Origin of the sequence: Cupriavidus taiwanensis, assembly GCF_900250075.1 — a bacterium.
GTDB lineage: Bacteria > Pseudomonadota > Gammaproteobacteria > Burkholderiales > Burkholderiaceae > Cupriavidus > Cupriavidus taiwanensis_C.
On the sequence record NZ_LT977070.1, the window covers coordinates 110,087 to 167,757 of the forward strand.

General features: G+C 67.3%; 48 protein-coding genes (1 of these 48 cut by a window edge). 8 read left to right on the forward strand and 40 right to left on the reverse strand.

Translation table 11 applies throughout. The features are described 5' to 3' along the window. The first annotated feature begins 127 nt into the window (after positions 1-127). The 5 genes from CBM2588_RS00560 (at position 128) to CBM2588_RS00580 (ending at position 4,312) form a co-directional block, all read left to right on the forward strand. Positions 128-1,504 carry an L-serine ammonia-lyase gene (locus tag CBM2588_RS00560; RefSeq protein WP_115678910.1) on the forward strand — a complete coding sequence of 459 codons (1,377 nt, stop codon included), beginning with the start codon at positions 128-130 and terminating at the stop codon, positions 1,502-1,504. Positions 1,505-1,559: 55 nt separating this feature from the next. Then, a complete protein-coding gene (locus tag CBM2588_RS00565; RefSeq protein ID WP_115678911.1) occupies positions 1,560-2,297 on the forward strand; it encodes an MBL fold metallo-hydrolase in 738 nt (245 codons plus the stop codon). Positions 2,298-2,326: 29 nt separating this feature from the next. Continuing rightward, positions 2,327-2,800 carry an OsmC family protein gene (locus tag CBM2588_RS00570; protein ID WP_115678912.1) on the forward strand — a complete coding sequence of 158 codons (474 nt, stop codon included), beginning with the start codon at positions 2,327-2,329 and terminating at the stop codon, positions 2,798-2,800. A 19-nt stretch (positions 2,801-2,819) separates the two neighbouring features. After that, positions 2,820-3,677 carry an alpha/beta hydrolase gene (locus CBM2588_RS00575; RefSeq protein ID WP_115678913.1) on the forward strand — a complete coding sequence of 286 codons (858 nt, stop codon included), beginning with the start codon at positions 2,820-2,822 and terminating at the stop codon, positions 3,675-3,677. 143 nt (positions 3,678-3,820) lie between these two features. After that, entirely contained in the window at positions 3,821-4,312 is a 492-nt protein-coding gene (locus CBM2588_RS00580) for a YMGG-like glycine zipper-containing protein (RefSeq protein WP_115678914.1), read from the forward strand. A gap of 37 nt (positions 4,313-4,349) precedes the next feature. On the opposite strand, the gene CBM2588_RS00585 is transcribed toward CBM2588_RS00580, so the two are convergent. From CBM2588_RS00585 to CBM2588_RS00700, 24 genes are all read right to left on the reverse strand, one after another. Continuing rightward, the gene (locus tag CBM2588_RS00585) at positions 4,350-5,465 is read right to left on the reverse strand and encodes a YbdK family carboxylate-amine ligase (RefSeq protein WP_115678915.1); all 1,116 of its coding nucleotides are present in this window, start codon (positions 5,463-5,465) and stop codon (positions 4,350-4,352) included. Further along, positions 5,465-6,691 carry a cation:proton antiporter gene (locus tag CBM2588_RS00590; protein ID WP_092316751.1) on the reverse strand — a complete coding sequence of 409 codons (1,227 nt, stop codon included), beginning with the start codon at positions 6,689-6,691 and terminating at the stop codon, positions 5,465-5,467. Before CBM2588_RS00590 ends, CBM2588_RS00585 begins: the two co-directional genes overlap by 1 nt. Positions 6,692-6,857: 166 nt before the next feature. Continuing rightward, positions 6,858-8,828: a tetratricopeptide repeat protein gene (locus CBM2588_RS00595; RefSeq protein WP_115678916.1), complete on the reverse strand. Its 1,971-nt coding sequence runs from the start codon at positions 8,826-8,828 to the stop codon at positions 6,858-6,860. 150 nt (positions 8,829-8,978) lie between these two features. After that, complete coding sequence (locus CBM2588_RS00600; RefSeq protein ID WP_115678917.1) at positions 8,979-10,130, reverse strand: branched-chain amino acid ABC transporter substrate-binding protein; 1,152 nt, start codon at positions 10,128-10,130, stop codon at positions 8,979-8,981. Positions 10,131-10,299: 169 nt separating this feature from the next. Beyond that, positions 10,300-14,283 carry a trifunctional transcriptional regulator/proline dehydrogenase/L-glutamate gamma-semialdehyde dehydrogenase gene (putA, locus tag CBM2588_RS00605; RefSeq protein WP_115678918.1) on the reverse strand — a complete coding sequence of 1,328 codons (3,984 nt, stop codon included), beginning with the start codon at positions 14,281-14,283 and terminating at the stop codon, positions 10,300-10,302. A 196-nt stretch (positions 14,284-14,479) separates the two neighbouring features. Then, on the reverse strand, positions 14,480-16,795 hold the full coding sequence (locus CBM2588_RS00610; RefSeq protein ID WP_115678919.1) for a primosomal protein N': 2,316 nt from the start codon (positions 16,793-16,795) through the stop codon (positions 14,480-14,482). A 523-nt stretch (positions 16,796-17,318) separates the two neighbouring features. Further along, positions 17,319-18,410, reverse strand: coding sequence for a uroporphyrinogen decarboxylase (gene hemE / locus CBM2588_RS00615; protein ID WP_115681344.1), 1,092 nt, complete (start codon positions 18,408-18,410; stop codon positions 17,319-17,321). 52 nt (positions 18,411-18,462) lie between these two features. Continuing rightward, positions 18,463-19,413: an alpha/beta hydrolase gene (locus CBM2588_RS00620; RefSeq protein WP_115678920.1), complete on the reverse strand. Its 951-nt coding sequence runs from the start codon at positions 19,411-19,413 to the stop codon at positions 18,463-18,465. A 48-nt stretch (positions 19,414-19,461) separates the two neighbouring features. Then, positions 19,462-19,902: a CoA-binding protein gene (locus tag CBM2588_RS00625; RefSeq protein ID WP_115678921.1), complete on the reverse strand. Its 441-nt coding sequence runs from the start codon at positions 19,900-19,902 to the stop codon at positions 19,462-19,464. Between the two features lie 715 nt (positions 19,903-20,617). Beyond that, the gene (locus CBM2588_RS00630) at positions 20,618-21,034 is read right to left on the reverse strand and encodes a F0F1 ATP synthase subunit epsilon (protein WP_010811262.1); all 417 of its coding nucleotides are present in this window, start codon (positions 21,032-21,034) and stop codon (positions 20,618-20,620) included. Positions 21,035-21,183: 149 nt separating this feature from the next. Further along, positions 21,184-22,587 (reverse strand): F0F1 ATP synthase subunit beta, encoded by a 1,404-nt coding sequence (gene atpD / locus CBM2588_RS00635; RefSeq protein ID WP_115678922.1) that lies wholly within the window; start codon positions 22,585-22,587, stop codon positions 21,184-21,186. Positions 22,588-22,620: 33 nt separating this feature from the next. Beyond that, positions 22,621-23,496, reverse strand: coding sequence for a F0F1 ATP synthase subunit gamma (gene atpG / locus CBM2588_RS00640; protein ID WP_092316767.1), 876 nt, complete (start codon positions 23,494-23,496; stop codon positions 22,621-22,623). A 74-nt stretch (positions 23,497-23,570) separates the two neighbouring features. After that, the gene (atpA, locus tag CBM2588_RS00645) at positions 23,571-25,112 is read right to left on the reverse strand and encodes a F0F1 ATP synthase subunit alpha (RefSeq protein WP_018006200.1); all 1,542 of its coding nucleotides are present in this window, start codon (positions 25,110-25,112) and stop codon (positions 23,571-23,573) included. Between the two features lie 38 nt (positions 25,113-25,150). Next, positions 25,151-25,696 (reverse strand): F0F1 ATP synthase subunit delta, encoded by a 546-nt coding sequence (locus CBM2588_RS00650; RefSeq protein WP_115678923.1) that lies wholly within the window; start codon positions 25,694-25,696, stop codon positions 25,151-25,153. Positions 25,697-25,698: 2 nt separating this feature from the next. Continuing rightward, positions 25,699-26,169: a F0F1 ATP synthase subunit B gene (locus CBM2588_RS00655; protein WP_062795846.1), complete on the reverse strand. Its 471-nt coding sequence runs from the start codon at positions 26,167-26,169 to the stop codon at positions 25,699-25,701. Between the two features lie 99 nt (positions 26,170-26,268). After that, positions 26,269-26,535 (reverse strand): F0F1 ATP synthase subunit C, encoded by a 267-nt coding sequence (atpE, locus tag CBM2588_RS00660; RefSeq protein WP_011299478.1) that lies wholly within the window; start codon positions 26,533-26,535, stop codon positions 26,269-26,271. Between the two features lie 88 nt (positions 26,536-26,623). Beyond that, positions 26,624-27,490 (reverse strand): F0F1 ATP synthase subunit A, encoded by an 867-nt coding sequence (gene atpB / locus CBM2588_RS00665; protein ID WP_035848827.1) that lies wholly within the window; start codon positions 27,488-27,490, stop codon positions 26,624-26,626. 242 nt (positions 27,491-27,732) lie between these two features. Continuing rightward, a complete protein-coding gene (locus tag CBM2588_RS00670; protein WP_115678924.1) occupies positions 27,733-28,239 on the reverse strand; it encodes an ATP synthase subunit I in 507 nt (168 codons plus the stop codon). 317 nt (positions 28,240-28,556) lie between these two features. Beyond that, the gene (locus CBM2588_RS00675) at positions 28,557-29,459 is read right to left on the reverse strand and encodes a ParB/RepB/Spo0J family partition protein (RefSeq protein WP_018006203.1); all 903 of its coding nucleotides are present in this window, start codon (positions 29,457-29,459) and stop codon (positions 28,557-28,559) included. 16 nt (positions 29,460-29,475) lie between these two features. Next, positions 29,476-30,249 (reverse strand): ParA family protein, encoded by a 774-nt coding sequence (locus CBM2588_RS00680; RefSeq protein WP_062795850.1) that lies wholly within the window; start codon positions 30,247-30,249, stop codon positions 29,476-29,478. 85 nt (positions 30,250-30,334) lie between these two features. Continuing rightward, the gene (rsmG, locus tag CBM2588_RS00685) at positions 30,335-31,036 is read right to left on the reverse strand and encodes a 16S rRNA (guanine(527)-N(7))-methyltransferase RsmG (protein ID WP_115678925.1); all 702 of its coding nucleotides are present in this window, start codon (positions 31,034-31,036) and stop codon (positions 30,335-30,337) included. Between the two features lie 23 nt (positions 31,037-31,059). Beyond that, on the reverse strand, positions 31,060-33,018 hold the full coding sequence (mnmG, locus tag CBM2588_RS00690; protein ID WP_115678926.1) for a tRNA uridine-5-carboxymethylaminomethyl(34) synthesis enzyme MnmG: 1,959 nt from the start codon (positions 33,016-33,018) through the stop codon (positions 31,060-31,062). Between the two features lie 210 nt (positions 33,019-33,228). Beyond that, positions 33,229-34,101, reverse strand: a complete 873-nt coding sequence (locus CBM2588_RS00695; protein WP_115678927.1) for an N-formylglutamate amidohydrolase — start codon at positions 34,099-34,101, stop codon at positions 33,229-33,231. Positions 34,102-34,104: 3 nt separating this feature from the next. Then, complete coding sequence (locus CBM2588_RS00700; protein WP_115678928.1) at positions 34,105-35,100, reverse strand: tripartite tricarboxylate transporter substrate binding protein BugE; 996 nt, start codon at positions 35,098-35,100, stop codon at positions 34,105-34,107. Positions 35,101-35,260: 160 nt separating this feature from the next. Here CBM2588_RS00700 and CBM2588_RS00705 point away from each other — a divergent pair, with 160 nt between their 5' ends. Further along, complete coding sequence (locus tag CBM2588_RS00705; protein WP_115678929.1) at positions 35,261-36,196, forward strand: LysR substrate-binding domain-containing protein; 936 nt, start codon at positions 35,261-35,263, stop codon at positions 36,194-36,196. A gap of 259 nt (positions 36,197-36,455) precedes the next feature. Here the strand turns inward: CBM2588_RS00705 and CBM2588_RS00710 are convergent, their stop codons facing one another. The 13 genes from CBM2588_RS00710 to CBM2588_RS00770 form a co-directional block, all read right to left on the reverse strand. Continuing rightward, positions 36,456-37,199, reverse strand: coding sequence for an ABC transporter ATP-binding protein (locus CBM2588_RS00710; RefSeq protein ID WP_115678930.1), 744 nt, complete (start codon positions 37,197-37,199; stop codon positions 36,456-36,458). Between the two features lie 21 nt (positions 37,200-37,220). Beyond that, positions 37,221-39,062, reverse strand: coding sequence for a branched-chain amino acid ABC transporter ATP-binding protein/permease (locus CBM2588_RS00715; protein ID WP_115678931.1), 1,842 nt, complete (start codon positions 39,060-39,062; stop codon positions 37,221-37,223). A gap of 3 nt (positions 39,063-39,065) precedes the next feature. Next, positions 39,066-40,118 carry a branched-chain amino acid ABC transporter permease gene (locus CBM2588_RS00720; protein ID WP_092316787.1) on the reverse strand — a complete coding sequence of 351 codons (1,053 nt, stop codon included), beginning with the start codon at positions 40,116-40,118 and terminating at the stop codon, positions 39,066-39,068. Between the two features lie 268 nt (positions 40,119-40,386). Then, the gene (locus CBM2588_RS00725) at positions 40,387-41,535 is read right to left on the reverse strand and encodes an ABC transporter substrate-binding protein (protein WP_115678932.1); all 1,149 of its coding nucleotides are present in this window, start codon (positions 41,533-41,535) and stop codon (positions 40,387-40,389) included. Positions 41,536-41,824: 289 nt separating this feature from the next. After that, positions 41,825-42,586, reverse strand: a complete 762-nt coding sequence (locus tag CBM2588_RS00730) for a sulfite exporter TauE/SafE family protein (RefSeq protein ID WP_115678933.1) — start codon at positions 42,584-42,586, stop codon at positions 41,825-41,827. Positions 42,587-42,671: 85 nt separating this feature from the next. Further along, a complete protein-coding gene (locus CBM2588_RS00735) occupies positions 42,672-43,208 on the reverse strand; it encodes a hypothetical protein (protein WP_115678934.1) in 537 nt (178 codons plus the stop codon). 317 nt (positions 43,209-43,525) lie between these two features. Next, positions 43,526-44,581 (reverse strand): branched-chain amino acid ABC transporter permease, encoded by a 1,056-nt coding sequence (locus CBM2588_RS00740; protein ID WP_231942081.1) that lies wholly within the window; start codon positions 44,579-44,581, stop codon positions 43,526-43,528. Next, entirely contained in the window at positions 44,581-45,465 is an 885-nt protein-coding gene (locus CBM2588_RS00745) for a branched-chain amino acid ABC transporter permease (protein WP_025586111.1), read from the reverse strand. The genes CBM2588_RS00740 and CBM2588_RS00745 overlap by 1 nt, the downstream gene beginning before the upstream one ends. 320 nt (positions 45,466-45,785) lie before the next feature. Next, on the reverse strand, positions 45,786-46,994 hold the full coding sequence (locus tag CBM2588_RS00750) for an ABC transporter substrate-binding protein (protein ID WP_115678456.1): 1,209 nt from the start codon (positions 46,992-46,994) through the stop codon (positions 45,786-45,788). A 79-nt stretch (positions 46,995-47,073) separates the two neighbouring features. Next, the gene (locus tag CBM2588_RS00755) at positions 47,074-47,793 is read right to left on the reverse strand and encodes an ABC transporter ATP-binding protein (protein ID WP_115678935.1); all 720 of its coding nucleotides are present in this window, start codon (positions 47,791-47,793) and stop codon (positions 47,074-47,076) included. A 16-nt stretch (positions 47,794-47,809) separates the two neighbouring features. Beyond that, positions 47,810-48,586 (reverse strand): ABC transporter ATP-binding protein, encoded by a 777-nt coding sequence (locus CBM2588_RS00760; protein ID WP_115678936.1) that lies wholly within the window; start codon positions 48,584-48,586, stop codon positions 47,810-47,812. A gap of 351 nt (positions 48,587-48,937) precedes the next feature. Then, the gene (locus tag CBM2588_RS00765; protein WP_115678937.1) at positions 48,938-50,629 is read right to left on the reverse strand and encodes a GMC family oxidoreductase; all 1,692 of its coding nucleotides are present in this window, start codon (positions 50,627-50,629) and stop codon (positions 48,938-48,940) included. Positions 50,630-50,655: 26 nt separating this feature from the next. Further along, positions 50,656-52,152 carry a CoA-acylating methylmalonate-semialdehyde dehydrogenase gene (locus CBM2588_RS00770; RefSeq protein WP_439897437.1) on the reverse strand — a complete coding sequence of 499 codons (1,497 nt, stop codon included), beginning with the start codon at positions 52,150-52,152 and terminating at the stop codon, positions 50,656-50,658. 283 nt (positions 52,153-52,435) lie between these two features. Between CBM2588_RS00770 and CBM2588_RS00775 the strand changes: the two genes are divergently transcribed. Then, the gene (locus CBM2588_RS00775) at positions 52,436-53,323 is read left to right on the forward strand and encodes a LysR family transcriptional regulator (protein WP_115678939.1); all 888 of its coding nucleotides are present in this window, start codon (positions 52,436-52,438) and stop codon (positions 53,321-53,323) included. Here CBM2588_RS00775 and CBM2588_RS00780 read toward each other — a convergent pair. From CBM2588_RS00780 to CBM2588_RS00790, 3 genes are all read right to left on the reverse strand, one after another. After that, entirely contained in the window at positions 53,320-54,252 is a 933-nt protein-coding gene (locus CBM2588_RS00780; protein WP_115678940.1) for an alpha/beta hydrolase, read from the reverse strand. The two genes, CBM2588_RS00775 and CBM2588_RS00780, sit on opposite strands and share 4 nt — an antisense overlap. A 136-nt stretch (positions 54,253-54,388) precedes the next feature. After that, positions 54,389-54,799, reverse strand: a complete 411-nt coding sequence (gene cueR / locus CBM2588_RS00785) for a Cu(I)-responsive transcriptional regulator (protein ID WP_115678941.1) — start codon at positions 54,797-54,799, stop codon at positions 54,389-54,391. Continuing rightward, complete coding sequence (locus tag CBM2588_RS00790; RefSeq protein ID WP_115678942.1) at positions 54,796-57,327, reverse strand: heavy metal translocating P-type ATPase; 2,532 nt, start codon at positions 57,325-57,327, stop codon at positions 54,796-54,798. The genes cueR and CBM2588_RS00790 overlap by 4 nt, the downstream gene beginning before the upstream one ends. 196 nt (positions 57,328-57,523) lie before the next feature. Between CBM2588_RS00790 and CBM2588_RS00795 the strand changes: the two genes are divergently transcribed. Further along, positions 57,524-57,671: the 5' portion of a heavy-metal-associated domain-containing protein gene (locus CBM2588_RS00795; protein ID WP_115678943.1), read on the forward strand. 53 nt of this gene lie beyond the right edge of the window; the window shows 148 of its 201 coding nt (coding positions 1-148); it begins with the start codon at positions 57,524-57,526; the stop codon falls past the right edge of the window.

A 57,671-nucleotide genomic window follows, 5' to 3' on the forward strand; every position in this document is an offset into this window, starting at 1 on the left:
CTCGGCGGTGGCACGGCCGTCGCACTATGCTCAAGATGAAGGGCCCGCCGGCGGCGGTGTCCGTTGCCGTACTTCGACCGCCTGAAAAAGAGCCTCTGCAAGACCATCCCGTTGCTGGAGACATTCCGTGGCAGTCAGCGTCTTCGATCTGTTCAAGGTGGGCATCGGCCCGTCGAGCTCGCATACCGTGGGCCCGATGCGCGCGGCCCTGATGTTCGCGCAGGGGCTGGAGCGCGACGGCTTGCTGCCGCAGGTGGCCAGCGTGCGGGTCGAGCTGTACGGCTCGCTTGGCGCCACCGGCAAGGGGCACGGCACCGACAAGGGCGTGATCCTCGGCCTGATGGGCGAGTCGCCCGACACCATCGATCCCGATTCCATCGACACCCGACTCGCCGCGTTGCGCAAGTCGCGCGAGCTGTCGCTGCTGGGCCGCCATATCGTGCCCTTCGTCGAGAAGGAGCACATCGCGTTCTACCGCCGCGAGGCCCTGGCCGAGCACCCCAACGGCATGAAGTTCCATGCCTTCAACAGCGGCGGCGCGAGCCTGCGTGAAGCGCGCTACCTGTCGGTGGGCGGCGGCTTCGTGGTCACCGCGGGTGCGCCCAACACCCAGGTGCTCAACGCCGCGCAGCAGCTGCCGCACCCGTTCCGCAGCGGCAAGGACATGCTGCAGATGGCGCAGGACAGCGGCAAGAGCATTGCGCGGCTGATGCTGGAAAACGAGCTGACGTGGCGCAGCGAGCAGGAAGTCGTCGACGGCCTGCTGCATATCTGGGACGTGATGCAGGCCTGCGTCGCGCGCGGCTGCCGCACCGATGGCGAACTGCCGGGGCCGTTCAAGGTCAAGCGGCGCGCGCCCGAGTTGTTCCGCAGCCTGACCGAGCGCGCCGAACGCACGCTGTCGGATCCGCTCTCGGTGATGGACTGGGTCAACCTGTACGCCATCGCCGTCAATGAAGAGAACGCAGCGGGCGGCCGCGTGGTGACCGCGCCGACCAACGGCGCAGCCGGCATCATCCCCGCCGTGCTGCACTACTACGACCGCTTCGTGCCGGGCGCCAACCAACAGGGCGTGGTCGACTTCCTGCTGACGGCGGGCGCGATCGGCCTGCTGTACAAGCTCAACGCGTCGATCTCGGGGGCCGAGGTCGGCTGCCAGGGCGAGGTCGGCGTGGCCTGCTCGATGGCGGCCGGCGCGCTCGCCGCGGTACTCGGCGGCAGCCCGGCGCAGGTGGAGAACGCGGCCGAGATCGGCATGGAGCACAACCTCGGCCTGACCTGCGACCCGGTCGGCGGGCTGGTGCAGATTCCGTGCATCGAGCGCAATGCGATGGCGTCGGTCAAGGCGGTCAACGCGGCGCGCATGGCGCTGCGCGGCGACGGCACGCACTATGTATCGCTCGATTCGGTGATCAAGACCATGCGCGAGACCGGCGCCGACATGAAGACGAAATACAAGGAGACGGCGCGCGGCGGGCTGGCGGTGAATATCGTGGAGTGCTAGCGCCGGTGCGGCGTATCATGGCGGCGTTCCCCGGCCAAACAACAAGAGGACGGCCATGCAGACCTTCCATCAGCTGTTCGACGAGACCTCGTCCACCTTCACCTACCTGCTGATCGACGCCGCTACCGGGGACGCGCTGCTGATCGATCCGGTCGACCACCAGCTCGAGCGCGACCTGAAGCTGCTGCAGGAAACCGGCGCGCGCCTGGCTTGGGTGATCGAGACCCACGCCCATGCCGACCACATCACCTCGGCCGGCCACCTGGCCCTGCAGACCGGCGCGCATACCGCGGCGCCGTCCGGCTGCGACATCAAGCCTGCGCACAAGCAGCTGATCGACGGCGACACCGTCGCCTTCGGCAAGCAGGTGCTGCGCGCCATCCATACGCCCGGGCACACCGCCGGCAGCATGAGCTACCTATGGGAAGAAGCCGACCCCGACGGCATCGTGCGCCGCATCTTCACCGGCGACGCGCTGCTGATCGACGGCTGCGGCCGCACCGATTTCCAGTCCGGCGATGCCGGCACGCTGTACGACAGCCTGACCCGCAAGCTGTTCGCGCTGCCCGACGACACGCTGGTCTATCCGGCCCACGACTACAAGGGCCGCACCGTGTCCACCATCGGCCATGAACGCGCGCACAACAGCCGCGTCGCCGGCCGCACGCGCGAGCAGTTCATCGAGATGATGCGCAACCTGAACCTGCCGCGCCCCAGGCTGATCGATGTCGCGGTGCCGGCCAACCAGCGCCTGGGCCTGCGCGACGGCGAAAGCGTGCCGCACGGCGCCTGAATTCCCTCCCCAACCTCAGGAGTCCCTGCATGTCCACCTATACCGCTGAAGTCCTGTGGCAACGCGACGGACAGGATTTCGCCGGCAACCGCTACAGCCGCCGGCACGTGCTGCGCTTCGACGGCGGCGCCGAAGTCCCGGGCTCGTCGTCGCCGCATGTGGTGCCGCTGCCGATGTCCGACGCCAGCGCGGTCGACCCGGAAGAGATGTTCATCGCCTCGCTGTCGAGCTGCCACATGCTGTGGTTCCTGTCGCTCGCAGCCAGGCAGGGCCTGGTGGTCGACCGCTACCTGGACGCGGCCACCGGTGTGATGGAAAAGAACGCCGACGGGCGCATGGCGATGACCGTGGTGACGCTGCGCCCGCAAGTCACGTTTGGCGGCGAGGCCGAGCCCACGCGCGACCAGCTCGACGCCCTGCACCACGCCGCGCACGAGGCCTGCTTTATCGCCAACTCGGTCAGGACCGAGGTGCGCTGCGAGCCGGTGTACGCCGGCGCCTGACCGCCCCAGGCACACGGCCATGCCTGCCAGCGTGCTGCCCGGCGCAACCGCACCGTCGGCGCTGCCACGGACGGCGCGGGCGCGCCTGTGGCGCTGGCTGGCCGCGGCGCTGGCGGGGCTGGCCGCGATCGCCATGCTGCAGGATCACTTCCTTTATTTCCCCGAACGCGCTTCGGTCGACGACATGGTTTCGCCCGGGCTGCGCGCGTGGCCGGGTCCGGACGACTTCCGCGGACTGGTGGCCGAGCCGCGCGGGCCGGTGCGCGCCACCGCGATGGTATTCCACGGCAACGCCGGACATGCCGGGCATCGCGACTACTACGCCAGCGCGCTGGCGCCGCTGGGCGTGCGCGTGATCCTGGCCGAGTACCCCGGGTACGGGCCGCGCCCGGGCACCCTGGGCGAACGCAGCTTCGTCGCCGACGCGGAGCAGTCGATTGCGCTGGCGCGGCGCCAGTTCGACGGCCCGCTGCTGCTGATCGGCGAATCGCTGGGAGCGGGCGTAGCGGCGGCGGCGGCCGCGCGCCAGCGCGACAGCGTTGCCGGCGTGCTGCTGATCACGCCGTGGGACAAGCTCGCGCACCTGGCCTCGCATCACTATCCCTGGCTACCGGCCGGCTGGGTGCTGCGCGACCGCTACGACAGCGTCGCCAGCCTGGCTGGCTTCGGCCGCCCGGTGATGGTGGCGGTGGCGCAGCGCGACACCATCGTGCCGGCGCGCTTCGGCGAGGCGCTCTATGCGTCGCTGGGCGAACCGCGACGGCTGGTGGTGATCGACGGCGCCGGCCACAACGACTGGACCGGGCATGTCGACCTGGCCTGGTGGCAGCAGGCCATCGCGTTCCTGCTGGCGCCGCCACCCACCACAAACAAATAACATCGCGCCGCCAAAACACTGATTTGACTTAGCCCTGCGGGCCGCAAATACTGGCCTTCAGAGAACACGGAACGGCTTGCCCGCGCGCGCACCGGGCGGCGCGTCCAGCATTGCGTGGCCGACAACTGCGGGGGAACACGATCATGAAGCAACGCCAGCATCGCAAGCCGTATCTCGCCCTCGGCGCGCTGGCCGCGGCCCTCGCGCTGGCGCCGTTCCAGGCCACGGCGCAGAGCAAGCCCGTCGCCTATCCGGCCAAGGGCCAGAGCCAGCAGCAGCAGGCCAGCGACGACGGCGCGTGCTACAGCTGGGCCAAGCAGCAGACCGGCGTTGATCCTGCCCAGGCCGCCAACGCGCCGCCGCCGGCCCAGGCGCAAAGCGGCCAGCGCGTGCGGGGTGCGGCAGGCGGCGCTGCTGCCGGGGCCGTGGCGGGCGCGATTGCGGGCGACGCCGGCAAGGGCGCGGCAATCGGCGCTGCAACGGGTACGGTCGCCGGCGGCATGGCGCACCGCCAGTCACGCCGCCAGGCGAATGCGGCCAACCAGCAGGCGGCGGCCAATACCAGCCAGGCGATGGGCTCGTACTACCAGGCCTGGGGCGCCTGCATGCAGGGACGAGGCTACAGCGTCCAGTAAGGCAACGGCGCGTTCAACGCGCGCTCAGGCAGCCCACTCAGGCAGCCCACTGGTCACACGCCTTGCGCACCGTCTCGCGCTGGCTGCGCGCCTCCGCGTCGACCTGGCGCAGCCACTCGGCATCACCGTCGCGGCGCGCGGCCAGGGCGCGGATATTGGCCAGCGCCTCGAGCGAGCCGAGCGCCTCGGCATGCGGCACCAGCGCGTCGCAGATCGACAGGATATGGTCCGCGATCGGCATGCGGGTCAGTTCGTTGGGGTGCACGTATTCGCCTTCCAGCCCGAAGCGGCAGGCCTGGAAGCGGTTGAAGGTGTACACCAGGTAGTCGTCTTCCTGCGGCATGAACGGGCGCGACAGCAACAGGTAGCGCGCCAGCATCTGGATATAGGCGGCGATATCGCAGGCGCGCTGCACCGTCAGCGGCGTGTCCATCACGCGGACCTCGATGGTGCCGAATTCCGGCTTGGGCCGGATATCCCAGTAGAAGTCCTTCATGCTCTCGATCACGCCGGTATTGCGCATCTTCTCGAAGTACGCGGTGAAGGCATCCCACGTCAGCAGGAACGGCGCGCGCCCGCTCATCGGAAAGGCCGCGACCGAATTCAGCCGCGCCGAGGCAAAGCCGGTATCGACACCCTGCACATACGGCGACGACGCCGCCAGCGCGACGAAGTGCGGCACATAGCGGCCGATGGCGTGCAGCAGGAACAGCGATTCGTCGGCGCTGGGGCAGCCGATATGCACGTGCTGGCCGAACACGGTGAACTGCTTGGCCAGATAGCCGTAGAGCTCGGAGATGTACTGGTAGCGCGGCGAATCGGAGATGGTGCGGTCGGACCATTGCTGGAACGGGTGCGTGCCGCCGCCGGCAATGCCCAGGTTCAGCGAGTGCGACGCCGCCACCATCAGGTCGCGCATCACGGTCAGTTCTTCCAGCGCCTGCTGGTAGCTGTGGCAGATGCCCGTGCTGATCTCGATCATCGACGGGCTGATCTCGGGCTTGATGTCGCCGGCATGCTGGGCGCCCTTGAGCGCGCGCAGCAGGTCGGGCGCGAATGGCGCCAGGTCATAGTCGTGCCGGTTGACCAGCTGCAGCTCCAGCTCGACGCCGAACGTCAGCGCCTCGGATTGCTTGAACGGCTCGAGCGACATCAGCGCCCTCCTCCATTGGCCCGGATATCGACGCGGACTTCGCCTGCGTAGCGCAGCGCCCACGCCGCGATCACCGGGCCGAAAAGTTGTTCGATGGCCAGCGCGCACAGGATGATCGCTGCCAGCGGCTGCCCGGTGCCCGGGTAGAGGCGCGCGACGTCATGCATCAGCAGGTAGGCCAGGCCCGACATCGGCGCCAACGCGAGCCCCAGCGCCATGCACTGGCGCAGGCTCAGTCCCGAGAACGACCCCAGCGACACCACGCCGGCGAGCTTGGCGACGTGGCGCAGCACCACCAGCGCGATGGCGTAGACGCCGCCCACGGCCCAGTCCTGCGCCGTCAGCGGCAGGCCCAGCGACACCACCATGACGATGATCAGCAGGCTGCCGGCGCTGCCGAAATGCGGCGGCCACACGTGCGGCTGGTTGTCCTGGTGCTTGAATACCACGCCGGCCAGCATCAGCGTCAGCGGCATCGACAATTTTAATACCCGGGTCAGCGCCAGCGTGAACAGCACCAGGCCCACCAGCACCAGGAAGCTGTAGTGATCGTCGGCCGACATGCGGTCGTAGATGGCATGGCCGAGCTTGCCCACCACCCAGGCCAGCAGGCACGAGCCCACCAGCAGGTACAGCGGATGCAGCAGCGCCGCGCCGAGGTTGCCGTATTCCGAATGCAGCCAGCCGGTGGCGACCTGCACGATGGCGGCGGCATAGATGCTGTTGAGCGCGGCCATGGCCAGCAGACGCTCGGTGACCTGCCCGTCGGCGCGCAGCTCGTTCTTGAGCTGCAGCACGATGGTGGGCGAGGTGCTGACCGCGATGCCCCCGGCCAGGATGGCCACGCCGGGCGAGGCGCCGATCCACTGCAGCACCGCCGCCACCAGGCCCCAGGTCAGCAGGCTTTCAAAGGCACTGGTCAGCAGCAGCCAGCGGTTGGCGCGCAGCCAGGTCAGCGAAAGCCGGTGGCCGAGTTCGAACAAGGCCAGTGCCAGCGCCATATCGATCAGGATACGGGTCTGGTTGATCATGTTCTCGTCGACGATGCCGCGGCCCAGCATGCCCGCGCACAGCCCCGCCGCGGCATAGCCGACGATGCGCGGGCAGCGCAGCCAGCGCCGGCTCAGCTCGCCCGCCAGGCCAGCGCCGACCAGGGCCAGTCCGACCCAGAAGAGGCCGCCGGGCGCGAGCGGGAGGCTAGGAAAAAGTTGGCTCAGTCCATTCATGGCGACATGGTAATGTAAGCACTTCACAATCCATGTCAGTGATTGTCCGACACCGCACCAAACGCGCGTCTTATTTCGGTCATCTTCACGTAAAAAACGCCATCTACGGATGGCGTTTTTTACATACCTTACATCTTCAGCCGATTCGCGGGCCGCGAGAGACGTTTCAGACGCCCCACATCTTCCACACCGGGCGGGTGGCCTTCAACGCCGCCTCGACCTGGCCGTACAGCGTGCGCGTTGTGCCCTGCGCCGCACCGCGGGCACGCGCCTGGTCGAAGTAGCCCAGCGCGGCTTCACGCTGGCCCTGTCCGAGTGCGGACTGCACCGCGCGCAGGTACACCTCGGCGTCCCAGTCGTCACGCGCGGCGAAGGCCGTGACGAAGTCCGCGAGCGCGGCGTCGTGGCGGCCCGCGGCGTTGTGCACCAGGCCGCGCTGCACGCGCGGGCCGGCCTGGTCCTGCGGATCGCCCTCGGTCAGCGCCACCGCCTGCTCGAACAGCGGCAGCGCGCGCTCGGGCTCGCCCAGGTCGCGCCAGACCTGGCCGAAACGGTTGTACAGCCAGGCGTCTTCCACCAGCAGCGCGCGGCGCTGCTGGGTCTCGATCTCGGCCAGCGCGTCGGTGCGGTCGTGCTCGTCCATGCCGGCCATGCGGGCCTGCAGCAGCGCGGCATAGTAGGCACGCGCATGCGCCATCGGGTGCGCGGCCTCGCTGCGGGCTTCCACCGGCAGCGCGTCCAGGCGCGCATCCATGTGCGCCATCGCGGCGCGCGCGGCCTCGGTCGGCTCGGCGCCGCCGAGCGCCTTCCAGGCGGCGATCATGCGGCTGAAGGCCCAGGTCACGTCGGCCGGGTTGCGCTCGAGCGGATAGCGGTTGAGCACCTCGCCCGCCAGTTCCGCCACCTTCTGGTGCTGGCGCGCGTCGGCGTGGCAATCGAGCAGGTCGATCCAGTGCTCGATGAACTCGCTCGCGGCCATGCCCTGGCGGTGCAGCGCGATGCGCTCGTCGGCATGCGCGGCGTCGGCCGGCAGGCTGCGTGCCAGCAGCCGGCACAGCAGCGAATAGAGATGGGGGTCGGCATTGCCGCCATGGCCGGCGGCGTCGCCCTGGCCCGTGGCAAAGTACTGGTCGAAGCGCGCCACGCCCGCGCGTCCGGCCTGCACCAGCAGCGGTCGCAGCGCGGCCTCGGCGGCGGGCACGTCGTCGATGAATTCGCCCAGCGCCATCGAGGCGCGGTAGTAGCCGGCGCCGTCGTCGGACTGGTCGGTTAGCGTGAAGCGCAGCCACGGCTCGGGTTCGGCGGAGGCCGCGGCAGTGCCGTCGCCGCGCTGCGCCAGCTGGTGGCGCCAGGCCAGCTCGCGTACCTGGCTCTGCGGGTCGGGCACCTGGCGCAGGTAGACGCCGAGGTCTTCGAGCGCGCCTTGCAGGTCACCGACGCCATGGCGCAGCGGCGCGCGCAGCCGGCGCGCCTCGGGGTGGTCGGGGTGCTCGGCCAGCACGCGCGCGGCCTGGTCGGCGGCGACGGCATCGCCGGCCGCGGCATCGAGCTCCAGCAGATGCGGGTTGTCCAGCGCGATCCGGCCCAGGCAGACGCGCATCAACGGCTCCGCCGGCACGCCGGCAGCCTCGGTGCGGGCGATGTAGTCCGTTACCAGCGGCGCGATATCGTCGGCACCCAGGTCGGGGTTGCGCACCATCAGGTCGTACCAGTAGCGCGCGGCGCCGGCCATGTCGCCGAGCCGCAGCGCCGCCAGGCCGGCGTGGAAATGCGCGGCCCATTCGCCGGTCAGCAGGCCGCTGCGCTGCGCGGCCTCGTGCAGCCAGGGGCGGGCCTCGGCATCGCGGCCCAGGCTCATCAGCATGGCGCCGTAGCGGTGCGCGATCACCCCGCGCGAGACCCAGCGGTGCGGCGGCTGCAGCGGCAGCGTGTCGAGCCGCGCCAGCGCCTCGTCCAGCACCGCCAGCGCGGCGCCGGCATCGCCGTTGTCAAAGTGCAGCCGCGCCCGCAGCGTGACGAAATCCACCACCTCGGGGCGCGCCAGCGACAGCTGGTCGGCAATCTGCAGCGCTTCGGCGAAGCGCCCCTGGTTGGCTAGCCCGATGGCGTGGTCGTAGCTGGCTTCCTGCTCGGACACGTACTGCTCCTATGGATGAAAAAAGTGCGAGTGCGGGATTATGCGCCAATGGCGGGATAGGGACCTTGTCTCGCCCGTCGCCGGCACCCGGGAAAAGAAAAACGCCGCCCGCAGGCAGCGTTCTTCCCATGCGCCAGATGTGGCGGCAGCTTACTTGCCGCCAACCGTCTCCAGCACAGTCCACTTGCCGCCCACGACCTTGTAGACCGTGATGCCGCCGTCCTTCAGGTCGCCGCGCGCGTCATACGCCAGCGTCTTGGTGGTCACGCCCTGCATATTGGTGGCGGCCAGCACCGGCAGGTAGCGCGCCGGGTCGGTCGAGCCTGCCTTGACCATGGCCGTCATCATCGCGGTGGCGCCGTCGTAGGCGTACGGCGAATAGGTCTGGACCTTGGAGCCGAAGCGCTTCTCGTACTTCTTCTCGTATGCGGCGCCGCCGGGCATCTGGTCCAGCGGCAGGCCGGCCAGCGACACCACGGTGCCTTCGGCGGCGGGGCCGGCCAGCTTCAGGAAGTTGTCGGTCTTGGACATTTCGCCCGACACCAGCGGGGCCTTCATGCCCAGTTCCTTGACCTGCTTGGCCATCGGCGCGGACTGGGTCTCGGCGCCGCCGTAGAAGATGATGTCCGGGTTGCTGCGCTTGATGTTGGTCAGCACGGCCTTGAAGTCCACCGCCTTGTCGTTGGTGAACTCGCGGCGCACGATCTTGCCGCCGGCGGCCTTGGCGGCCTTCTCGAACTCGTCGGCCAGACCCTGGCCGTAGGCGGTGCGGTCATCGACGATGGCGATGTTCTTCGCGCCCAGCTTCTTCACCACGAAGGCGCCGATCACCGAACCCTGCTGGGTGTCGGAGGTCATCATGCGGAAGGTGGTCTTGAAGCCCTGCTTGGTGTATTCCGGCGCGGTCGCCATGGCGATCTGCGGAATGCCGGCGCGGTTGTAGACCATCGACGCCGGGATCGTGGTGCCGGAGTTGAAGTGACCCAGCATGCCCTGGATGCCGTTATCCACCAGCTTCTGCGCGACCACCGAGCCGGTCTTGGGATCGGCCTGGTCGTCTTCGGAAACCAGCACGAACTTGACTTCCTTGCCGCCGATCTTGGGCTTGGTGGCGTTCATGTCCTCGATCGCGAGGATGATGCCGTTCTGCATGTCCTTGCCGTACTGCGCCTGGCCGCCGGTCATCGGGCCGGCGTAGCCCAGCTTGATTTCCTGCGCCTGCGCGAACGCGGCGGAGGCGGCGGTCAGGCCGGCCAGGGTCAGGGCAACGGTCATTGCCGTCTTGTGGAAAGTCGAGCTCATCAGATCTCCTTGGGTCCCAAATGGTGCCGATGTGGTGCCGATGTGGTGTCGTTACCGGCAGTTGTATTGCGGCGCGGCCTGGCAGTGCCGCGCCGTGCTTTCTCTGCGCGGCGGGGCGGGATCGCCGCCATCGCCGCGCGCTTCGACATGACGCCGTCCGAGGGTTGCCTCAGCCGATCGTCATCAAACTGGCATTGCCGCCCGCGGCCGCGGTGTTGACCGAGAGCGAGCGCTCGATCAGCAGGCGGTCGAGCGCAATGTTCCGTTCACCCTGCGCCAGGCCCTGCACGCCGATGATCGGGCCAGGACGCGCCGCGACCTGCTCGCACACCGTGCGCAGCTGGTCCGAATCGCCGTGGTGCAGCACCGCATCGATTGCCGTGTCCGCCGCGGTCCAGTCGGCCACCATGCGGACGCGCGATTGTACGCCCTTAGGCAGGCGCGCAAACAGCCCCCGGGCGACAGGGTTTTCCGGCCATACCGCCTCGGCGCCCACCGTCAGCACGGCGCCCAGCTGCAGGGCCAGGTCGGCCTCTTGCGCGGCCAGGCAGAGCACCCGCTCGCGCGCCAGCAGCGTGTAGGTGTTGCGCTCGCCAGTGGGGCCCGCCAGCGTCACCGCCAGGCCCGAGGCCGAGGCCTCGGCGAAGCGCTCGCACGCGCCGGCCACCTCGGGCTGCTCGCGGCGCGCCCACTCGCGGAAGGCCTCGGTGGCGCGCACGGCTTCGTCGTCCGGCCCCACGGTCTGGGCGCCGCCGGCGCCGGCATTGACGTCGGCCGCGCGCACGCTGCGCGCCACCGCGTCCTGCGGACAGACCGACAGCAGCCGGTGCAGGTAGAGCGGGCCGCCGGCCTTGGGACCGGTGCCCGACAGCGCCTCGCCGCCGAACGGCTGCACCCCCACCACCGCGCCGACGATATTGCGGTTCACATACAGGTTGCCCACCTGCGCCCGGCTGACGATGAACGAGATGGTCTCGTCGATGCGGGTATGGATGCCCAGCGTCAGGCCATAGCCGGTGCCGTTGATCTGGCTGACCATGGTATCCAGCGCCGCGCGCGGGAACCGCACCACGTGCAGCACCGGGCCGAAGACCTCGCGCTTGAGTTCCTCGATGCTGTCCAGCTCGATCAGCGTCGGCGGCACGAAGGTGCCATGGCGGCAGCTGGCGCCCTGCGCCGCGTTGGGATCGGCCTGGTGGACGCGGCGGCCCTTGGCGCGCATCGCATCGATATGGCGCACGATGCCGGCGCGCGCCTCTTCGTCGATCACCGGGCCGACGTCGGTCGACAGGCGGTCCGGATTGCCCATGTTCAGTTCCTGCATCGCGCCCTTGAGCATTTCCAGCACGCGCTCGGCCACGTCCTCCTGCAGGCACAGCACGCGCAGCGCCGAACAGCGCTGGCCGGCCGAGTCGAAGGCGGAGTTGACCACGTCGCCGACCACCTGCTCGGCCAGCGCCGAGGAGTCGACGATCATCGCGTTCTGGCCGCCGGTTTCGGCAATCAGCGGAATCGGGCGGCCGGCGGCGTCCAGGCGCCCGGCGACATTGCGCTGCAGGATGCGCGCGACCTCGGTCGAGCCGGTGAACATCACGCCCTTGACGCGGGCATCGCCCACCAGCGCGGCGCCGACGGTCTCGCCGCGGCCCGGCAGCAGCTGCACCGCGCCGGCCGGCACGCCGGCCTCGCGCAGCAGCCTCACCGCGGCGGCGGCGATCAGCGGGGTCTGCTCAGCCGGTTTGGCCAGCACCGGGTTGCCCGCCGCCAGCGCGGCAGCCACCTGGCCGGTGAAGATCGCCAGCGGGAAGTTCCACGGGCTGATGCAGACCACCGGACCGAGCGGGCGATGGGTCTCGTTGTCGAAGCCGCGGCGCACCTCGGCGGCGTAGTAGCGCAGGAAGTCCACCGCCTCGCGCACTTCGGCGATGGCATTGGAGAAGGTCTTGCCGGCCTCGCGCATGATGATGCCCATCAGCGACTGCATCTGGGCTTCCATCAGGTCGGCGGTGCGCTCCAGCGCGGCGGCGCGCACGTCCGGCGGCGTCGCCTGCCAGATCGGCGCGGCATTGACCGCGGCCTGCAGCGCGGCGTCGACCTCGGCCTTGCCGGCTTCGATGACATGGCCGACAACGTCGCGGTGATCGGCCGGATTCAGTACCGGCGTGGTGATGGCATCGGCGGCGCGCGCCACTTCGGCGCCCAGCATCGGCTCGGCCACCAGACGCTCGCCGGTGCCGGCCAGCAGCGCCGACGACAGCGACGCCAGCCGATGCTCGTTGGCCAGGTCGATGCCGGCCGAGTTGGGCCGGCTCTTGCCATACAGCGTGCGCGGCGACGGAATGCGCGGGTGCGGCAGGCCGAGCACGCCTTCATCGCGATGCATGGCCTCGACCACGGCCACCGGATCGGCAACCAGTTCATCCAGCGAGATGGTGTCGTCGGCAATGCGGTTGACGAACGAGGTGTTGGCGCCGTTCTCCAGCAGCCGGCGCACCAGGTAGGCCAGCAGCGTTTCATGCGTGCCGACCGGCGCGTAGATGCGGCAGGGCCGGTTGTACTTGCCGTCGGCGGTGGGGCCCACCACCTGGTCGTAGAGCGGCTCGCCCATGCCGTGCAGGCACTGGAACTCATACTGGCCGGGGTAGTAGCTGTGCCCGGCGATCTGGTAGATGGCCGACAGCGTGTGCGCGTTGTGCGTGGCGAACTGCGGGTAGATCGCGTCCGGCACCGACAGCAGCTTGCGCGCGCAGGCGATGTACGACACATCGGTGTAGACCTTGCGCGTATAGACCGGATAGCCTTCCAGCCCTTCCACCTGGGCGCGCTTGATCTCGCTGTCCCAGTAGGCGCCCTTGACCAGGCGGATCATCAGGCGGTGGCGGCTGCGGCGGGCCAGGTCGATCAGGTAGTCGATCACGAACGGGCAGCGCTTCTGGTAGCCCTGCACCACGAAGCCGATGCCGTTCCAGCCGGCCAGCTCGGGCTCGAAGCACAGGCGCTCGAGCAGGTCCAGCGAGATCTCGAGGCGGTCGGCCTCCTCGGCGTCGATATTGATGCCGATGTCATACTGGCGCGCCAGCAGCGTCAGCGACTTCAGGCGCTCGTACAGTTCGCCCACCACGCGCTCGTGCTGCGCGCGGCTGTAGCGGGGGTGCAGCGCCGACAGCTTGATCGAGATGCCCGGGCCTTCATAGATGCCGCGGCCGCGCGAGGCCTGGCCGATGGCGTGGATGGCCTGCTGGTACGAGGCCAGGTAGCGCGCGGCATCGGCCTCGGTCATGGCCGCTTCGCCCAGCATGTCGTACGAATAGCGGAAGCCCTCGGCCTCGTAGCGGCGCGCATTGGCGAGCGCCTCGGAAATGGTCTCACCGGTGACGAACTGCTCGCCCATCAGGCGCATCGCCATGTCCACGCCCTTGCGGATCAGCGGCTCGCCGCCCTTGCCGATGATGCGCGTCAGCGCCTTGGTCAGCCCCGATTCGGTATGGGTGGCGACCAGCTTGCCGGTCAGCAGCAGGCCCCAGGTGGCGGCGTTGACGAACAGCGACGGGCTCTGGCCCAGGTGCGACTGCCAGTTGGCGCCGCTGATCTTGTCGCGGATCAGCGCATCGCGCGTGGCCTTGTCGGGAATGCGCAGCAGCGCCTCGGCCAGGCACATCAGCGCCACGCCTTCCTGCGACGACAGCGAGAATTCCTGGATCAGCCCCTGCACCAGGCCCTCGCGCCCGGTGCCGACCTTCTGCTCGCGCAAGCGCGTCGCCAGTGCCTTGGCCATCTTGATGGCGGCCTCGGCCTGCTGCTGCGGCAGGCGCGCCTGCTCCAGCAGCACCGGCACACAATCGGTTTCCGGGCGGCGATAGGCGGAAGTGATGGCGGCGCGCAGCACCGACTGTGGCTGGATGCTCTGCGCAAATTCCAGGAACGGCTGCGGTGCGCCGTCGCCATGGAGCGCATCGGCGCCGTCGCTGCCCTCGCCCTCGGCCCCGGCCGCGCCGGCTTCGTACGGCAGGTGGCCGCGCTCGATCTGCTCGAGGTAGCAGAAGATGGCCTGCTTGATCAGCCAGTGCGGGGTGCGGTCGATGGATTGGGCGACGCGCTTGAGGCGGTCGCGCGAGGCGTCATCGAGCTTGACGCCAAGGGTGGTGGTGGCCATTGCGGGCAATTCTCCGAAAGACTGGAGCCGCCGCCGGTGCTACCTCGTCCGAGCCGACAGGCAGGGGCGCGCGACCGGCCGCAGCCTGTGAGCTGGCGCGATCTTACTCCCGAAAATCACCAAGGTGCAACCTTGTGCAACCCTATCGAAAACCCTAATCCGCAGGTTGCACTTTTCCTCCATATCGCCCGGTCCGCTAGATCCGCAACGGGTCGATTTCCAACTGCCAGCGCACCCCCTTCACCTCCGTGCCAACCTCTGCGAAAGTCTGTACCCACTCGGCCACAAACCGTTGCAGTACAGGGCGCGCGCTGGCTTCGACCAGCATCTGGGCACGCTCGCGGTTGAACACCCGCACCATCGACATCGGCACCGGATCATGCAGTTGCACCTCCGGCGCCAGGGTCCAGCGTTCGGCATGCCGGCGCGCGGCTTCCAGGAACTGCAGCGCCCGCTCCAGCTGCCCGTGTTCCGCGGTGACCAGCACCTGGAAGCAGAACGGGGGCAACCCGGCCTGGCGCCGCTCGCGCAACTGGCTGGCCGCGAATCCATCATAGTCATGGCGCGTCAGGGCCTGCAATGCCGGGGTATCGGGATAGCGGGTCTGGATCAGCACCTCGCCCGGCAACCCGGCCCGCCCCGCCCTGCCCGCCACCTGCATCAGCGATGCAAACAAATGCTCGGCGGCGCGGAAGTCGTGGCTGAACATGGCCGCGTCCGGATGCACGATGCCGACCAGGGTCACGCGCTGGAAGTCGTGCCCCTTGGCCACCATCTGGGTGCCCACCAGGATGTCGACTTCACCGGCATGGACCTCGTCGAACATGGCCTGTGCGCTGCCCTTGCGGCGCGTGGAATCGGCATCGATACGGGCGATGCGCGCCTGCGGGAAGCGCGCCGCCAAGGCCTCTTCGATGCGCTGCGTGCCACGCCCCAGCGGTGCGATATCGACATTGCCGCAATCCGGGCAGTGGTGCGGCACCGGCGACTCGAGGCCGCAGTGGTGGCAGCGCAGGCGACGTTCGGGCCTGTGCAGCACCAGGTACGCCGAGCAGCGCGGGCAACCCGACAGCCAGCCGCAGCTGTCGCAGGCAATCACCGGCGCATAGCCGCGGCGGTTCAGGAACAGCAGGCTCTGCTCGCCGCGCGCCAGGCGCGCGTCGATGGCCTCCAGCAGCGGCACCGACAGGCCCTCGAACAGGGCGCGCTGGCGCTGGCGCTCGTGGTTCAGGTCGACCAGCCGCACCGCCGGCAGCGCCGCATCGGCCTGGGCGCGCTCGCGCAGCACCAGCTTGCGGTAGGTGCCCTGCCCGGCCCGCCACCAGGTTTCCATCGACGGCGTGGCCGAACCCAGCACCACCGCGATGCCGCGCTGCTTGGCCCGCCACACGGCCAGGTCGCGCGCGGAGTAGCGCAGCCCTTCCTGCTGCTTGTAGGAGGTGTCGTGCTCCTCGTCGACCACGATCAGCGCCAGCGCCGGCAGCGACGCCATCACCGCCATGCGCGTGCCCAGCACGATGCGGGCCTCGCCGCGGTGCGCCGCGAGCCACTGCAGGCTGCGCTCCTGGTCGGCCAGGCCGCTGTGCAGCACCGCCAGCGGCAACTGCGGGAAGCGCGCGGCAATGCGGCTTTGCAGCTGCGGGGTCAGGTTGATTTCCGGCACCAGCATCAGCACCTGGGCCCGCGGGTCGCGCGCCAGCACCGACTGCATCGCATGCAGGTAGACCTCGGTCTTGCCGCTGCCGGTCACGCCGTGCAGCAGGAACGGGGCAAAGCCTTCGGCGTCGGCGATGGCCTGCACCGCGGCGCGCTGCTCGTCATGCAGCGGCGGCGCGGCCGACGGCGGCTGGGTGGGGTCGGTCGGCAACAAGGTGCGCGCGGTGCGGCTGGCCTCGACCAAGCCTGCGGCCTGCCATTCGGCCAGCCGCGACGGTGCCGCGGCACAGAGGGCACGCGCTTCCGCCAGGGGCAGCGGCTCGCCCGTGGCGGCGCGGTCGGCCAGCGCCTGGGCCAGTGCCCGCACGCTGCGGGCGCGGGGCGGCACGGCCGCCAGCAAGGCCTCGGCCTGGTCCGGCAGCACGCGGTATTCGTCGGTGCGGGCGCGCTGCGCCAGGCTGGGCCAGCTTTCGGCCTCGCGCAGGGCGGGCGGCAAGGCCGGCAGCATCACTTCGCCGAGCCGGCGCTGATAGTAGCGCGCGGCAAAGGCTGCCAGCCCGATCCAGTCCGGCTGCAGCGGCGGCAGCCAGTCCAGCCGTTGCGCCACGGGGCGCAACTTGTCCACAGGCACTTCCGAGTCTTGCGCGAATTCGAGCGCGACGCCGACCATGCTGCGGCGGCCAAACGGCACCTCTACCAGGTCCCCGGGCGCGATGTCGGCGATGGCGAGGTAGTCGAAGCAGTCGTCGGCGGGCGTGTCGAGGGCAACCCGTATCACCGGCGGCGACGACAGCGCCACCCGTGCGGCGGCTGGCGCCGTGGACTCCGGAAGGAGGGCGCCGCTATCGGGCAGCATGCACGGCTTGAAGGTGCATCGCCGTGGGGCAAGGCTGGGTCCACTGACAGCCTGCCCGGCCATGGCGGAAGGTGGGTGTGCGGCGCAGCATCAACTTAAAGTAAAACTTCAAATGTGGCCCTAAGTCGATGATAGATGACTGGTTTTCCACTAATTCCACTGCCCCTGTGGATAACTTTGTTGAAAAGTCGCTTTGCCTGGCCCGGAAGCCCCGAGAAACAAGGGATCCACTGGTATCGACCCCTTCTTTGCAAATCTTCCAAAGCCTTAAAAATCAAGGGCTTGCAAACATCCCCCAGATAGGTTAGGGAATAACCCTGTCCTGCACTGCGGCAAACCTATCGGTGTGCATAAGTCAAGGGTCGCCAATCAACTCTGTGCACCTTTTTGGCGGTTCCTGGCGAAAAAGTTAACTTGACACGGTACGGCCGCGCGGCTCGCGCAGCACTGGGTACGGCCGTGGCCGGAACGTTGCAGCGCGGGGCAGCGCCGAACCGGCCGGTCTAGCTGCATACCGCCGCCGTCACTTCCCGGTTGCCCGCAGCTGGCGGCTGTGCCGGTGTACTTCGTCGACAAGCACCGAGACGCTTTCCGGCGGCGTGAATTGCGAAATCCCGTGGCCGAGGTTGAAGACATGGCCGTCGCTGCCGCCGCCGGCGGCATAGCTGTCCAGTACGCCACGCACCTGCTCGCGGATCGCGGCCTCGGGCGCAAACAGGACGGTCGGGTCGATATTGCCCTGCAGTGCCACGCGGCCGCCGGTGCGCCGGCGCGCTTCGGCCAGGTTGACGGTCCAGTCCAGCCCGATGGCATCGGCGCCGGTGTCGGCCAGCGCTTCCAGCCACAGGCCGCCGCCCTTGGTAAAGACGATCGCGGGCACTTGCTGTCCGGCGTGCTCGCGCTTCAGGCCGGACAGCACGCGGCGCATGTACGCCAGCGAGAACGCCTGGTACATGCCGTCGGCGAGCGCTCCGCCCCAGGTGTCGAAAATCATCACCGCCTGCGCGCCAGCCTCGATCTGCGCGTTCAGGTACGCCGTGACCGCCTGCGCATTGATGTCGAGGATGCGGTGCATCAGGTCGGGACGGCCGTACATCATCGCCTTGACCGTGCGGAAGTCGTCCGAGCCGCCGCCCTCGACCATGTAGCAGGCCAGCGTCCAGGGGCTGCCCGAGAAGCCGATCAACGGCACGCGCTGGCGGCCGTCCTGCACCAGCGCGCGGCGGATCTCGCCCACGGCGTCGAACACGTATTGCAGCGATGCCATGTCGGGCACGGCCAGCTTCTGCACGTCGGCTTCGGTGCGCAGCGGATGGGCGAAGCGCGGGCCCTCGCCCTGGGCGAACGACAGGCCCAGGCCCATCGCATCCGGCACCGTCAGGATGTCAGAGAACAGGATGGCCGCGTCGAGCGGATAGCGGTCCAGCGGCTGCAGTGTCACTTCGGTGGCGTAGGCCGGGTTCTTGGCCAGCCCGAGGAAGCTGCCGGCGCGCGCGCGCGTGGCGTTGTACTCGGGCAGGTAGCGGCCTGCCTGGCGCATCAGCCACAGCGGCGTGTATTCGGTCGGCTGGCGGCGCAGCGCGCGCAGGAAGGTATCGTTCTGCAGTGCGGTCATGGTCATCCTCGTAAGACCGCCATTCTAAGGGATGGCCGCACGCGGATGCCGCTCAGGCGTCGTCGATCATCCCCGCGAACGCGGACGCGGCGCGGCGCATCCATTCCCGCGCGCGCTCGGCCTCCGGCTGCAGCCGGGCGAAGCCGTGGGTCATGCCGCTGGCCTCGATGGTGATGACCGGGGCGTCGTGGCGCACCAGAAAGTCGGCATAGGCCAGGCCGTCGTCGCGCAGCACATCGTGCGCCGCCACCATCAGCACGGTGGCCGGCGGCCGCATCGGCGGCGCGGCCATCAGGTGCACGCGCGGATCGGCGTGGGCAGCGCCCTGCGCCAGTGCCTCGGCACCGATGAACTGGGTCCAGAACCACGCCATCTCGTCACGCGTCAGGCCCGGGCCATCGGCGAAGGCGCGATAGCTTTCGGTGCTGAGCACCGGCGCCGCGACCGGATAGATCAGCAGCTGGGCGTCGACCCGCACCGCCTCGCCGGCATTGAGCCGCTGCGCGGCCTGCGCCGCGAGGTGGCCGCCGGCGCTGTCGCCGGCCACCGCGAGGAAATCGGGCGCCAGCCCCAGCGACTGACGCTGGCCGGCCAGCCACACCACGGCTTCGGCGGCATCGTCGCAAGGCGCCGGGAAGGCGTGCTCGGGGGCCAGCCGGTAATCGACACTGGCCACGGCGCACCCGGTATCGGCCGCGAGCAAGGCCGCGACGGTGTGGTGCGTCTGCGTCGAACCAACCACCCAGCCGCCGCCGTGGAAGTACACCAGCAGCCGTGGCGCGGCCACGCCGGCCGGACGGAACAATCGTGCGCCCAGTGTGCGTCCGGCCAGCGCCACTTCGAGCGGCTGCACCACAACGCCCTCCGGATCCGGCCGCAACGAGGCGGCGGCGATCTCGGCGAAGCGGGCGCGCCGCGCCGGGACGTCGGCCGGCGCCGGCTCCGTGGCATAGCGTTCGGCCAGGCGGCGGTAATAGGCGAGCAGTTGCGGATCGATGGCCATGGTCGGCGGCAAAGGCGTAATCAGTAGGGATAAAAGAAACGGCGGGAATCAGGCCCCGCCGAGCTGGCGCGTCAGCTCGATCTTGCTGCAACAGTCCTGCACCGCCAGCAGCCCGGCATCGGCGGCACGACGCACCGCCTCGTCGTTGATGATGCCAAGCTGGAGCCAGACCCCACGCGCGCCGATGGCGATAGCCTCGTCGACCACACCGGGTGTGTCCTCGGCGCGGCGGAAGATATCGACCCATTCGATCGGGGCGCCTGCCGCCGCGGCGGCGTCGGCGGCCTCGCGCAGCGTCGCGTGGCAGGTCTGACCCAAGATGCGTTCGCCAGCGTGGCGCGGATTGACCGGCACGATGCGGAAGCCGTGGCCTTGCAGGAATTCGGCGACCTCATGGCTGGGCCGCTCCGCACGGTCGGACAAGCCGACTACGGCTACGGTCTTCATCGCCAGCATGGCTTGTATGGCTTGCTGCATCTCGGGCGGCATTGCGTCTCCGGGCTGTGGAGGTGAGTGACCAGATGACCGCCGGGCTGCATCGCAACGGCGACGCAACTCCGGCGGCCAGTGAATCGTAACCGCAATTGTCACGCAGGATTTGGTGCGGAAACGAACACTGAAATCACGGATATAAAGATAATCCCGCAACACATGGCGGCGCAAAACGTGACGGCAAGGCGCGAAAATATGCCGATCACGCCAGATTTTAGGCGCTCCGGCTTTCAACTTCTTTCAAACCGATACATTTTGTTACTGCCATGCCGGGGAGTTTCCCCCACAATGCATTGACACACCCGCTGGGCGGGCGTGGCGCCCCGGTAAAAATGGCCGTGCAGACTAAAGGGGCGTGCTGAAGAAAGCCTTTTTGTAGCGTTTCCGGCAGTAACCCGATTTTCCGATCCAGCGTAAAGCTTGCTGGACCGGAGCACCAGGAAGAAGTTGCAGCGCGTGGCCTTTGCGGCCTGTGAGCGGATATTTGGATATCCGATGCGCCTTGCTTGTCGACCTGGACCGAACCCGTTCCTTCGAATTGACCCCTCGAAGGGATTTTCCCGTCCGCGCGGAGCCTCCCCGGCCCGCGCGCTTTTTTTTGTCCAGGCGCGGCCAAAGCATATCGCCGCGCTTACAAAAAAGGCAGCCTCGCGGCTGCCTTTTTTTAAATGTCGCATCGAAAAAACAACAATGCGACAGTCCTGCTCGATGCTTACTTCTTCCGACGCAGACGGGCAATCGCTGCCAGTTGCGCCGCGGCCACGGCCAGTTCGCTCTGGGCGCGGGCCAGGTCGAGGTCGCTGCTCTGGTTCTGCATCAGCTCCTCGGCGGCACGCTTGGCTTCCTGGGCCTTGGCTTCGTCCAGGTCGCCACCGCGGATCGCGGTGTCGGCCAGCACGGTGACGTGCTTGGGCTGCACTTCAAGAATGCCGCCGGCAACGAACACGAACTCTTCGCTGCCGTCTTCCTTCTCGATGCGCACCGCACCCGGCTGGATGCGCGTGATCAGCGGCGTGTGGCCCGGCAGGATGCCCAGCTCACCCGACTCGCCCGGCAGCGCCACGAACTTCGCCTGTCCGGAGAAGATCGACGCTTCCGCGCTGACGACGTCTACAAGAATGGTTGCCATATCTGATCCTTTCTCCACTCACTTCGCTTCCGACGGCAAAAACGCCTTACGCGATTTACCGTCGCCCCCGCGAACGCGGGGGCCCAGTGACTTTGGAACGACGTTCAAAGACGCTGGGTTCCCGCTTTCGCGGGAACGACAAGCAAGGCTTACTGGAGCTTCTTGGCCTTCTCGAAGGCCTCGTCGATCGAGCCGACCATGTAGAACGCCTGCTCGGGCAGGTGATCGCACTCGCCGTCGACCAGCATCTTGAAGCCGCGGATGGTTTCCTTCAGCGGCACGTACTTGCCCGGCGAACCCGTGAACACTTCGGCCACGTGGAACGGCTGCGACAGGAAACGCTGGATCTTACGGGCGCGGTTCACTGCCAGCTTGTCTTCCGGCGACAGTTCGTCCATGCCCAGAATCGCGATGATGTCGCGCAGTTCCTTGTAGCGCTGCAGGGTCTGCTGCACGCGGCGGGCGACTTCGTAGTGCTCAGTGCCGACCACTTGCGGGTCCAGCTGGCGCGAGGTCGAGTCGAGCGGATCGACGGCCGGGTAGATACCCAGCGCGGCGATGTCACGCGACAGCACCACGGTCGAGTCCAGGTGCAGGAAGGTCGTTGCCGGCGACGGGTCGGTCAAGTCATCCGCAGGCACGTACACGGCCTGGATCGACGTGATCGAGCCGGTCTTGGTCGAGGTGATGCGCTCTTGCAGCTTGCCCATTTCCTCGGCCAGCGTCGGCTGGTAGCCCACGGCGGAAGGCATACGGCCCAGCAGTGCCGACACTTCGGTACCGGCCAGGGTGTAGCGGTAGATGTTGTCGACGAAGAACAGGATGTCACGGCCTTCGTCGCGGAAGCGCTCGGCCATGGTCAGGCCGGTCAGCGCCACGCGCAGACGGTTGCCCGGCGGCTCGTTCATCTGGCCGAACACCATGGCCACCTTGTCGAGCACGTTCGAGTCCTTCATTTCGTGGTAGAAGTCGTTCCCTTCACGGGTACGCTCGCCCACGCCGGCGAACACCGACAGACCGCTGTGCTGCTTGGCGATGTTGTTGATGAGCTCCATCATGTTGACGGTCTTGCCCACGCCGGCGCCACCGAACAGGCCCACCTTGCCGCCCTTGGCGAACGGGCAGACCAGGTCGATCACCTTGATGCCGGTTTCGAGCAGGTCAACGGAAGGCGACAGTTCGTCGAACTTCGGTGCCTTCTGGTGGATCGCACGCAGTTCGTCCGAGGCGATCGGGCCGGCTTCGTCGATCGGGCGACCCAGCACGTCCATGATGCGGCCCAGGGTGCCGTGCCCAACCGGCACCGAAATCGGCGCGCCGGTGCTCTTCACCGACATGCCGCGGCGCAGGCCATCCGACGAGCCCAGGGCAATGGTACGCACCACGCCGTCGCCCAGCTGTTGCTGGACTTCGAAGGTCAGGCCCTTCTCGGCGAACGAGGCGTCGCCGGATTCTTCCAGCACGAGCGCGTCGTACACCTTCGGCATTGCGTCGCGGGGGAACTCGATGTCCACCACGGCGCCAATACACTGCACAATATTTCCGATACTCATTTCGTATCTCCGATAGCTTGAATTCGTGACGCCTTAGACCGCAGCTGCGCCGCTGACGATTTCCGACAGTTCCTTGGTAATCGCGGCCTGACGGGTCTTGTTGTAGACCAGTTGCAGTTCGCCGATCACGTTCTTGGCGTTGTCGGACGCAGCCTTCATGGCCACCATGCGCGCCGATTGCTCGGACGCCATGTTCTCGGCCACGGCCTGGTACACCAGCGCCTCGACGTAGCGGACCAGCAGCTCTTCCACGACGGTCTGGGCGTCAGGCTCGTAGATGTAGTCCCACGAGTAGGCGCGCTTTTCTTCTTCGGTCTGCGACAGCTTGTCGGCGGCGAGCGGCAGCAGCTGCTCAACCATCGGTTCCTGCTTCATCGTGTTGATGAACTTGGTGTACGCCACGTACACCGCGTCGACTTCACCATTGGTGAAGGCGTCGAGCTGGACCTTGATCGCGCCGATCAGCTTTTCCAGATGCGGGGTGTCACCGAGGTGCACCACGTGCGAAACCACCTTGGCGCCGATACGGCCCAGGAACTGCATGCCCTTGGTGCCGATGGCGGTGGCTTGCACATCCACGCCACGGCCTTGCAGGGCCTTCAGCTCATTGGTCACCGAGCGCAACACGTTCGTGTTCAGGCCGCCGCACAGCCCCTTGTCGGTCGTGACCACGATCATGCCGACGCGCTTGACTTCGCGCTCCTGCATGAACGGGTGCTTGAACTCGGGGTTGGCTGTAGCCAGGTGCGCCGCAATGTTGCGCACCTTCTCGGCGTAAGGACGGGCGTTGCGCATCCGCTCCTGCGCCTTGCGCATCTTGGACGCGGCGACCATCTCCATCGCCTTGGTGATCTTGCGCGTGTTCTGCACGCTCTTGATCTTGGTTCGAATCTCTTTCGTTCCGGCCATATCTTCCTCTCCATCCGAACCATCGCCGCGCCGGCGTGAGCCAGGCGCGGCGACGATGTCGTGGAATTACGCGGTTAGAACGCGGCGGACTTCTTGAAATCCTCGACAGCGGCACGCAGGGCGGCTTCATCTTCCTTCGAGAGCTGCTTGGTCTCTTCGATGCGGTTGATGAGGTCGGCGTACTTGGTCTTCAGGTGGTCGTGCAGGCCCTTCTCGAACGGCAGGATGTCCTTCACTTCCACGTTGTCGAGGAAGCCGTTGTTGGCGGCGAACAGCGAAGCCGACAGCTGCCACACTTGCAGCGGCTGGTATTGCGGCTGCTTCAGCAGTTCGGTCACGCGGCGGCCGCGCTCCAGCTGCTTGCGGGTGGCATCGTCCAGGTCCGAGGCGAACTGCGCGAACGCAGCCAGTTCACGGTACTGGGCGAGGTCGGTACGGATACCGCCGGACAGGTTCTTCACCACCTTGGTCTGCGCAGCACCACCGACGCGCGACACCGAGATACCGGCGTTGATGGCGGGGCGGATACCGGCGTTGAACAGGTCGGTTTCCAGGAAGATCTGGCCGTCCGTGATCGAGATCACGTTGGTCGGCACGAACGCGGACACGTCGCCGGCCTGCGTTTCGATCACCGGCAGCGCGGTCAGCGAACCGGTCTTGCCCTTGACGGCGCCGTTGGTGAACTTCTCGACGTAGTCGGCGTTCACGCGGGCGGCACGCTCGAGCAGGCGCGAGTGCAGGTAGAACACGTCGCCGGGGTAGGCTTCGCGGCCCGGCGGGCGGCGCAGCAGCAGCGACACCTGGCGGTAGGCCCAGGCTTGCTTGGTCAGGTCGTCATAGACGATCAGCGCGTCTTCGCCGCGGTCGCGGAAGTACTCGCCCATGGTGCAGCCGGCGTAGGCGGCCAGGTACTGCATGGCGGCCGAGTCCGAAGCGGCGGCGGCGACGACGACGGTGTATTCCATCGCGCCGTGCTCTTCCAGCTTGCGCACCACGTTGGCGATCGTCGAAGCCTTCTGGCCGATTGCCACGTACACGCAGAAGACGCCCTTGCCCTTCTGGTTGATGATGGCGTCGACGGCGACGGCGGTCTTGCCGGTCTGGCGGTCGCCAATGATCAGCTCGCGCTGGCCACGGCCGATCGGCACCATCGCGTCGATCGACTTCAGGCCGGTCTGCACCGGCTGGCTCACCGACTGACGCGCGATCACGCCCGGGGCGACCTTCTCGATCACGTCCGTTTCCTTGGCGTTGATCGGGCCCTTGCCATCGATCGGCTGGCCCAGCGTGTTGACCACGCGGCCCAGCAGTTCCTTGCCCACCGGCACTTCCAGAATGCGGCCGGTGCACTTGACCGTGTCGCCTTCGGAAATGTGTTCGTACTCACCCAGCACCACGGCGCCGACCGAGTCGCGCTCCAGGTTCAGCGCGAGGCCGAAGGTGTTGCCGGGGAATTCCAGCATCTCGCCCTGCATCACGCCAGACAGGCCATGCACGCGGCAGATACCATCGGTCACGGAGATCACCGTGCCGGTGTTGCGCACTTCAGCTTCGGCGCCAAGGCCCGAGATGCGGGTCTTGATCAGCTCGCTGATTTCTGAGGGGTTCAGTTGCATCACAATGCTCCTAATTCTTCAATCCGCCGGACGGCCGCTCAGGCGGCGGTCAGCGCGGTTTGCATGGCTGCCAGGCGCGCACGCACGGAGGTGTCGAGCACTTCGTCGCCAACCTTGACGCTGACGCCGCCGATCAGGGACGGGTCCACCGCCACCTGCGCGTACAGCTTGCGGCCGAACTTGCGTTCGAGGGCGGCGACGAGGTCGTTCAGCTGACCATCTTCCAGCGGGAAGGCGCTGGTGATTTCAACGTCGGACGACCCTTCGCGGGCGTTCTTGAGCGCATGGAACTGTTCGGCGATGTCGGGCATCACCGACAGGCGGTTGTTGTCCACCAGCAGTTGCACGAAGCGGCGCGCTTCGTCATTGACCGGGGACTTCAGCACCGACAGGAACAGTTCGGCCAGCTTGGCGCCGGGAACGTTCGGGTCGTCGGCGACCGCCTTCATGTCGGGATTGGCGGCTACCTGCCCCATTTCCGACACCAGCTCGGACCATGCACCCAGGTTGCCTGCGCTCGATTCGCTGGCGACGCGGAACAGCGCCTCAGCGTAGGGACGGGCAATGGTTGCGGTTTCAGCCATGATTAGAGCTCAGCCTTGAGTTGATTGAGCAGGTCGTTGTGGACCTGCGCGTTCACTTCACGCTTGAGGATCTGCTCGGCACCCTTGACGGCCAGCACGGCGACCTGGTCGCGCAGCTCTTCGCGCGCGCGGGTAACCTGCTGTTCGGCTTCGGCCTTGGCCTGGGCAATGATGCGTGCGGCTTCTGCCTGGGCGTTTTGCTTGATCTCGTCGGCCGTCAGCTGGGCGCGCTTCTCGGCGTCAGCGACACGTTGAGCGCCTTCGGTGCGGGCTTCGGCCATGGCCTGGTCCACACGCTTGTTGGCGAGTTCAAGCTCGGCCTTGCCCTTCTCGGCAGCGGCGAGGCCATCGGCGATCTTCTTTGCGCGTTCGTCGAGCGCCTTCACCAGCGGCGGCCAAATGAATTTGGCAACAACCCACCACAGGATGAAGAACACGACCATCTGCGCAAAAAACGTTGCGTTCAGATTCATGGTGTGTTCCTTTCGGTAATCAAACTACAGATAAATGCACAAAAGGCGGCCAGGCTGGTGGCCCGCGCCGCCCGTCAGCATCATGCAGACCGAAAAGAATTACTGGATGACAGCCAGCAGCGGGTTGGCGAACGCGAACAGCATTGCAACACCCACGCCGATCAGGAATGCCGCGTCGATCAGGCCGGCCAGCAGGAACATCTTGGTTTGCAGCGGGTTCATCAGCTCGGGCTGACGTGCGCAGGCTTCGATGTACTTGCCACCCATCAGTGCGATACCCAGGCAGGCGCCGATAGCGCCCAGGCCGATGATGATGCCGATACCGATGGCGGTCAGACCCTGGATGTTGGCGAGAAATGCTTGCATGATGACTCCTTTAATTTAGAGAGACTTAGAACCAAAAAACCAAAAACCAAAAAACCTAAAACCTTGAACCTGCGCTGACCGATGACGATCAGTGGTGATCGTGAGCCTGGCCGATGTACACCAGCGTCAGCATCATGAAAATGAACGCTTGCAGCAGCACGATCAGGATGTGGAAGATCGCCCAGACTGCGCCGGCAACGACGTGGCCGACAAAGCCCAGCGCCGACAGGTCGGCACCGAACGTCCAGATGGAGCCCAGCAGCGCGATCAGCAGGAACACCAGTTCGCCGGCGTACATGTTGCCGAACAACCGCATGCCCAGCGACACGGCCTTGGCCAGGAATTCGATGATGTTCAGGACCAGGTTGAACGGGGCCAGGTACCACTTGGCGCCGAACGGGGCCGAGAACAGCTCGTGCATGAAGCCGCCCGCGCCCTTGATCTTGAAGCTGTAGTAGATCATCAGCACCAGCACGGCGCACGACATGCCCAGCGTGCCGTTCAGGTCGGCCGTGGCCACCGCGCGGTGGTGGGGGATATGGATGTGGAAGATCTCGAGGACCTTGTTCAGGCCGGTGACCCAGTCGACCGGGATCAGGTCGATGGCGTTCATCATGGTGATCCAGCAGAACACCATCAGCGCCAGCGGGGCGATCCACGAACGGTCGCCGTGGATGATGCCCTTGGCCTGGTCGTCGACCATCTCGACGATCATCTCGACGAAGGCCTGGAAGCGGCCCGGCACGCCCGCGGTGACGCGGCGCGCGGCGGCATACAGGAACAGCACGGCGATGGCGCCGCACAGGACCGACCAGAACACCGTGTCATAGTTGATCACGGAGAAATCGACCACCGACGCCTGCTTGCCGCCGACCGAGTTCAAGTTCTGCAAGTGTTCGGCGATATAGCCGGAGGGTGTCAGCACGTGTTCCGCGCTTTGGGTAGCTTCTGCCATTGTCGAATCGAACGGTATATTGCGAAATCTTCGGGCCGCGCGCCGCTGTTCTGTGCAGCGCCCGGTACGCGTCTTGCATCACCTTCGGCGGATTCGCCGGTCACCGCGATGCAAGCGGGTTTCCAACCTTGGCCGTGCCCGGTGTCAGCGCCATGAAATCCGCCGCAGCCGTCACGGAAACTCTTGATATTCCGTCTTGGTGCCACCACTTGCAAAGGAAGCACCGTTTTCAAGCAGCGGTCCTAGCGCAACGCCAAGGCCACTACCCAGTATGTCTTCAGCGCCAGCAGGAACGTGACCAGCATCGGCACCCAGCGCAGATCACGGTACAGCACCACGACCAGCACCAGCAGCGCCACCGTGGCAAAGACCTTGATCGCCTCGCCCAGCACCAGCCCGCCTACCGAAGCGCGATCGCGCGCCAGCCACAGGCGAAACGCGAAGAACGCGCTCGGCACGAAGCACACCATGCCGCCGAACAGCGCCGACCATCCATATGGCCCGGGCTCCTTCGCAAACAGCGCCCAGCACAGTGCCGACAGCAGGGAAACCGCCACCTGCGCCAGGACAACCTTGCCCGGGGTCATGCGCGAAGGACGCAGCGCGCGCTCGCCAAACAGCGTCACCGCCTCGGCATGCGACAGCGGATCGACAGCCTCTTCCTCACGGTCCGCGCCTTCTTTCCAGTCGTCCCAGTCATCTTCCTGACGGGACCCGGCGCCTCGTTGCTGACGGTCTCGCACCACCACCTGCCTGCCTTATCCGGGCCGGAACTTTTCGGCCCGACCAGAATTCAAACCGCACGATTTTAAGGGGAACTACTGATTCGCGTCAATCTGCTTACATTTACCTTGCAGTGCGTTGCGCACAACGGTTGCCATCACGATTGCATGATGGCTGCGCAAAAATTGCGCGGCAATGATGTTTGACGTAATTGGATTGCGCAGTGAACCCTGCGCATGATGGGGGATTACCGGTCCGGCACAAGGTATACCGCGGATCGTCCCGACCAGTGCTGCGTGCGCGCAACAGTCGCCGCAGCAATGGCCGTTAATCGCGCAGTAAATCAGGCAGCCTGCTGCCCTTCGCGCGATTCGCGCAGGCGCGTCAGCACTCCTTCGAGCGCATCGTTGTTGCTGAAGTGGATCGTCAGCTGCCCCTTGCCGCGTGGCGACAGCTTGATCTGCACCGCCAGCCCGAGCGCGTCCGACAACTCCTCTTCCAGCCGCGCGACGTCGCGCACGTTGTTGGTGCCCTTCTGCTTGAGCGACTTCAGGTCGAACGGCTTGAGCGTCGAGGCCACCAGCTTCTCGGTCTCGCGCACCGACAGCCGCTTGTTGACGATCTGGTTGGCCAGCGTGATCTGGTTGGCACCGTCCACCGCCAGCAGCGCGCGCGCGTGGCCCATGTCGAGGTCGCCGGCCATCAGCATGGTCTGCACCGGCGCGGCCAGGTTCAGCAGGCGCAGCAGGTTGGACACCGCGCTGCGCGAGCGGCCCACCGACTCGGCCGCCTGCTCGTGCGTGAAACTGAACTCGCGGATCAGGCGCATGATGCCCTGCGCTTCTTCCAGCGGATTCAGGTCTTCGCGCTGGATGTTCTCGATCAGCGCCATCGCCGCGGCGGCTTCGTCGGCCACGTCCTTGACCAGCACCGGCACCTTGTCCAGCCCGGCCAGTTTAGAGGCGCGGAAGCGCCGCTCGCCGGCAATGATCTCGTAGCGGTCGGGTTCGGCCACGCGTCGCACCAGGATCGGCTGCATCAGCCCCTGCGCGCGGATGCTCGCGGCCAGCTCTTGCAGCGCGCCCTCGTCCATGCGCGTGCGCGGCTGGTACTTGCCCGGCTGCAGCTGGTTCAGGTTCAGCACGGTGGGCGCGCCCTCCTGCTTGACCGACTCGACGATTTCAGCGGGCCCGCCCAACAGCGCTTCCAGGCCGCGGCCCAGGCCCTTCTTCTTTGCAGTGCTCATGCTCTTGCCCTCTCCTTCAGCCCAGCTGCCGGACCCGCGCGATCATCTCGGCGCCGAAGTCCAGGTACGCCTTGGCGCCCTTCGATGACGGATCGAACGCCACGCCCGGCATGCCATAGGACGGTGCCTCGGCCAGCCGCACATTGCGCGGGATCAGGGTCTTGAAGACCTTTTCCCCGAAGTGCGATTCCAGTTGCGCCGACACTTGCTGCTGCAGCGTCACGCGCGGGTCGAACATCACGCGCAGCAGGCCGATCACCTGCAGGTCGCGGTTCAGGTTGGCGTGCACCTGCTTGATGGTATTGACGAGGTCCGACAGCCCTTCCAGCGCAAAATACTCGCACTGCATCGGTACGATTACCCCATGCGCCGCGCACAGGCCGTTCAGCGTCAGCAGCGACAGCGACGGCGGGCAATCGATCAGCACGAAGTCATAGTCGCCGTCGACCTCCGCGATGGCCTGGCGCAGCCGACGCTCGCGCTGGTCCAGTTCGACCAGCTCCACTTCCGCACCGGCGAGTTCGCGGTTGGCCGGCAGCACGTCGTACTTGCCGGTTTCGGAGCGCTGGCGCGCCTGCGCGATGCCGGCCAGGCCGACCAGCACCTGGTACACGCTGGTTTCCAGCGCCTGCTTGTCGATGCCGGAGCCCATCGAGGCATTGCCCTGCGGGTCCAGGTCGACCAGCAGCACGCGCTGGCCCTGCGCCGCCAGGCCAGCGGCAAGGTTCACCGTAGTGGTGGTCTTGCCTACCCCGCCCTTCTGGTTTGCGATCACGAATACCTTGGCCATAAGCTCCTGCGGCTCCTGCTTCAAATCATCCGGCCAGCACGCGGCTGGCAGTTCGCGGCGCGCTTGCGCGGCACCGCGGCGTAGGTCATGCGGGGGTGCCCGCGCGGCGCGACAGCACCACCAGGTGGCGCTCCGCCTCCAGCCCGGGCACGGTCAGCCGCGGCACGGCGTCGACCTGCCATTGCGCCATCAGTCCGGCGGCTTCCATGCGGTCCAGCTCGGCCTGCGGATACACCCCCTTCATCGCGATCAGCTTGCCGCGCGGCGCGAGCAGCTGGCCCGACAGGCTGACAAAATCCGTCAGCTCGGCAAACGCGCGCGAGGTGATCACGGCAAAGCCGTCGGCATCGTCCAGCTTCTCCACCGGGCCCCAATGCGCGGCGGCATTGGACAAGCCCAGCTGGGCGCGGCACTGGGTCAGGAAAGCGGTCTTCTTCTGCACGATGTCGACCATCAGCACCGATACATCCGGACAGGCGATGGCCAGCGGCAGGCCCGGCATGCCGCCACCCGAGCCCACATCGAGCACCCTGCCCCGCGCCGGTGTATCGACTTCGGCGGCACGGGCGGCTTCGGCCAGCGCCGGGACCGCGGCAAGCGAATCCAGCAGGTGATGCGTAAGCATCTCGTCGGGATGGCGGATGGCGGTCAGGTTGTAGACGCCATTCCATTTGCGCAGCAGTGCCAGGTACGCGAACAGCGTGTCGATCCGGGCCGGCGCCAAGGCCAGCCCGATCTCGACCAGGCCCGCTTCAAGGCGACGACGCTGCGTGGCGTCGTCGGTCATGGTGGGTCGCGGTGCGGGCACTCTCAGGCAGCCTCTTCACCGTTGCCGGACGATGCGCCGGCGTCCGCACGGCCGCGCCCCAGCCCCTTCTTCTTCAGGTGTACCAACAGCAGCGAGACCGCCGCCGGCGTCACACCCGAAATGCGCGATGCCTGGCCGAGCGTTTCCGGGCGATGCTGGTTCAGTTTCTGGCTGACTTCAAAACCCAGCCCGCGCACTTCGGTGTAATCCAGCCCTTCCGGCAGGCGCGTCGATTCATTGGCTTCCAGCTTGTCGACTTCGGCCGCCTGGCGGGCGATATAGCCGTGGTACTTGATGCCGATTTCGATCTGCTCGCGGATCTGCTCCGCCAGTATCGGCTCGGCATCCAGCGGGGTCGCGGGCGCATGGCGGCCGCCCTGCAGCGCCATCAGGGCTTCGTAGCTGACTTCCGGGCGACGCAGCAGGTCGGCCAGGCTGTACTCGCGCTCGATCGGCTTGCCCAGCAGCGGCACTGCCTCCTCGGCCGGCAGCATCGCCGGGTTCACCCAGGTGCTCTTCAGGCGTTCTGTTTCACGTGAAACAGCGTCGCGCTTGCGGTTGAACGCATCCCAGCGCGCATCGTCGACCACGCCCAGTTCGCGGCCAACCTCGGTCAGCCGCATGTCGGCGTTGTCTTCCCGCAGACTCAGGCGGAATTCCGCCCGGCTGGTGAACATGCGATACGGCTCAGTCACACCACGCGTGATCAAATCGTCTACCAGAACCCCCAGGTAGGCCTGGTCGCGGCGCGGCGTCCACGGATCGCGCTCACGCACATAGCAACCGGCGTTGATACCAGCCAGCAGGCCCTGCGCTGCCGCTTCTTCATAGCCGGTCGTGCCATTGATCTGCCCGGCGAAGAACAGACCACGGATCGCCTTGCTCTCCAGCGATGCCTTCAGGCCGCGCGGATCGAAGTAGTCGTACTCGATTGCATAGCCGGGACGCAGGATATGGGCGTTCTCCAGGCCGCGGATCGAGTGCACCAGTTCCAGTTGCACGTCGAACGGCAGGCTGGTCGAGATCCCGTTGGGATAGAACTCGTTGGTGGTCAGGCCCTCCGGCTCCAGGAAGATCTGATGGCTTTCCTTGCTGGCAAAGCGATGAATCTTGTCCTCGATGCTGGGGCAGTAACGCGGCCCTACCCCCTCGATCACGCCGGTGTACATCGGCGAGCGGTCCAGCCCGCTGCGAATAATGTCGTGGGTACGGCTGTTGGTATGGGTGATCCAGCACGGCAGTTGCTGCGGGTGCTGTTCAGGCCGGCCCAGGAAGGAGAAAACCGGCACGGGATCGAGATCGCCGGGCTGCTCTTCCATCACCGAAAAATCGATGGTGCGCCCGTCGATGCGCGGCGGCGTGCCGGTCTTCAGGCGGCCTTGCGGCAGCTTCAGGTCCTTCAGGCGTGCCGACAGCGACACCGCAGCAGGGTCGCCGGCGCGGCCGCCGGTGTAGTTATCCAGGCCGACGTGGATCTTGCCGTCCAGGAAGGTACCGGCGGTCAGCACGACCGCGCGCGCACGGAAGGCGATGCCGACCTGCGTCATGGCGCCGACGACACGGTCGCCCTCCACCATCAGGTCGTCGACGGCCTGCTGGAACAGCATCAGGTTCGGCTGGTTCTCCAGGCGCGTGCGGATCGCCTTGCGATACAACACCCGATCCGCCTGGGCCCGCGTGGCACGCACGGCCGGTCCCTTGCTGGAATTCAGGATACGGAACTGGATGCCCGCCTCGTCCGTGGCGGCGGCCATGGCGCCTCCCATGGCGTCCACCTCCTTGACCAGGTGCCCCTTGCCGATGCCCCCGATCGACGGGTTGCAGCTCATCTGCCCAAGCGTCTCGATGTTATGGGTCAGCAGCAGCGTCTGGCAGCCCATGCGGGCCGCGGCAAGGGCGGCTTCAGTGCCGGCATGGCCACCGCCGACGACGATGACATCGAATTCTTTCGGGTAAAGCATGGGACACCTCCTCCGGGAGGCTGGCGGGAAAATTCGGGAATGCGAAATTATAGCGGCATTCGAGTTATCGCTTTCCGACGGACACCATGTTTCACGTGAAACATGGCGCTTACGGTACGCGGCGAGTCGCCTGGAAACGACGTTGTGTTTCACGTGAAACAAAAGGCCGGGCGCAAGGCCCGGCCAGATGTTTCCCGTGGAACAAGCGCCTCAGAGCTGTGAACGGATATAGGCCGCCACTTGCTCCGTCAGCTTACCCAAGTCACGCTGCAGCGACGCGAAGCCGGCATTGCGCTCGCGAGTCACTTCGTCCATGTATAGCGGTCGCCGGATCTCGATCTGCAGGCTGTTGCGCCGCTCCGCCGGACGCCCGATCTGCGCGATCAACTGCACGCCCTTGTAAGGATCGTTGCGCGAGACGGTGTAGCCCATGCCGCGCAGTTCCCGCTCGACCAGATCCACCAGCCCCGGTTCGCAGGTAGTGCCATCGCGATCGCCCAGCACAAAGTCCGCCAGCGGATGCGGGCTGGCGATCTTCAGGCGTTCGTAGGCGTTGTTGGGCATGGAGTGCAGGTTCAGGTGCCAGAGCGCCCCAAAACGCGCGTAAGCACCCTCCACGGCCTCGGCCAGCGCCGCATGGTATGGACGATAGTAACGCTCGATGCGGACCTGCACTTCCGCGACTGACAGCATGCGGTCGTAGATCGGCGTGGCCGCGTCGATCCGGCTCCAGATCAGCCCGTAGCCCAGCTGCGTCTTCGGCCCCGGGGCCAGCGGCGTCGGCCAGGTGCCATCGACCTGCGCTGGGTCGATGTCGTCGACCATACGGTTCGGGTCGATATAGACGCGCGGGAAGGTCGCCGCCAGCAGCGTGCCGCCCGCCGCGGGCACGGCCTGCCACAGCACATCCACATGCGTATCCTCGCCGCCGCGCAGGCGCGCGGCGGGCACCGCGGCGCCAAAGTCAGCCGGGTAGGCGGTCCCGCTATGCGGCGAATCACACACCAGCGGCAGCGCCTCCCCTTCCGGCAAGCGCACGATCACCGGTGGCAGCGCAGCCGCCTGGTTGGTTGCTTCCGCCATGCTTCAGTCCAGCTTGATCTCGGCGGCCTTGGCGACGCGAGCGTAGCGCGCCATGGCCTGCTGGATCTGGGCCTTGAACTGCTCCGGCGTAGTCGGCACCAGGGTGCCGCCGGACTCTTCCACCTTGCGCTTGAACTCAGGGTTCTGCATGGCCTTGTGGATCGCCTGGTTCAGCCTGGCGACGATGGCGGGCGGCGTATTGGCAGGCGCGACAATGCCGAACCACCCGCCCTCACCCATGTCCTTGAAGCCCAGTTCGGCGTAGGTCGGCACGTTGGGCAGCTGCGCGGAGCGCGCCGCGCCCAGCACCGCCAGCGCGCGCAGCCGGCCGGCCTTCACGTGCGGCAGCGTCGACGACAGGTTGTCGGTGATGGCGTTCACCTGCCCTGCCACGGCGTCGTTCAGCGCCAGCCCGGCGCCCTTGTAGGGCACGTGCAGCAGGTCGATCTTGGCCAGCATCATGAAGTTCTCGATGTTGACGTGGCCCAGCGAGCCGGCCCCAGGCGAGGCGAAGCTGTACTTGCCGGGGTTGGCCTTGGCGAGGGCGATGAACTCTTGCATGGTCTTGGCCGGCACGCTCGGGTGCACCGCGAACACGCTGGGGATCGCGACCACGTTGGTGACCGGGGCGAAATCCTTGATCGGGTCGTACTTGAGCTTGGGATAGACGGCAGGATTGGAGCCATGCGTGCTGACCGTGGCCATGCCGATGGTGTAGCCGTCCGGCGTGGCATTGGCGACCTGCTCCATGCCCAGCGAGCCTCCGGCGCCGCCCTTGTTTTCCACGACGATCGACTGCCCCAGCTCACGGCCGGCAAACTCGGCCACCAGGCGCGCCGACAGGTCGGTGGAGCCGCCAGCGGCAAAAGGCACGATCAGCCGGATCGGACGGGTCGGGTAGTTGGCCTGCGCCAGCGCGCCACCGGCAAAGACCAGCGTGGCGGTGGCGACGGTGCCAGTAAGCAGCAGCTGGCGGCGGGACATCCGGGCTCGGATCATGGGGTTGCTCCTGTTGGTGTTTTGTGCATGAACCGGGCGAGTGTCAGCCGTTTACCAGCCGGGCGCAAACGACTATATTGCACCTTTGCATTACCAAAGATCATCCTTGCGCGAGGGGCGGGAAAACCGCCCTGCCCCGCTCTCCGCCCCTCCTTCCGCCATGCGGTTGCATTCCCCTTCGATGTCCGAGCTGCACGCCTTTGCCACCGCGGCGCGGCTTGGCAGCTTTACGCGCGCGGCGGAGGAACTGTGCGTGACGCAGGGAGCGATCAGCCGCGCCATCGCCCGGCTGGAAGCGCATTTCGGCCAGCCGCTGCTGCAACGCAATGCGCACCGGCTGGGACTGACCGACGCCGGCCGGCAACTGCTGGATGCCGTGGCCGAGCCGCTCGCCGCCATCGAACACGCCAGCGCCGCCTTGCGCGCCGGCGACCGCCGCCACCATCTGACCCTGTCGGTGGTGCCCACTCTCGCCAGCGTCTGGCTGGTGCCGCGGCTGCCGGATTTCCACCGTCGCCACCCGGAGATCCGGCTCGACTTCGTCCCCTACCAGCGCGACGAAGACTTGTCCGGCCCCTCGCCCGACGCCGCCATCCTGGCCGGTGAAGCCGGCAAGTGGCCTGGCCTGCAGGCCGACTACGTGGTCGGTCGGGAAATGGTGCCGGTCTGCCACCCGGACCGCGCGCGCGCCCGTCGCGAGGCCGGCCGCTGGCAGTCTCCGGCCGAGTTGCTGGACGAGCCCCTGCTCTACCACACCACCGCGCCGGCGAACTGGCAAAACTGGCTGCAGGCCGCCGGCGTACCCAACGCTGCGCCCCGGTTATCCACAGCGTTCGACCAGGTCTCGATCCTGATCCAGGCGGTGCGTGCCGACATGGGCGTGGCCGTGCTGCAGCGCTGCCTGGTGCGCGAGGAAATTGCGGCGGGACGCGTGGTGGCGCCGTTTGACCTGCCGATTACGCTGCAACGCGGCTATTTTCTGTGCGCGCCCAGGGAGCGGCGCGACCATGCAGCGTTGAATTGCTTTCGCGCATGGCTGCTGGAAACTGCAAGCGCGGATACGGCCAGGGAGAACGCCAAATTATTCAGCGTATGACTAGAGCAACGATGGATAGCAACATCAACATCAATCACACGAATGTTGATCGCCGCGATATTATCACCATGGATGTTTTCGTCGGATTGATTTTCGGCTCCATCCATCCCGCGAATGGAAACAGGCATGGATGCCTATCGTCCCGAGCTGGAAGGTAAAAGCCCCCGTGAAATCTGGTTATCCCCAAAGTTATTCACAAGAGCAATAACAAAGGGCCCGCTGATGCGGACCCCCATTCCTGCGGCGAACACAACGGCCCTTAAGCTGCCTTCTTTGCCAGCCCAAGGTAGGTTTCAATCACCTTCGGGTTCGCCGCCAGTTCGTCGGCCGGACCTTCCATCGCCATGTCGCCGGTCTCGATGACGTAACCGTAGTCCGCCACCTGCAGCGCCGCGCGCGCGTTCTGCTCGATCAGCAACGTGGCCACGCCGGTCTGGCGCAGGTTGCTGATGATATGGAAGATCTCCTTGACGATCAGCGGGGCCAGGCCAAGGCTGGGCTCGTCCAGCATCAGCAACTGCGGCTTGGCCATCAGCGCGCGGCCCACCGCCAGCATCTGGCGCTCGCCGCCGGAGAGCGTGCCGGCGTCCTGGCGCGCGCGCTCGCGCAGGCGCGGGAACAGGTCGTAGACTACGTCCATCTGATCCAGGTAATGCTTGTCGCCGGCGCGCTTGCGGCGGAAGGCGCCCAGCTGCAGGTTGTCCTCCACCGTCATCGAGGCGAACAGCTCTCGCTTTTCCGGCACCAGGCACATGCCGCGCGCGACCCGCCCTTCCACCGGGATGCCGGCCATGTCATGGCCCAGGTAGCTGACCGTGCCGCTGGACGAGCCGGTCACCGGCAGCGCGCCCATGATGGCATTGAGCATGGTCGACTTGCCGGCGCCATTGGGGCCGATCACGGTGACGATGCGGCCGGCCTCGACCTTCAGGTTGGCGCCGTGCACTGCTTCCACCTTGCCGTAGCGGACGTGGAGGTCCTTCACTTCCAGAATCAGGCTCATGTCGCTATCTCTGTCGCTCCGTTACTCCACGCCGCCCAGGTAGGCTTCCAGCACCGCCGGGTTCTTCTGCACCTCGTCGGGCACGCCCTCGGCGATGCGCGAGCCGAATTCCATCACCACCAGCCGGTCGGTGAGGTTCATCACGAAGTCCATGTCGTGCTCGACCAGCAGCACGCTCATGCCTTCGCCGCGCAGCTTGCGCAGCAGTTCGGCCAGCGCCTGCTTCTCCTTGTAGCGCAGGCCCGCGGCAGGCTCGTCGAGCAGCAGCAGGGCCGGGTCGCAGCACAACGCGCGCGCGATTTCCAGGATGCGCTGCTGCCCCAGCGCCAGGCTGCCGGCTTCCATGTACATGCAGTCGGCCAGGCCGACGCGCTCCAGCTGGCGCTTGGCCTCGAACAGCAGCTTTTCTTCCTCAGCCTTGTTCATGCGCAGGATCGCCGCGCAGACGCCGCCCTGCGCGCGGAAGTCGCCGCGCAGATGGGCGCCGATGGCGACGTTCTCGAGCACCGTCATGGTCGGCAGCAGGTGCACATGCTGGAAGGTGCGGCCGATGCCGCGCTTGACGATCTCTCGCGACGGCAGGCCCGAGATCACTTCGCCGCGGTAGCGCACCTCGCCGCCGGACACCGGCAGCACGCCGGTCACCAGGTTGAAAGTAGTGGACTTGCCCGCGCCGTTGGGGCCGATCAGGCCGATGATTTCGCCGGCGCGCACCTGGAAGCTGACATCGTTGACCGCGACCAGCCCGCCGAACTGCTTGCGCGCGGCACGCACGTCCAGGATCAGCTCGCCCGTCTCGGGCTTTTGGCGCACCGCCAGCCCCGCGGCCTGACCCGGCGCCAGCACCGGCGGTCCGGCCGGCACCAGGCGCCGCAGGAACGGCCAGATGCCATCGCGCGCGTACTGCAGCAGCAGCACCAGCAGCACGCCGAAGACGATGATCTCGAAGTTGCCATTGGCGCCGAGCAGCTTGGGCAGCACGCCCTGCAGCACGTCTTTCAGGATGGTCAGGATGCCCGCGCCCAATACTGCGCCCCACACGTGGCCAACGCCGCCGACCACGGCCATGAACAGGTACTCGATGCCATAGTTCAGGCCGAACGGCGTCGGGTTCACCGCGCGCTGCAGGTGTGCGTACAGGAAGCCCGACACGCATGCCAGGATCGCCGCGACCACGAAGATCACCACCTTCATCCACGCGGTGTTCACGCCCATGGCCTCGGCCATCACGCCGCCGCCCTTGAGCGCGCGGATGGCGCGACCCGGACGCGAGTTCAGCAGGTTCTGCATCGCCAGCACCGCCAGCAGCACCACCGCCCAGATCAGGTAGAACATCGAACGCCCGGACTGCAGTTCGATGCCGAAGAACGACAGCACCGGGATACCGTTCAGCCCGTCATACTTGCCCAGGAACTCCAGGTTGCCGAACAGGAAAAACAGCGACAGGCCCCAGGCGATGGTCGCCAGCGGCAGGTAGTGCCCGGACATGCGCATCGTGATCAGCCCGATCACATAGGCCGACGCCATCGTGATCACCAGCCCCACCAGCAACCCGAACCACGGCGACAGCCCGAACTGCGTGGTCAGGTACGCGGTGCTGTAGGCGCCCAGTCCCACGAACGCCGCCTGCCCGAACGAGGTCATGCCGCCCACGCCGGTGAGCAGCACCAACCCGATCGCGACGATGCTGTAGAGCCCGATGTAGTTGCCCAGCGTGATCCAGAACTCCGGCGTCGGCAGCACCGGCAGCAGCGCCAGCACCGCGATCAGCGCCAGCACCAGCACCCGGTTGCGGTTCAGCCGCGCGCGGCTGCCGGCTTCGGCACCGGCCACGCCGGCCTGCTTGTCGGTCAGCATGGTCATGGCTTATTCCTCCTCCTCGACATGCTTGCTCGTCAGCGAGCGCCACAGCAGCACCGGAATGATCAGTGTGAAGACGATGACCTCCTTGAACGCGCTGGCCCAGAAGGACGAATACGATTCCAGCAGGCCCACCAGCAGCGCGCCGAGCGCCGCCACCGGATAGCTCACCAGCCCACCGACGATGGCGCCGACAAAGCCCTTCAGCCCCACCAGGAAGCCCGACTCGTAGTACACCGTGGTCAGCGGCGCGATCAGGATGCCGCACAGCGCGCCCATCGCCGCCGCCAGCGTGAACGACAGGCGCCCCGCCTGCGTGGTGCCGATGCCGACCAGGCGCGCGCCCAGCCGGTTCACCGCGGTCGCACGCAGTGCCTTGCCCTGCAGCGTGCGTTCGAAATAAAAGTACAGCGCGCCGATCAGCAGGGCCGACACCGCCACCACCCACAGGCTCTGCCCGGAGATGCTGAGCGCGCCGACCTCGAAGCGCGCATCCGAGAACGGATTGGTGCGCGAGCCCTCGGCGCCGAACATCACCAGACCCAGGCCGACCAGCGCGAAGTGCACGCCCACCGATACGATCAGCAAGACCAGCGTGCTGGCCTCGGCCAGCGGCTGGTAGGCCAGCCGGTACAGCATCGGCCCGAGCGGGATGATGATCAGCAGCGTCAGCGCGACCTGCGCCAGCATCGGCAGCGGCTGCGCGCCATATTGCTGCACCACCCAGTGCACCGCCAGCGGGAACACCAGGTACTTGCCGGCCAGCACCGCCAGCCTCTGGCCAAGCGTGCGCCGCAGCTCGGCGCTGCGCAGCACGGTGACGGTCTCGTAGAGAAAGGTCAGCACGCCCATCGCCACCAGCAGCCAGCTGGTTTGCGGTGCGTGCCCGGCCTGCATTGCCGCCAGCGTCAGTGCGCCATAGGCAACGAATTCGCCCTGCGGAATGAAGATGACGCGGGTCACCGAGAACACCAGCACCAGCGCCAGCGCCAGCAACGCGTAGATCGCGCCCGAGGTGATGCCGTCCTGCGCCAGGATGGCGGCGATTGATAGGTCCATTGTCTCCCCGTCTTGTTGGAAAACCTGCCTGCATCGAACGGGGTCAGCGGGGCGCCGACGGGCCGACAGGGTGGTGCGCTTCGGGTTACGAAATAGTAAACGGGTTGCGCAATGCGGAAATACAGAGCAACCCTAGGTTGCGCGCGCAGTCACCCGGCCGGCACCAGAACAAAGGGCGCATGGTCAGCCATGCGCCCTGCTTCACTGCGACTCCGGCAGGCCGTGCCGGCCGGCGCCAGACGCGGGGTCAGCCGCTTATTTCAGCCGCTTATTTCAGCAACTTCCACTTGCCGTCGACGATCTGCACCATCACGCGGGCGCGCTGGTCGAACCCGAGGTGGTCGGTGGCGCTCATGTTCATGATGCCGTGCGACACCGGCAGGTTCTTGGTCTGCTCCATGGCATCGCGCAGTGCCTTGCGGAACTCCTTGGTGCCCGGCTGGCCCTTCTTCAGCGCTTCCGGAATGGCGTGCTGCAGGATCAGGCCCGCATCCCAGGCATGGCCGCCGAAGGTCGAAACCTGTCCGCCGAAGGCCTTCTCGTAGGCGGTCTTGTAGGTCAGCGCCGGCTTCTTCACCGGATTGCTGTCGGGCAGTTGCTCGGCCACCAGCAGCGGGCCGGCCGGCAGGAAGGTGCCTTCGCAGTCCTTGCCGCACACGCGCAGGAAGTCGGCATTGGCGACGCCGTGGGTCTGGTAGATCTTGCCCTTGTAGCCGCGCTCCTTGAGCGTCTTGGCCGGCAGCGCCGCGGGCGTGCCCGAGCCGGCGATCAGCACCGCGTCGGCATTGGCGCCCATCATCTTCAGCACCTGCCCGGTGACCGAGGTATCGGTGCGGGCGAAGCGCTCGTTGGCAACCACCTTGATCTTGCGCAGCTCCGCGACCTTGGCGAATTCCTGCGCCCAGCTATCGCCATAGGCATCCGCGAAGCCGATGAACGCCACCGTCTTCACGTTGTTGTTGCTCATGTGCTCGGCAATGGCGGTGGCCATGTGCGAGTCGTTCTGCGGGGTCTTGAAGACCCACGCGCGCTTGGCGTCCATCGGCTCGATGATGCGGGCCGAGGCCGCCATGGTGATCATCGGGGTCTCGTTCTCGGCCACCACGTCGACCATCGCCAGCGAATTGGGCGTGACGGTCGAACCGACCATCACGTCGACCTTGTCTTCGCTGATCAGCTTGCGCGTGTTCTTGACCGCCGTGGTCGTGTCCGAGGCATCGTCCAGCACGATGTACTCGATCTTCTTGCCCGCGATCTCCTTGGGCATCAGCGTGAAGGTGTTCTTTTCCGGAATGCCCAGCGATGCCGCCGGACCGGTGGCCGACACCGTCACCCCGACCTTGACCTGCGCCTGGGCGGCCCCGGCAACCAGGCTGGCCACAGCGATTGCCAGCAGGCTGGCGCGCTTGAAATCCATCTTGTCTCCTTCGGTTCCTGAAACGGAAAGGCATCCGTCCGGCGTCCGCCGGCGGATGCCCCTTTTTTTTTTGGACCCCTCGGGTCAACGCAGGCACATCGCCGGCACCTGCGCTACAACCAGGAGCGACACCGGGCCGCTCCCCATTTCCCGTCCACGCCACTCCCCCGGAAAGGCGCTTCGGCGATTCACCGACCGTGCGGTCGGGAATGCGGATCGAGTCTATCACAGCGCCCTGGCGCGAACAGCGAGGATTAACCCGCATCGCGCGCCCAGCCTGGCTTTGCCGTCAGCGGATGAAGGCGTCCCAGGCGGTCTTCAGGATCAGCGCGCTGACCACCACGATGAATACCTTGCGCACGAAGGCGCTGCCATGGCGCAGCGCCAGCTTGCTGCCCACCTGGCTGCCGGCGACGTTGGCCACCGCCATCACCAGGCCCAGCTGCCACCAGATATGGCCCTTGCTGGCGAGCAGCAGCAGTGCCGCCAGGTTGGTGGCCAGGTTGACCAGCTTGGTCGACGCCGCCGCGTGCAGAAAGTCATAGCCAAACACCCGCACGAACACGATCATCAGGAAGCTGCCGGTGCCCGGCCCGAACACGCCGTCATAGAAGCCCAGCACGGCACCGGCCAGCAGCGCCGCGCCGCGTTCGCCCCAGCCGCTCAGCGTGGGCGCGTGCTCGGCACCCAGGTCCTTCTTGGCAACGGTGTAGACCAGCAGCGCCACCAGCACGAACGGCAGCGCCTTGCGCAGCGGCTCGGCCGGGATCATGGTCAGCGCCCAGGCACCGGCCATCGAGCACGCAAAGGCCGCCACCACGGCCGGCGCGGTCGCGCCCCAGTAAATGCGCACGCTGCGGCCGTAGCGCAGCGCCGCGCTGGCGGTGCCGGCGATCGAACCGACCTTGTTGGTGCCGAGCAGCGTGGCCGGGGCGAGGTTGGGATAGGCCGAGAACAGCGCCGGGATCTGGACCAGCCCGCCGCCGCCGGCGACCGCGTCAATCAGGCCGGCGAGAAAGGCGGCAACCGCCAGGAATGCGAATTCCGTCATTGCAGAAAAGCGAAAAGGGGGAAGGAAAAAGGGAAAGGCAGGAAAGCCGGGACAGCGGCGCCGGCGCACGGCCGGACGCGGCGGATCAGCCCAGTACCTTGGCCGCCGGCACCAGGCTGCGGTGCCACATGCCGTTGACATGCAGGCAGAAGCCGGGCGGCGCGCCGCCGTGGCCGGCTACCAGCCCCGGCGACAGCAGCGCGTGGCGGATGCCGTGCGCGCGTCCCCACTCGGCCAGCGTGGCACAGCAGGCTTCCAGGCAGGCACGGCGGGTGGCCCCGTCAAGTTCAGGCCGTACCCACCACTCGCTGGCGCAGGCCGCAAGGCCCGCCAGCTCGAGGCTGGGCAGCAGGGCCACCGGCAGGCAGGCGAGCGGAGCATCGCCGTCCGGCGCGCCACTGGCCAGCAGGCAGATGCCGCGCCCGGACTGGGCCAGCAGTTCGGCCAGCATCAGCTCCCGTGCGCGCGCGGCGGGCACGGGCAAGGGCTGGATCTGGTCCAGCCAGTCCGACATCCGGGCAGCATCGGCGCGCTGCCCCAGGCGTACCCGGACCTGCGGCGCGACCTGGCCGCCCGCAAGCGGGACAGTTGGGGATGGATCAGGGGGATCGGTGGCGGACATGGGCGGGCAGCAAGGAGCGCCCGCATTGTCGCATGCGTGAGGCCGCCAGGTGATGCCGATGCGGCATGAGTGCCCCAAAACAGGGCGAAAGCGTCACTGGCGGAGGGGGAGCCCCAATGAAAAAAGCGTTGCCGAGGATCACCCGGCAACGCCCTTTATTTATAACGCTGCTACCCGACACCGGGTGCGCGCCTGTCGTCTCCTCGCTTCCGCCTCCATTTAACCTGCGAAAACCGTATATGGAATGTAACGAAGCGGTGCATGGAGGACAAGCTAGAAAAAACCCTAGCCCCAGAATCGGGCATGTCGACCCGCGGTCACTCCTTGCGCCCGGCGTGTCCGCCGAAGCGCGCCAGCAGCTCGCCCATGATGCCACGGCGGAACGTCAGCACGCAGATCACGAAGATCACGCCGGTCACCATCGTCACCGACTCTCCCAGCGTGCCGAACCACGAGATCCCGGTCACCGACGCCAGGAAGTTGCCGATATCGCCCAGCTTGTTCTCGAGCGCGACGATCACGAAGGCGCCGACGATCGGGCCCGACAATGTGCCCAGGCCACCGACCAGCGTCATCAGGATCACCGAGCCCGACATCGACCAGTGCACGTCGGTCAGGGTCTCGAAGCCCAGCACCAGCGCCTTGATCGATCCCGCCAGCCCCGACAGCGCCGCCGACAGCACGAACGCGGTCAGCTTGAAGCGGTCGACGTCATAGCCCAGCGACACCGCGCGCGGCTCGTTCTCCTTGATCGCCTTCAGGATCTGGCCGAACGGCGAATGCACCGTGCGCACGATCAGCGCGAAGGCGGCGACGATGATGGCCAGCGCCACGTAGTACAGCGTCAGGTCATCCGACAACGGCAGCACGCCGAACAGCTTGCCGCGCGGAATGCCCTGCAGCCCGTCCTCGCCGCCGGTGAACGGCGCCTGCAGGCAGATGAAGAACAGCATCTGCGCCAGCGCCAGCGTGATCATCGAGAAGTAGATGCCCTGGCGCCGGATCGCCAGCGAGCCCACCACGTAGCCGATCAGCGCGCCCGTGCCGGTGCCCAGGATCAGGCCGATCTCGGGCGTCACGCCCCACACCTTCATGGCATGGCCGGCAGCGTAACCGGCGCCGCCGAAGAAGGCCGCATGGCCGAACGACAGCAGTCCGGTGTAGCCGATCAGCAGGTTGAAGGCGCATGCAAACAGCGCGAAGCACAGCACCTTGAGCACGAACACCGGATACGCCCCGGCCAGCGGCGCCGCCAGCAATGCCAGCAGCAGCAATCCGTACAACAGTTTCTTCTGCACGCCTTGTCCCTTTCCTGCCTTGCCTGCATTGGCCGCCACGGTGGCTGGCGTCGATGATGTGGAGGGTGCGCTCATCACTTCTCCTTGCCGAACAGCCCGGCCGGGCGCAGCAGCAGCACGATCACCATGATGAAGAACACCACGGTCGACGATGCTTCCGGATAGAACACTTTGGTCAGGCCTTCGATCACGCCCAGCCCTAAGCCGGTCAGGATCGAGCCCATGATCGAACCCATGCCGCCGATCACCACCACCGCGAACACGATGATGATCAGGTTCTGCCCCATCAGCGGCGAGATCTGGATCACCGGCGCGGCCAGCACGCCGGCAAACGCGGCCAGCGCCACGCCGAAGCCGTAGGTCAGCGTCACCATCAGCGGCACGTTGACGCCGAAGGCCTCGACCATCTTGGGGTTCTCGGTGCCGGCGCGCAGGTAGGCGCCCAGCTTGGTCTTCTCGATCACGTACCAGGTGGCGAAGCACACCACCAGCGACGCCACCACCACCCAGGCGCGATAGTTCGGCAGGATCATGAAGCCCAGGTCGGTCGCGCCCTGCAGCGCGTCCGGGGTCTGGTACGGCAGGCCCGACACGCCATAGACCGAGCGGAAGATGCCCTCGATCACCAGCGTGATGCCCAGCGTCAGCAGCAGGCCGTAGATGTGGTCGAGCTTGTAGATCCAGCGCAGCATGGTCTTCTCGATCACCACGCCCAGCGCGGCGACGACCAGCGGCGACAACAGCAGCATGAGCCAGTAGTTCAGCCCGGCGTACTCCATGCCCATCCAGGCCAGCACCGCGCCGAGCATGAAGAGCGCGCCGTGCGCGAAGTTGATGACGTTGAGCAGGCCGAAGATCACCGCCAGGCCCAGGCTCAGCATCGCATAGAAGGCGCCGTTGACCAGCCCCAGCAAGAGCTGGGAAAGCATGGCCGGCAAAGGGATTCCGAAGATGTCCATGGGCATCGATTCTGGTTGTTGGCAGACACCAAGCGGAGCCAACGGTTTTGGGTGCGCCAAAGCCGCCCGAGCTAGCCTGCGCAAGGTGTTCTCCCTCTCCCCTCACGGGGAGAGGGTTGGGGTGAGGGGCGGTTTAGCGAGGAACCACATCAAGCGAAGCCTTCGGTGTATTCGGGCATGGCGGCCCCGGCAAGGCCAACGGTGTCAGCCCACCCGACCTCAGCCTTTGACGCTCAAGCCCTCACCCCTGCCCCTCTTCCGCTCGCGGGAGAGGGGAACAAAACTGCCGGCTCGTTAATCGCCCAAGCCGGCCTTCCTGCTTACTTCTTCAACATGGCGCACTTCGACTCGGCCACCGTGGTGAAGGCCTGGTCGCCCGGGATGGTCGCGACCACCTTCAGGTAATCCCACGGCTTCTTCGACTCGGCCGCGGTCTTCACCTGCATCAGGTACATGTCATGGATGCCACGGCCGTCCTGGCGGATATAGCCCTTGGTGTAGAAGTCGTTGATCTTCATCTTCTTGAGCTCGGCCATGACCTTGTCCGGATCGTCGGTCTTGGCGGCTTCGACGGCCTTCAGGTAGGTGCTGGCCGCCGAGTAGTCCGCGGCCTGCAGGCTGCTCGGCATCTTCTTCATCTTGCCGAAGAAGCGGTTGGCGAACTTGCGGGTGTCGTCGTTCATGTCCCAGTACCAGCTGTCGGTCATCAGCAGGCCTTCGGTGTTCTTCAGCCCGAGGCTGTGCACATCGTTGATGAACATCAGCAGGCCGGCGATCTTCATCGACTTGGTGATGCCGAATTCCTTGGCCGCCTTGATCGCGTTGATGGTGTCGCCGCCGGCGTTGGCCAGGCCCAGGATCTGCGCCTTGGACGACTGCGCCTGCAGCAGGAACGACGAGAAGTCAGACGCCGACAGCGGATGGCGCACCTGCCCCGCCACCGTGCCGCCGTTGGCCTTGACCACCGCGGCGGTGTCGCTTTCGAGCGAGTGGCCGAAGGCGTAGTCGGCGGTCAGGAAAAACCACGACTTGCCGCCCTGCTTGACCACCGCGCTGCCCGTGCCCTTGGCCAGCGCGACCGTGTCATAGGCATAGTGCACCGTGTACGGCGAGCACTCTTCGTTGGTCAGGCGCGCGGTGCCGGCGCCGATGTTGATGTAGACGCGCTTCTTCTCCGAAGCGACCTTGTTCATCGCCAGCGCGGTGCCCGAGTTGGTGCCGCCCAGCAGCATGTCCAGGCCTTGCTGGTCCATCCATTCGCGCGCCTTCGAGGCGGCGATGTCGGCCTTGTTCTGGTGGTCGGCCGAGACGATCTCGATGGGCTTGCCCAGCACCTTGCCGCCGCGGTCCTCGATCGCCATCTTGATGGCTTCGAGGCCGCCGGGGCCGTCGATATCGGCATACAGGCCCGACATGTCGGTGATGTAGCCGATCTTGACGGTGTCGCCCGATACCTGTGCGGCAGCGCCGAAGGACACCGCACCCATGGCAATGGCCGCCATCGCGGCCGCGAGCCGAGTCTTTTTCATTTCCGTGTCTCCTGATTTGCGGCGGCGTGCGCGCCACCCGTTCCTGCCAACAAGCAACCATCGACCCGCATTGCGCGGATCAGACCCCGAGCAATTCATGCAGCACCGGCATCTTGGCCTGCAGCTCGCTGGCCGCGAAGCGTTCGACGATGGTGCCGTGCTCCATCACGTAGAAGCGGTCCGCCAGCGGCGCGGCAAAGCGGAAGTTCTGCTCCACCATCACCACTGTGTACCCCTTCTGCTTGAGCATCCGGATCATGCGCGCCAGCGCCTGCACGATCACCGGTGCCAGCCCTTCCGAGATCTCGTCGAGCAGCAGCAGGTTGGCGCCGGTGCGCAGGATGCGCCCGACCGCCAGCATCTGCTGCTCGCCGCCCGACAGGCGCGTGCCCTGGCTCTGCCGGCGCTCCTTCAGGTTCGGGAACATCTCGTAGATCTCGGCCTCGCTCATGCCGGAGTCCTTGCCTTTCAGCTGCGGCGGCAGCATCAGGTTCTCTTCGCATGAGAGGCTGGAGAAGATGGCGCGCTCTTCCGGGCAATAGCCGATGCCGTAGTGCGCGATCTTGTGCGTGGGCAGGCCGATGGTCTCGTGGCCATTGACCCGGATCGAGCCCTTGCGCGCCCCGGTCAGGCCCATGATCGCGCGCAGCGTGGTGGTGCGCCCGGCGCCGTTGCGGCCCAGCAGCGTGACCACCTCGCCCGGGTTCACGGTCAGGTCGACGCCGTGCAAGATGTGCGATTCGCCGTACCAGGCGTGCAGGCCCTTGATTTCCAGGGCGGGAGTATTGGCTGTGCTCATGGTGTCGTCCCCGGCCTCAGTGCGCGCCCTGCAGTTCCGCGTCGGCGGTGCCCATGTAGGCCTCCATCACCCGCGGGTCCTTCGACACTTCCGCATACGGGCCTTCGGCCAGCACCGCGCCACGCTGCAGCACCGTGATCTTGTCGGCGATCGACGAGACCACGCTCATGTTGTGCTCCACCATCAGGATGGTGCGCCCCGCCGAGACCTGCTTGATCAGCTGCGTGACGCGGTCCACGTCCTCGTGGCCCATGCCCTGCGTGGGTTCGTCGAGCAGCATCAGCTCGGGCTCCATCGCCAGCGTGGTGGCGATCTCCAGCGCGCGCTTGCGACCGTACGGCAGGTTCACCGTGAGCGTATCCGCGAACTCGGTCAGGCCGACCTGCTCGAGCAGCTCCATGGCGCGGGCGTTGAGCACGTCGAGCGATCGCTCGCTGCGCCAGAACTGGTACGCCGTGCCCAGTTGCCGCTGCAGGCCGATGCGCACGTTCTCCATCACCGTCAGGTGCGGGAACACCGCCGAGATCTGGAACGAGCGGATCACGCCGCGCCGCGCGATCTGCGCCGGCTTTTCCCGCGTGATGTCGATGCCGTTGAATAGGATGGTGCCGGTGGTCGGCTCCAGGAACTTGGTGAGCAGGTTGAAGCAAGTGGTCTTGCCCGCGCCGTTGGGGCCGATCAACGCATGGATCGAGCCGCGGCGCACCCGCAAGTTGACGTCGCTCACCGCCGTGAACCCCTTGAACTCCTTGGTGAGGTTCCGCGTTTCCAGGATGGTTTCCTGCTGGTTCATGTCTCCTGCCCGCCCTCTTGCTGTACTGCCGGGGTGATGCCCGGCACTGACAATGGTCCGAACCGGCCTTGTAGGCCCTTACTGCCGCTTGTTCCGTCAGGCTCGCCGTGGTTGCCGGCCATGCCCGCGGGTTTTATCTGTGCGGGGCGGCTCCCGCGCGGGTTGCGGCGGCGGCATGGCATGTGCGGCCGAAGCACCCTGTGAGGCGTCTATTGTGTGCGCCTGTTGCATCGCAAAACATCGGGGTTTGCACTATGAAACATGAACCAAGTGTCAGTTTTTTGGCGGCCGCACAAGCGCCGCAAAGACCACATGATCACCGCCCCGCCGGCGATCATGTGGCGTGGCGCTTCAAGCGCTTGTAGCCGCTGTCACCGGCACCGGACTGGCTTGCGCCAGCGCCTGCGCCGGGCTTGCCACGTCGGTGGCCAGGCCGCGCTGCCGGCGGTCTTCGCGGATCATGTCGCTGGCGCGCTCGGCAATCATGATGGTCGGCGAGTTGGTGTTGCCCGAGGTGATCAGCGGCATCACCGAGGCATCGACCACGCGCAGCCCCTGCACCCCCAGCACGCGCAGCCGATGGTCGACCACCGCCATGGGATCGTCGGCGCGGCCCATCTTGCAGGTGCCCACAGGATGAAAGATGGTGGTGCCGATATTGCCGGCGGCCTCGGCCAGTTCCTCGTCGCTCTGGAAGGCTGGCCCCGGCAGCCATTCCTCGGGCCGGTACGGTGCCAGCGCCGGCGACGCGACAATGCGGCGCGTAAGCCGGATCGAATCGGCGGCGACCTTGCGGTCCTCGTCGGTCGACAGGTAGTTGGGCGCGATCACCGGGGCCTGGCGGAAGTCAGCGCTGCCGGCATGCACGCTGCCGCGCGAGGTCGGGCGCAGGTTGCAGGCGCTGGCGGTAAAGGCGTTGAAGGCGTGGAGCGGATCGCCAAATTTGTCCAGCGACAATGGCTGCACGTGGTACTCGATATTCGGCCGCGACTGCGCCGGATCCGAGCGCGCGAACGCGCCCAGCTGCGATGGCGCCATGCTCATCGGCCCGCTCTGGTTGAAGGCGTACTGCACGCCGATGCAGAACTTGCCCCACAGGCTGGCGGCGCGCGTGTTCAGCGTGCGCACGCCGTTGACCTTGACCACGCTGCGCAGCTGCAGGTGGTCCTGCAGGTTCTCGCCCACGCCCGGCAGCGCGTGGCGCACCGGAATGCCCAGCGCCTGCAGCCGTTCGGCCTGTCCGATGCCGGACAGCTCGAGCAATTGCGGCGTGTTGACCGCGCCGGCGGCGAGGATCACCTCGAGCGTGGCCGCCGCCGCGTGCGCGCCGCCGCCGCCCAGATAGTTGACGCCGGTGCAGCGGCGCCCGTCGAAGCTCAGCCCGCTCACCTGCGCGCCGGTGACGATGGTCAGGTTGGGCCGCTCCGAGGCCCGCCGCAGGAACGCCTTGGCGGTATTCCAGCGGATGCCGCGGCGCTGGTTCACTTCGAAATAGCCGACGCCGAAATTGTCGCCGCGGTTGAAGTCGTCGGTGCGCGGGATGCCCGCCTGCTCGGCGGCGTCGGCAAAGCGCTCCAGGATGTCCCAGCGCAGCCGCTGCCCTTCCACGCGCCATTCGCCGCCGGCGCCGTGGAATTCGCTAGGGCCGCGGTGATGGTCTTCGCTGCGCTTGAACAGCGGCAGCACATTGTCCCAGCGCCAGCCGTCGTCGCCGGTCAGCCGCGCCCACTCGTCATAGTCCTCGCGCTGGCCGCGCATGTAGATCATGCCGTTGATCGACGAGCAGCCGCCCAGCACGCGACCGCGCGGATAACCCAGCGAGCGCCCGTTCAGCCCCGCTTCGGCTTCGGTGCGATAGAGCCAGTCGGTGCGCGGGTTGCCGATGCAGTAGAGATAGCCCACCGGGATGTGGATCCAGTGGTAATCGTCCTTGCCGCCGGCTTCCAGCAGCAGCACGCTGACGTCCGGGTCCTGCGTCAGCCGGTTCGCCAGGACACAGCCGGCCGAACCGGCCCCCACGATGATGTAGTCGAATGTCTCCATGGCGCTTGTTATGGTGATGGTCGGGTTTATTTCGCCACCGGCATGGTGAACTCCGCGCCCTTGGCAATCGAATCAGGCCAGCGCTGCATCACGCTCTTGTAGCGCGTGTAGAAGCGCACGCCCTCTTCGCCATAGGCATGGTGGTCGCCGAACAGCGAGCGCTTCCAGCCGCCGAACGAATGCCACGCCATCGGCACCGGGATCGGCACGTTGATGCCGACCATGCCGACCTGGATCTGCCGCGCGAACGCGCGCGCGATGCCGCCGTCGCTGGTATAGCACGACACGCCGTTGCCGTACTCGTGCGCGTTGATCAGCGCCACCGCCTCGGCAAAGTCATGCACCCGCACCACCGACAGCACCGGGCCGAAGATCTCTTCCTTGTAGATCGTCATCTCCGGCGTCACATGGTCGAACAGCGTGCCGCCGACATAGAAGCCGTTCTCGTGCCCCTCGACGCGGTGGCCGCGGCCATCGGTCACCAGCGTCGCGCCCTCGGCCACACCCTTGGCGATATAGCCTTCGACCTTGGCCTTGTGCGCGCCGGTGACCAGCGGCCCCATCTCGGCATCGGCCTCCATGCCGTTGCGGATCTTCAGCGCGCGCGCGCGTTCGGCCAGGCGCGGCACCAGCTGGTCGGCCACCTCGCCGACCGCCACCGCCACCGAAATCGCCATGCAGCGCTCGCCGGCCGAGCCAAAGGCCGCGCCGATCAGCGCGTCGACGGCCTGGTCCAGGTCCGCGTCGGGCATCACCACCAGGTGGTTCTTGGCCCCGCCCAGGGCCTGCACGCGCTTGCCGTGATTCGTGCCTTCGGTGTAGATGTACTCGGCGATCGGGGTCGAGCCGACGAACGACAGCGCCTGCACGTCCGGATGCGCAAGCAGCGCGTCGACCGCTTCCTTGTCGCCCTGCACCACGTTGAACACGCCGTCGGGCAGGCCGGCCTGGCGCAGCAAATCCGCTATCAGCAGGCTCGGCGACGGATCGCGCTCGGACGGCTTGAGCACGAAGGTATTGCCGCACGCCAGCGCCACCGGGAACATCCACATCGGCACCATCACCGGGAAGTTGAACGGCGTGATGCCGGCCACCACGCCCAGCGGCTGGCGCAGGTTCCAGTTGTCGATGCCGCCGCCGATGTTGTCGGTGAAATCGGTCTTGAGCAGGTTGGGGATGCCGCAGGCGAACTCCACCACCTCGATGCCGCGCGTGACCTCGCCCTTGGCATCCGAGAACACCTTGCCGTGCTCGCGCGTGATCAGCGCGGCGAGGTCGTCGTGATGCTGGTCCAGCAGTTCCTTGAACCTGAACAGGATGCGCGCGCGGCGCAGCGGCGGGGTGTCGGCCCACGCCGGGAAGGCGGCCTTGGCGGCGGCGACGGCATCGGCCACGTCCTGCGCGGTGCCCAGCGCGACGCGCGCGGACACTTCGCCGGTGGCGGGGTTGAATACGTCGGCCAGGCGCTGCGAGGCGCCACGGGTCTGCCGGCCCGCAATGCTGTGGCCGATGATGGCCTGCACCGCGCTGGCCTCTGCAAGGATGTCTTCCACTTCCGCTCCTGAATGCTGGTTCTCCGGGCGCTGCGGCCCGCTCGGTCAGCCCGATCCATCTTTGCGTCCGGTGAAGACGCTGCCGCGCAGCGTCGCGCACCGGCCGCCCCACGTATGCCGTGCGGCACAAGACTCTGGGCCATGGTTGAGCGCAAGCTTGGTGCAGTTGCGCGGCCCCGTCCAATGATTTATCGTCAATCGCAATATAAGCCGCGCAAAATATTGCGGCGCAACACCTTACTGCTTCCGCCCCGTGGACCTCCATCACCTGCGCGCCTTTGTCGCCGTCGCGCGCGAAGGCAACCTGACCCGCGCCGCACAGCGCCTGCACCTGACGCAGCCAGCGGTCAGCCTGCAGCTGAAGGCGCTGCAGTCGGCGTGGCGCATCCGGCTGTTCGAGCGCACCGCGGCGGGCCTGACGCTGACCGCCGATGGCGCCGCGCTGTTGCCGCTGGCCGAGCGCATCCTCGATGGCGTGGGCGACCTGCAGCACACCGTCAACGCCATGCATCACACCGTGCGCGGGCGGCTGGCGATCGGCACCATCCTCGATCCGGAATTCACCCGGCTGGGCCCGATGCTGCGCATGCTGGTCGAGCGCCATCCGCAGATCGGCACCGAGCTGCGCCACGGCATGTCGGGCTGGGTGCTGCAGCAGATACGCAGCGGCGCGCTCGATGTGGGCTTCTACCTTGGCCAGCCATCCGAAGCAGGCTTCCATGCGCTGACACTGACGCCGTTCTCGTATTACGTAGTCGCGCCCAAAGGCTGGAAGGAGCGCACCGCGCTGCGCTCGTGGGCGCAACTGGCGACGCTGCCATGGATCTGGACCCCGCCCGAGTCGGCGCACAACCGGCTGCTGTCGGCGCATTTCGCACAGGCAGGCGTGGATCCGGCCACTGTGCCCAAGGTGGCGCACGTCGACCAGGAAGCGTCGATGCGCGACCTGGTGCGCTCCGGCGTGGGGCTGTCGCTGGTGCGCGATGCGATCGCGCTGCGCGAGTCGCATGCGCACGGCCTGGTGATCGTCGAAGGGGTCTCGGTGCAGACCGAGCTGACGCTGGTCTGCCTGGCCGCGCGCCGCGACGACCCGGTGGTTGCGGCGGTGTTCGGCGTGGCCGAGTCCGTATTCCGTACCTAGCGCTGCGGGCGCTCCAGCCGGCGCTGCAGCCAGCCTGTCAGTGCCGCGAACACTTCGCCGCGCAGCGGCTGCGCTTCATTGAAGATCTCGTGGTAGCCCTGGTCGAACCAGACTTGTTCGCGCAGGTCGGGCGGCGCGCTGTCGAAGAAGGCGCGGCTGCCGGCCGGGTCGACCACGCGATCGGCGCCGCCGACCAGCATCAGCATGGGCGCCTCCAGCAGCGCCGCGTCGGCCTGCGCCTGCGCCATGCCGCGGATAAATCCTTCGAGCACGCCGGCGGTGATGGTGGTCTGCACCAGCGGATCGGCGCGGTAGGCGGCGACCACCGCCGGGTCATGCGACAGGTGCCGCGCATCGATCGGATTGGGCACGCGCAGCCGCGGCGCCAGCGTCAGCAGCACGCGGTGCAGCGCCAGCGCCGGCCGCGACAGCCGCAGTGCCAGGGCCGGCGACGACAGCACCAGCGCGCGCACCGGCCGCACCCGCGCGGTGGCAAAGCGCGCCGCGATCAGCCCGCCCATGCTGTGGCCGAGCAGGATCGGCAATTCATGCCAGCCCGGCACCGCGGCATCGTAGATTTCGGCGAGGTCGTTAAGGTACGCGTCCGGATGGTCCGCGACCATGCGCGCGCCGCCGCTGGCGCCGTGGCCGCGCAGGTCGAAGGCGCGCACGCGCAGCCCCAGGCCGCACAGCAGATCGGCGACATGCTGGTAGCGGCCGGCGTGTTCGGCAAGTCCGTGCACCAGCAGCACCGAGCCGAGCGGTTCGGCAAAGCGTGCCGGGTCGGGTTGCCAGGTGCGGAGCAAGAGTTCGGTGCCGTCGCGCATGCGCTGGCGGCTCTGCACCGGCGCATGGGTCCCCGCCGGGCTCGCGGCGGGCTTGCTGGCAACGCCGGCCAGGGCCGGCTCGTCCGTCATCGGCTGTTCCATTTGCACAGGTCTCCTGCAGGCGCGCGCGGGCCAGGCGCGACGCCAGCGATCGTTGTTGTTATGGAGTCCGCTGCGCCGGCGCGTGCCGGCCCTGCCATGGCTACAACCGGGGCTTGAACCCTCGCTTGACCATCGCCTAGCCGTGGCAGGCCGGCACGTCAGGCTGCGCCATGTCGGCCAGGATCGGGCAGTCCGGCCGGTCGTCGCCACTGCAGTGCTGCGCCAGTTCGCGCAGCGTGTCGCGCATCGCCGCCAGTTCGGCGATGCGCTGCTCCAGGTCGGCCACGTGCCGCAGCGTCAGCGCCTTGACGTCGGCGCTGGCGCGGTCGCGGTCGTGCCACAGCGACAGCAGGTTGCGGATCTCGTCGAGCGAAAATCCCAGATTACGGGCCCGCCGCACGAAGCGCAAGGTATGCACCGCGCGTTCGTCATAGCGGCGGTAGCCGCCTTCGGTGCGCGGCGGCGCCGCCACCAGCCCGATCGATTCATAGTGGCGGATCATCTTGGCCGATACGCCCGAGGCCTGTGCCGCTTCGCCGATATTCATTTTTCGACTCCTTGCGCAGCGGCGGACGCCCCCGCGGCGGCGGTGCCGGCCTGGGCATGCCAGCGGCGCAGCAGCAGCGCATTGCCGACCACGCTGACGCTGGAGAACGCCATCGCCGCGCCCGCCACCACCGGATTGAGCATGCCGGCCGCGGCCAGCGGGATCCCCACCACGTTATAGAAAAAGGCCCAGAACAGGTTCTGGCGGATCTTGAGCACGGTGCGGTGCGAGACCGCCAGCGCATCGGCCACCAGCGCCGGGTCGCCACGCATCAGCGTGATGCCGGCGGCGTGCATGGCGACGTCGGTGCCGGTCGACATGGCAATGCCGACATCGGCCGCGGCCAGCGCCGGCGCATCGTTGATGCCGTCGCCCACCATCGCCACCACCGCGCCATCGCGGCCCAGAGCCTGCACCCGCGCCGCCTTGTCTTCGGGCAGGACTTCGGCCTGCACGTCGTCCAGCCCCAGCGCCTGCGCCACGCGCGCCGCGGCGCCGGCGTTGTCGCCGGTCAGCATCACCGTGCGCACGCCGGCGGCGCGCAGCCTGGCGATCGCCGCCGGCGCGCCCGGCTTGATGGCATCGCCGAACGCAACCAGCCCGGCCACGCGCGGCGGCGTGGTCTGCACCAGCCACGACACGGTGCGGCCTTCCGACTGCAGCTGATCCGCGATCGCGGCCAGCGCGCCGGCCGGCGCGCCCAGCGACACGCGCAGGCGCTCGCTGCCCAGTTGCAGGGCCTGGCCGTCGACCACGCCGGCAATGCCGCGGCCCGGCAGGGCCTGCACGCCGCTGGCCGGTGGCACGGCGATGCCGCGCGCCTGCGCCGCGGCCAGCACGGCCCGCGCCAGCGGATGCTCGCTGCCGGCCTGCAGCGCGGCCAGCAGCGCCAGCAACGCGCTGCCGTCGGCGTCGGCAGGATCGGCCGCATGCAGCGCCACCACTTCGGGCTTGCCCACCGTCAGCGTGCCGGTCTTGTCGAACGCCACCACCCCCACCCGGTGCGCCACTTCCAGCGCCTCGGCGTCCTTGATCAGGATGCCGGCGCGCGCGCCGGCGCCGGTGCCGGCCATGATCGCGGTGGGCGTGGCCAGCCCCAGCGCGCACGGGCAGGCGATCACCAGCACCGCCACGGCATTGAGCAGCGCCGCCTCCCAGTCGCCGGCAAGGAGGCCCCAGCCCAGCACGGTCACCAGCGCAATCGCCAGCACCACCGGCACGAACACCGCGCTGACCCGGTCGACCAGGCGCTGGATCGGCGCCTTGGCCGCCTGCGCGTGCTCGACCATGCGGATGATGCGCGCGAGCACGGTCTCGGCGCCCACCGCCACGGTGCGTGCCACCAGCAGGCCTTCGAAATTGATGGCGCCGCCGGTGATGCGGTCGCCGGGCTGCTTCGGCACCGGCAGGCTTTCGCCGGTCAGCATCGATTCGTCGGCATGGCTGGTGCCTTCGACCACCTCGGCGTCCACCGGGATGCGCTCGCCGGGCCGCACCACGATTTCATCGCCGACGGTCACGGCGGACAGCGGCACGCTCTGCTCGAGGCCGCCGCGCCGCACCCGCGCGGTGTCGGGACGCAACGCCGCCAGCGCGCGGATGGCATCGGCGGTCTGGCGCTTGGCACGCGTTTCCAACCACTTGCCCAGGCGCACCAGCGTGATCACCACCGCCGCGCTCTCGAAGTACAGGTGCGGCATGGCATCGGCTGGCGTGCGCCACATCAGCCACAGCGACAACCCATAGGCGGCCGTGGTGCCCAGCGCCACCAGCAGGTCCATATTGCCCGCGCCGGCGCGCACCGCCTTCCATCCCGCCTTGTAGAAGCGCCAGCCGAACACGAACTGCACCGGCGTGGCCAGCAGCCACTGCACCCACGCCGGCAGCATCCAGTGCACGCCGAACCATTCCAGCACCATCGGCGCCACCAGCGGCAACGACAGCGCCGCCGAGATCGCCACCGGCCAGGGGCCATCCCAGAAGGCGGGACGCGTAGCCTGCCCCGGCTGGCCGGGCCGGGCCCCGGCGCCCGCCTGCGCCGCATCCGCCACCGGTGTCGCACCATAGCCGGCGCGCGCGACCGCGACCGCCAGCGCCGCGGCATCGGTGGCGCCGCGCAGCAGCGTCACGCTGGCGCGCTCGGTCGCCAGGTTGACGGTGGCCTCGACCACGCCCGGCACGGCGCGCAGCGCCTTTTCGACCCGCGCCACGCACGAGGCGCAGGTCATGTCGGCGATATGCAGTGCGATCGTGTCGTGGGGCACGGCGTAGCCGGCGTCGGCCACGGCCCGCGCGGCGGCGGGCAGCACCGCGGCGGACGCCGCGCGCAGCGTGGCGGCCTCGGTGGCCAGGTTGACGGCCACGTCGCGCACACCCGGCACCTTGGCCAGGGCCTTTTCGACGCGTCCGACACAGGAGGCGCAGGTCATGCCTTCGACCGGCAGCCGCCACTCCGGCATGGCGTCGGCGGGCGGGTTGAGGTCCGTGCGGACCGGTTGGGAAGCGAGCACAGCGCTGGAATCTGGCATGGTTCTGAGTCATCCACAGTGTCGATGTCAGCATCATGGACCTTACCATGATTGGAAGGTCAAGCCCTGCTGCAGATGCCGCCGGCGCCACCTCAGCAGCAGAAATTTCCCCTTGCGCTTCCCATCGTGGCAAGGTTCAAACTGTGTCTGTCGCGGCCCGATGCCGCGTTTCCATCCCGTTCAGGAGTGTTCCAACATGATCCAGTTCCAGGTAGAAGGCATGACGTGCAACCACTGCGTCGGCGCCATCACGCGCGCGGTGCTCGCCGTCGACCCCGCCGCGCGCGTCAGCGCGGACGTGCCGGCCCAGTCCGTGCGCGTCGACAGTGCCGCCGACGCGCAGG

What these genes read in the sequence shown, in the direction of transcription:
- CBM2588_RS00755 (WP_115678935.1), bottom strand. Translation starts at nt 47,793, where the DNA reads ATGAGCACAGCCAATACTCCCGCCCTGGAAATCAAGGGCCTGCACGCC.
- CBM2588_RS00650 (WP_115678923.1), bottom strand. Translation starts at nt 25,696, where the DNA reads ATGGCTGAAACCGCAACCATTGCCCGTCCCTACGCTGAGGCGCTGTTC.
- CBM2588_RS00585 (WP_115678915.1), bottom strand. Translation starts at nt 5,465, where the DNA reads ATGTCGCTCGAGCCGTTCAAGCAATCCGAGGCGCTGACGTTCGGCGTC.
- atpD (WP_115678922.1), bottom strand. Translation starts at nt 22,587, where the DNA reads ATGAGTATCGGAAATATTGTGCAGTGTATTGGCGCCGTGGTGGACATC.
- CBM2588_RS00730 (WP_115678933.1), bottom strand. Translation starts at nt 42,586, where the DNA reads ATGACGGAATTCGCATTCCTGGCGGTTGCCGCCTTTCTCGCCGGCCTG.
- mnmG (WP_115678926.1), bottom strand. Translation starts at nt 33,018, where the DNA reads ATGCTTTACCCGAAAGAATTCGATGTCATCGTCGTCGGCGGTGGCCAT.
- CBM2588_RS00680 (WP_062795850.1), bottom strand. Translation starts at nt 30,249, where the DNA reads ATGGCCAAGGTATTCGTGATCGCAAACCAGAAGGGCGGGGTAGGCAAG.
- CBM2588_RS00745 (WP_025586111.1), bottom strand. Translation starts at nt 45,465, where the DNA reads ATGGACATCTTCGGAATCCCTTTGCCGGCCATGCTTTCCCAGCTCTTG.
- atpE (WP_011299478.1), bottom strand. Translation starts at nt 26,535, where the DNA reads ATGCAAGCATTTCTCGCCAACATCCAGGGTCTGACCGCCATCGGTATC.
- CBM2588_RS00695 (WP_115678927.1), bottom strand. Translation starts at nt 34,101, where the DNA reads ATGGCGGAAGCAACCAACCAGGCGGCTGCGCTGCCACCGGTGATCGTG.
- CBM2588_RS00565 (WP_115678911.1), top strand. Translation starts at nt 1,560, where the DNA reads ATGCAGACCTTCCATCAGCTGTTCGACGAGACCTCGTCCACCTTCACC.
- CBM2588_RS00740 (WP_231942081.1), bottom strand. Translation starts at nt 44,581, where the DNA reads ATGAGCGCACCCTCCACATCATCGACGCCAGCCACCGTGGCGGCCAAT.
- hemE (WP_115681344.1), bottom strand. Translation starts at nt 18,410, where the DNA reads ATGACCGCACTGCAGAACGATACCTTCCTGCGCGCGCTGCGCCGCCAG.
- atpB (WP_035848827.1), bottom strand. Translation starts at nt 27,490, where the DNA reads ATGGCAGAAGCTACCCAAAGCGCGGAACACGTGCTGACACCCTCCGGC.
- CBM2588_RS00620 (WP_115678920.1), bottom strand. Translation starts at nt 19,413, where the DNA reads ATGGCCATCGATCCGCAACTGCTCGCCTATTACCGCCGCCTGGCCGAA.
- CBM2588_RS00720 (WP_092316787.1), bottom strand. Translation starts at nt 40,118, where the DNA reads ATGGACCTATCAATCGCCGCCATCCTGGCGCAGGACGGCATCACCTCG.
- CBM2588_RS00600 (WP_115678917.1), bottom strand. Translation starts at nt 10,130, where the DNA reads ATGAGCTCGACTTTCCACAAGACGGCAATGACCGTTGCCCTGACCCTG.
- CBM2588_RS00735 (WP_115678934.1), bottom strand. Translation starts at nt 43,208, where the DNA reads ATGTCCGCCACCGATCCCCCTGATCCATCCCCAACTGTCCCGCTTGCG.
- cueR (WP_115678941.1), bottom strand. Translation starts at nt 54,799, where the DNA reads ATGAATATCGGCGAAGCGGCACAGGCCTCGGGCGTATCGGCCAAGATG.
- CBM2588_RS00590 (WP_092316751.1), bottom strand. Translation starts at nt 6,691, where the DNA reads ATGAATGGACTGAGCCAACTTTTTCCTAGCCTCCCGCTCGCGCCCGGC.
- CBM2588_RS00715 (WP_115678931.1), bottom strand. Translation starts at nt 39,062, where the DNA reads ATGACCATGCTGACCGACAAGCAGGCCGGCGTGGCCGGTGCCGAAGCC.
- CBM2588_RS00610 (WP_115678919.1), bottom strand. Translation starts at nt 16,795, where the DNA reads ATGCTGCCCGATAGCGGCGCCCTCCTTCCGGAGTCCACGGCGCCAGCC.
- CBM2588_RS00700 (WP_115678928.1), bottom strand. Translation starts at nt 35,100, where the DNA reads ATGATCCGAGCCCGGATGTCCCGCCGCCAGCTGCTGCTTACTGGCACC.
- CBM2588_RS00580 (WP_115678914.1), top strand. Translation starts at nt 3,821, where the DNA reads ATGAAGCAACGCCAGCATCGCAAGCCGTATCTCGCCCTCGGCGCGCTG.
- CBM2588_RS00570 (WP_115678912.1), top strand. Translation starts at nt 2,327, where the DNA reads ATGTCCACCTATACCGCTGAAGTCCTGTGGCAACGCGACGGACAGGAT.
- CBM2588_RS00625 (WP_115678921.1), bottom strand. Translation starts at nt 19,902, where the DNA reads ATGCCGCCCGAGATGCAGCAAGCCATACAAGCCATGCTGGCGATGAAG.
- CBM2588_RS00725 (WP_115678932.1), bottom strand. Translation starts at nt 41,535, where the DNA reads ATGGATTTCAAGCGCGCCAGCCTGCTGGCAATCGCTGTGGCCAGCCTG.
- CBM2588_RS00780 (WP_115678940.1), bottom strand. Translation starts at nt 54,252, where the DNA reads ATGGAACAGCCGATGACGGACGAGCCGGCCCTGGCCGGCGTTGCCAGC.
- CBM2588_RS00655 (WP_062795846.1), bottom strand. Translation starts at nt 26,169, where the DNA reads ATGAATCTGAACGCAACGTTTTTTGCGCAGATGGTCGTGTTCTTCATC.
- atpA (WP_018006200.1), bottom strand. Translation starts at nt 25,112, where the DNA reads ATGCAACTGAACCCCTCAGAAATCAGCGAGCTGATCAAGACCCGCATC.
- CBM2588_RS00675 (WP_018006203.1), bottom strand. Translation starts at nt 29,459, where the DNA reads ATGAGCACTGCAAAGAAGAAGGGCCTGGGCCGCGGCCTGGAAGCGCTG.
- CBM2588_RS00760 (WP_115678936.1), bottom strand. Translation starts at nt 48,586, where the DNA reads ATGAACCAGCAGGAAACCATCCTGGAAACGCGGAACCTCACCAAGGAG.
- CBM2588_RS00710 (WP_115678930.1), bottom strand. Translation starts at nt 37,199, where the DNA reads ATGAGCCTGATTCTGGAAGTGAAGGACCTCCACGTCCGCTACGGCAAG.
- CBM2588_RS00575 (WP_115678913.1), top strand. Translation starts at nt 2,820, where the DNA reads ATGCCTGCCAGCGTGCTGCCCGGCGCAACCGCACCGTCGGCGCTGCCA.
- CBM2588_RS00705 (WP_115678929.1), top strand. Translation starts at nt 35,261, where the DNA reads ATGCGGTTGCATTCCCCTTCGATGTCCGAGCTGCACGCCTTTGCCACC.
- CBM2588_RS00630 (WP_010811262.1), bottom strand. Translation starts at nt 21,034, where the DNA reads ATGGCAACCATTCTTGTAGACGTCGTCAGCGCGGAAGCGTCGATCTTC.
- putA (WP_115678918.1), bottom strand. Translation starts at nt 14,283, where the DNA reads ATGGCCACCACCACCCTTGGCGTCAAGCTCGATGACGCCTCGCGCGAC.
- rsmG (WP_115678925.1), bottom strand. Translation starts at nt 31,036, where the DNA reads ATGACCGACGACGCCACGCAGCGTCGTCGCCTTGAAGCGGGCCTGGTC.
- CBM2588_RS00750 (WP_115678456.1), bottom strand. Translation starts at nt 46,994, where the DNA reads ATGAAAAAGACTCGGCTCGCGGCCGCGATGGCGGCCATTGCCATGGGT.
- atpG (WP_092316767.1), bottom strand. Translation starts at nt 23,496, where the DNA reads ATGGCCGGAACGAAAGAGATTCGAACCAAGATCAAGAGCGTGCAGAAC.
- CBM2588_RS00790 (WP_115678942.1), bottom strand. Translation starts at nt 57,327, where the DNA reads ATGCCAGATTCCAGCGCTGTGCTCGCTTCCCAACCGGTCCGCACGGAC.
- CBM2588_RS00765 (WP_115678937.1), bottom strand. Translation starts at nt 50,629, where the DNA reads ATGGAGACATTCGACTACATCATCGTGGGGGCCGGTTCGGCCGGCTGT.